Source organism: Paenibacillus sp. Marseille-P2973 (genome assembly GCF_018101095.1).
Taxonomy (GTDB): Bacteria; Bacillota; Bacilli; order Paenibacillales; family Paenibacillaceae; genus Fontibacillus; species Fontibacillus vini.
The window spans coordinates 57,672-115,342 of record NZ_JAGQEH010000012.1; the positions used below are offsets into that span (position 1 = coordinate 57,672).

The 57,671-nt window shown below is 50.1% G+C and carries 43 protein-coding genes (2 of these 43 cut by a window edge); 31 read left to right on the forward strand and 12 right to left on the reverse strand.

Annotated elements, in window-relative coordinates; all coding sequences use genetic code 11:
• The 3 genes in view from KB559_RS19785 to KB559_RS19795 are tightly spaced (at most 55 nt apart) and all read left to right on the forward strand, a layout consistent with a single transcriptional unit that may run on beyond the window.
• On the forward strand, positions 1-159 hold the 3' portion of the coding sequence (locus tag KB559_RS19785; protein WP_211024266.1) for a family 43 glycosylhydrolase. The gene continues 2,358 nt to the left of window position 1, outside the view; the window shows 159 of its 2,517 coding nt (coding positions 2,359-2,517); the start codon falls outside the window, past its left edge; the stop codon is at positions 157-159.
• A gap of 55 nt (positions 160-214) precedes the next feature.
• Positions 215-1,078 carry an MBL fold metallo-hydrolase gene (locus KB559_RS19790; protein WP_211024268.1) on the forward strand — a complete coding sequence of 288 codons (864 nt, stop codon included), beginning with the start codon at positions 215-217 and terminating at the stop codon, positions 1,076-1,078.
• 24 nt (positions 1,079-1,102) lie between these two features.
• Positions 1,103-2,104, forward strand: coding sequence for an aldose 1-epimerase (locus KB559_RS19795; RefSeq protein WP_211024270.1), 1,002 nt, complete (start codon positions 1,103-1,105; stop codon positions 2,102-2,104).
• Between the two features lie 83 nt (positions 2,105-2,187).
• On the opposite strand, the gene KB559_RS19800 is transcribed toward KB559_RS19795, so the two are convergent.
• Positions 2,188-3,225, reverse strand: a complete 1,038-nt coding sequence (locus KB559_RS19800) for a GntR family transcriptional regulator (protein ID WP_211024272.1) — start codon at positions 3,223-3,225, stop codon at positions 2,188-2,190.
• Positions 3,226-3,792: 567 nt separating this feature from the next.
• Between KB559_RS19800 and KB559_RS19805 the strand changes: the two genes are divergently transcribed.
• Genes KB559_RS19805 through KB559_RS19825 form a run of 5 tightly spaced genes read left to right on the forward strand, consistent with a single transcriptional unit; the run spans position 3,793 to position 10,396 of the window.
• Entirely contained in the window at positions 3,793-4,476 is a 684-nt protein-coding gene (locus KB559_RS19805) for a carbohydrate ABC transporter permease (protein WP_211024274.1), read from the forward strand.
• Positions 4,477-4,491: 15 nt separating this feature from the next.
• The gene (locus KB559_RS19810; RefSeq protein ID WP_211024276.1) at positions 4,492-5,325 is read left to right on the forward strand and encodes a carbohydrate ABC transporter permease; all 834 of its coding nucleotides are present in this window, start codon (positions 4,492-4,494) and stop codon (positions 5,323-5,325) included.
• Between the two features lie 54 nt (positions 5,326-5,379).
• Positions 5,380-6,810, forward strand: a complete 1,431-nt coding sequence (locus tag KB559_RS19815) for an ABC transporter substrate-binding protein (protein WP_211024278.1) — start codon at positions 5,380-5,382, stop codon at positions 6,808-6,810.
• A gap of 38 nt (positions 6,811-6,848) precedes the next feature.
• Complete coding sequence (locus KB559_RS19820) at positions 6,849-8,630, forward strand: glycoside hydrolase family 2 protein (protein WP_211024280.1); 1,782 nt, start codon at positions 6,849-6,851, stop codon at positions 8,628-8,630.
• A complete protein-coding gene (locus tag KB559_RS19825) occupies positions 8,627-10,396 on the forward strand; it encodes a glycoside hydrolase family 2 protein (RefSeq protein ID WP_211024282.1) in 1,770 nt (589 codons plus the stop codon). The genes KB559_RS19820 and KB559_RS19825 overlap by 4 nt, the downstream gene beginning before the upstream one ends.
• A gap of 61 nt (positions 10,397-10,457) precedes the next feature.
• Here KB559_RS19825 and KB559_RS19830 read toward each other — a convergent pair whose 3' ends face one another.
• Together KB559_RS19830 and KB559_RS19835 are read right to left on the reverse strand one after the other, a co-directional pair.
• A complete protein-coding gene (locus KB559_RS19830; protein WP_211024284.1) occupies positions 10,458-15,221 on the reverse strand; it encodes a carbohydrate binding domain-containing protein in 4,764 nt (1,587 codons plus the stop codon).
• Between the two features lie 177 nt (positions 15,222-15,398).
• Positions 15,399-16,442, reverse strand: coding sequence for a LacI family DNA-binding transcriptional regulator (locus KB559_RS19835; RefSeq protein ID WP_211024286.1), 1,044 nt, complete (start codon positions 16,440-16,442; stop codon positions 15,399-15,401).
• Between the two features lie 214 nt (positions 16,443-16,656).
• On the opposite strand from KB559_RS19835, the gene KB559_RS19840 reads away from it, so the two are divergent.
• Together KB559_RS19840 and hflX are read left to right on the forward strand one after the other, a co-directional pair.
• On the forward strand, positions 16,657-18,264 hold the full coding sequence (locus KB559_RS19840) for a glycoside hydrolase family 43 protein (RefSeq protein WP_211024288.1): 1,608 nt from the start codon (positions 16,657-16,659) through the stop codon (positions 18,262-18,264).
• 455 nt (positions 18,265-18,719) lie between these two features.
• Entirely contained in the window at positions 18,720-20,033 is a 1,314-nt protein-coding gene (gene hflX / locus KB559_RS19845) for a GTPase HflX (protein WP_211024290.1), read from the forward strand.
• Between the two features lie 303 nt (positions 20,034-20,336).
• Here the strand turns inward: hflX and KB559_RS19850 are convergent, their stop codons facing one another.
• Together KB559_RS19850 and KB559_RS19855 are read right to left on the reverse strand one after the other, a co-directional pair.
• Entirely contained in the window at positions 20,337-21,923 is a 1,587-nt protein-coding gene (locus KB559_RS19850) for a sensor histidine kinase (RefSeq protein WP_211024292.1), read from the reverse strand.
• Positions 21,920-22,606 (reverse strand): response regulator transcription factor, encoded by a 687-nt coding sequence (locus KB559_RS19855; protein ID WP_211024294.1) that lies wholly within the window; start codon positions 22,604-22,606, stop codon positions 21,920-21,922. Before KB559_RS19855 ends, KB559_RS19850 begins: the two co-directional genes overlap by 4 nt.
• Positions 22,607-22,810: 204 nt before the next feature.
• Here KB559_RS19855 and KB559_RS19860 point away from each other — a divergent pair, with 204 nt between their 5' ends.
• Entirely contained in the window at positions 22,811-23,743 is a 933-nt protein-coding gene (locus KB559_RS19860) for a manganese-dependent inorganic pyrophosphatase (RefSeq protein ID WP_211024297.1), read from the forward strand.
• Between the two features lie 329 nt (positions 23,744-24,072).
• Here the strand turns inward: KB559_RS19860 and KB559_RS19865 are convergent, their stop codons facing one another.
• Both KB559_RS19865 and KB559_RS19870 read right to left on the reverse strand, forming a co-directional pair.
• The gene (locus KB559_RS19865; RefSeq protein WP_211024299.1) at positions 24,073-24,273 is read right to left on the reverse strand and encodes a hypothetical protein; all 201 of its coding nucleotides are present in this window, start codon (positions 24,271-24,273) and stop codon (positions 24,073-24,075) included.
• A 56-nt stretch (positions 24,274-24,329) separates the two neighbouring features.
• The gene (locus KB559_RS19870; RefSeq protein WP_211024301.1) at positions 24,330-25,595 is read right to left on the reverse strand and encodes an MFS transporter; all 1,266 of its coding nucleotides are present in this window, start codon (positions 25,593-25,595) and stop codon (positions 24,330-24,332) included.
• 308 nt (positions 25,596-25,903) lie between these two features.
• Between KB559_RS19870 and KB559_RS19875 the strand changes: the two genes are divergently transcribed.
• Together KB559_RS19875 and KB559_RS19880 are read left to right on the forward strand one after the other, a co-directional pair.
• Positions 25,904-28,126 (forward strand): PAS domain S-box protein, encoded by a 2,223-nt coding sequence (locus KB559_RS19875; RefSeq protein WP_211024303.1) that lies wholly within the window; start codon positions 25,904-25,906, stop codon positions 28,124-28,126.
• A 184-nt stretch (positions 28,127-28,310) separates the two neighbouring features.
• Positions 28,311-29,747, forward strand: coding sequence for a SulP family inorganic anion transporter (locus KB559_RS19880; RefSeq protein WP_211024305.1), 1,437 nt, complete (start codon positions 28,311-28,313; stop codon positions 29,745-29,747).
• A 107-nt stretch (positions 29,748-29,854) separates the two neighbouring features.
• On the opposite strand, the gene KB559_RS19885 is transcribed toward KB559_RS19880, so the two are convergent.
• Both KB559_RS19885 and KB559_RS19890 read right to left on the reverse strand, forming a co-directional pair.
• Complete coding sequence (locus KB559_RS19885; protein ID WP_211024307.1) at positions 29,855-30,157, reverse strand: hypothetical protein; 303 nt, start codon at positions 30,155-30,157, stop codon at positions 29,855-29,857.
• Positions 30,158-30,195: 38 nt separating this feature from the next.
• The gene (locus KB559_RS19890; protein WP_211024309.1) at positions 30,196-30,813 is read right to left on the reverse strand and encodes a TetR/AcrR family transcriptional regulator; all 618 of its coding nucleotides are present in this window, start codon (positions 30,811-30,813) and stop codon (positions 30,196-30,198) included.
• 351 nt (positions 30,814-31,164) lie between these two features.
• On the opposite strand from KB559_RS19890, the gene KB559_RS19895 reads away from it, so the two are divergent.
• Positions 31,165-33,399, forward strand: a complete 2,235-nt coding sequence (locus KB559_RS19895) for an MMPL family transporter (RefSeq protein ID WP_211024311.1) — start codon at positions 31,165-31,167, stop codon at positions 33,397-33,399.
• Between the two features lie 75 nt (positions 33,400-33,474).
• On the opposite strand, the gene KB559_RS19900 is transcribed toward KB559_RS19895, so the two are convergent.
• The gene (locus KB559_RS19900; protein ID WP_348772941.1) at positions 33,475-35,091 is read right to left on the reverse strand and encodes a GGDEF domain-containing protein; all 1,617 of its coding nucleotides are present in this window, start codon (positions 35,089-35,091) and stop codon (positions 33,475-33,477) included.
• Positions 35,092-35,321: 230 nt separating this feature from the next.
• Here KB559_RS19900 and KB559_RS19905 point away from each other — a divergent pair, with 230 nt between their 5' ends.
• Positions 35,322-36,704, forward strand: a complete 1,383-nt coding sequence (locus tag KB559_RS19905; protein WP_247681966.1) for an amino acid permease — start codon at positions 35,322-35,324, stop codon at positions 36,702-36,704.
• Here KB559_RS19905 and KB559_RS19910 read toward each other — a convergent pair.
• On the reverse strand, positions 36,701-37,333 hold the full coding sequence (locus tag KB559_RS19910; RefSeq protein ID WP_211024315.1) for a LysE family transporter: 633 nt from the start codon (positions 37,331-37,333) through the stop codon (positions 36,701-36,703). The two genes, KB559_RS19905 and KB559_RS19910, sit on opposite strands and share 4 nt — an antisense overlap.
• Positions 37,334-37,505: 172 nt before the next feature.
• Between KB559_RS19910 and KB559_RS19915 the strand changes: the two genes are divergently transcribed.
• Together KB559_RS19915 and KB559_RS19920 are read left to right on the forward strand one after the other, a co-directional pair.
• On the forward strand, positions 37,506-38,276 hold the full coding sequence (locus KB559_RS19915) for an MBL fold metallo-hydrolase (protein ID WP_211024317.1): 771 nt from the start codon (positions 37,506-37,508) through the stop codon (positions 38,274-38,276).
• Complete coding sequence (locus tag KB559_RS19920; RefSeq protein ID WP_211024320.1) at positions 38,254-38,823, forward strand: TetR/AcrR family transcriptional regulator; 570 nt, start codon at positions 38,254-38,256, stop codon at positions 38,821-38,823. The genes KB559_RS19915 and KB559_RS19920 overlap by 23 nt, the downstream gene beginning before the upstream one ends.
• A 284-nt stretch (positions 38,824-39,107) precedes the next feature.
• Here the strand turns inward: KB559_RS19920 and KB559_RS19925 are convergent, their stop codons facing one another.
• Positions 39,108-39,677, reverse strand: coding sequence for a type II toxin-antitoxin system PemK/MazF family toxin (locus KB559_RS19925; protein WP_211024322.1), 570 nt, complete (start codon positions 39,675-39,677; stop codon positions 39,108-39,110).
• Positions 39,678-39,868: 191 nt separating this feature from the next.
• Here KB559_RS19925 and KB559_RS19930 point away from each other — a divergent pair, with 191 nt between their 5' ends.
• The 14 genes from KB559_RS19930 to KB559_RS19995 all read left to right on the forward strand — a co-directional run.
• Positions 39,869-40,126, forward strand: a complete 258-nt coding sequence (locus KB559_RS19930) for a YqkE family protein (RefSeq protein WP_211024323.1) — start codon at positions 39,869-39,871, stop codon at positions 40,124-40,126.
• Between the two features lie 100 nt (positions 40,127-40,226).
• Positions 40,227-41,954, forward strand: a complete 1,728-nt coding sequence (locus KB559_RS19935; RefSeq protein ID WP_211024324.1) for a sensor histidine kinase — start codon at positions 40,227-40,229, stop codon at positions 41,952-41,954.
• Positions 41,932-43,686, forward strand: a complete 1,755-nt coding sequence (locus KB559_RS19940) for a response regulator (protein ID WP_348772942.1) — start codon at positions 41,932-41,934, stop codon at positions 43,684-43,686. The genes KB559_RS19935 and KB559_RS19940 overlap by 23 nt, the downstream gene beginning before the upstream one ends.
• 173 nt (positions 43,687-43,859) lie before the next feature.
• Positions 43,860-44,780: an ABC transporter permease gene (locus tag KB559_RS19945; protein WP_211024327.1), complete on the forward strand. Its 921-nt coding sequence runs from the start codon at positions 43,860-43,862 to the stop codon at positions 44,778-44,780.
• A gap of 66 nt (positions 44,781-44,846) precedes the next feature.
• The gene (locus KB559_RS19950; protein ID WP_244861615.1) at positions 44,847-45,743 is read left to right on the forward strand and encodes a carbohydrate ABC transporter permease; all 897 of its coding nucleotides are present in this window, start codon (positions 44,847-44,849) and stop codon (positions 45,741-45,743) included.
• Between the two features lie 70 nt (positions 45,744-45,813).
• Positions 45,814-47,406, forward strand: a complete 1,593-nt coding sequence (locus KB559_RS19955) for an ABC transporter substrate-binding protein (RefSeq protein WP_211024331.1) — start codon at positions 45,814-45,816, stop codon at positions 47,404-47,406.
• A 56-nt stretch (positions 47,407-47,462) separates the two neighbouring features.
• A complete protein-coding gene (locus KB559_RS19960; RefSeq protein ID WP_282103183.1) occupies positions 47,463-49,544 on the forward strand; it encodes a beta-galactosidase in 2,082 nt (693 codons plus the stop codon).
• A gap of 198 nt (positions 49,545-49,742) precedes the next feature.
• Positions 49,743-53,240 (forward strand): glycosyl hydrolase 53 family protein, encoded by a 3,498-nt coding sequence (locus KB559_RS19965; RefSeq protein WP_211024334.1) that lies wholly within the window; start codon positions 49,743-49,745, stop codon positions 53,238-53,240.
• Between the two features lie 68 nt (positions 53,241-53,308).
• Positions 53,309-54,055 carry a sulfite exporter TauE/SafE family protein gene (locus KB559_RS19970; RefSeq protein ID WP_244861610.1) on the forward strand — a complete coding sequence of 249 codons (747 nt, stop codon included), beginning with the start codon at positions 53,309-53,311 and terminating at the stop codon, positions 54,053-54,055.
• A gap of 92 nt (positions 54,056-54,147) precedes the next feature.
• Positions 54,148-54,507, forward strand: a complete 360-nt coding sequence (locus KB559_RS19975; RefSeq protein WP_211024336.1) for a hypothetical protein — start codon at positions 54,148-54,150, stop codon at positions 54,505-54,507.
• Positions 54,508-54,597: 90 nt separating this feature from the next.
• The gene (gene def / locus KB559_RS19980) at positions 54,598-55,179 is read left to right on the forward strand and encodes a peptide deformylase (RefSeq protein ID WP_211024338.1); all 582 of its coding nucleotides are present in this window, start codon (positions 54,598-54,600) and stop codon (positions 55,177-55,179) included.
• Between the two features lie 16 nt (positions 55,180-55,195).
• The gene (gene deoC / locus KB559_RS19985; protein ID WP_211024340.1) at positions 55,196-55,873 is read left to right on the forward strand and encodes a deoxyribose-phosphate aldolase; all 678 of its coding nucleotides are present in this window, start codon (positions 55,196-55,198) and stop codon (positions 55,871-55,873) included.
• A gap of 650 nt (positions 55,874-56,523) precedes the next feature.
• The gene (locus tag KB559_RS19990; protein WP_211024343.1) at positions 56,524-57,414 is read left to right on the forward strand and encodes an ABC transporter ATP-binding protein; all 891 of its coding nucleotides are present in this window, start codon (positions 56,524-56,526) and stop codon (positions 57,412-57,414) included.
• Positions 57,407-57,671, forward strand: partial view of an ABC transporter permease gene (locus KB559_RS19995; protein WP_211024345.1) — the start only. It continues 1,916 nt past the right edge of the window; the window shows 265 of its 2,181 coding nt (coding positions 1-265); the start codon lies at positions 57,407-57,409; the stop codon falls past the right edge of the window. Before KB559_RS19990 ends, KB559_RS19995 begins: the two co-directional genes overlap by 8 nt.

Below are 57,671 nucleotides of genomic sequence, written 5' to 3' on the forward strand. Positions count from 1 at the left end.
CGAGGCGCAACGATCGAAGTTTATGCGGGAGAATCCAGCCAACCGGTTCTCTCTTATACCGATCGCAGTGCCAATCCGTATCTTCAGGGGCGCATCGGCCTGCAAAGCTCGGATGTCGCGGTCCGAATTGACCGGGTGAAGGTCGAGCCGTTACAGTAAAGACAGGTTAATAGTAACGGTAAGCTAATTTTACGGAAACGCAAGGAGGACAACCATGAACAGACCGGAAAGAAAAGGAGCCTCACTGATCAGCGAAGTAAACCGGACCAATGTCCCTTACGGAACTTTGGCTATTTGGTTCCTAGGACAAGAGAGCGTGATCGTTAAAGGGGACGGAGTAACGGTTTATATTGATCCCTATGTATCGGATTATCTGGACAAAAACGGGCCGGTGCGCTCCTACCCGGCGCCGATCGTTCCGGAGGATATCGTAGGGGCGGACCTCTGTCTGATTACACATGAGCATGAGGACCATATGGATGCAGGGACGCTGCCGATTTTTCACGAGCAAAACGGTGGAGCGCCGATCATGGCGCCGGCTTGCTGCAAGGAGCCTTTGCTTCGAATGGGTGTAAAGGAATCGCAAATCCTGGTGGCGGATAACAGCCGGCAGACCGAGCTGTTCTCCAAGCTGGAAATCACGGTGATCCCCGCCGCTCACGAACAATTGGAGCAAGACGGAGACGGGTTCCATCGCAGCGTGGGATACGTTCTCAAGCTGAATGGCGTAACGTTGTATCACGCGGGAGATACGGTAATTTATCCGGGGCTCGTGGAACGGCTTGAGAAGATCAAGCCCGATGTAGCCATGCTGCCCATCAACGGCCGGGACTTTTTCCGCCGGGAGCGCGGCATCGTCGGTAATATGAATTACCGGGAAGCCGCCGAACTGGCCGTCAGGGTCGGAGCTGAAACGGCGATTCCACTGCATTATGACGTATTTGCGGGCAATGCGGAAAAGCCGGGGAACTTCGTGGATTATATGTATGAGCATTTTCCGGAGCAGAAAATCCACGTCATGGCCCGGGGAGAACGGTTCGTGTACGTTTCCGGGCAGGCATTTCTGGACCGTGACTAAAGGACATAGGGAGAGACAAAATCGATGAGCACATCAGAATTTCAAGCATATGAGGGCGAGTATCAGGGAGAGAGAGCGATTTGGCTGAAAGCGGGCCGTTATGAAGCGGCGCTGCTCCCCGCCATTGGTGGTAATTTGATCGCGTTTCGGGATGCGAAGCGCGGATTGAAGTTTTTGCATGAGCCCGGTCCGGAGGAAATGGAGTCCTTCAAGAACCGGCCGATGATTCACGGAATTCCCGTGTTATTTCCGCCGAACCGGTATGAAGACGGACGTTTTCCGTGGGATGGTAAGGTTCATGAGTTTCCCGTCAATGAAAGTGCGACCGGCAACCATCTACATGGTTTTCTGTACAACATTCCCTGGCAGGTGGAGGAGTTCGGACATACCGAAAGGGAGAGCTTCGTATCCGTTTCGGTTACCGTAGACGAACGGCATGAATCGTATCGCTATTTTCCTTATAAATATAAGGTTCGAATTCGGTATGGCCTGAGTGCGTACGGTCTTTCCCAGCAGGTTATGGTGGTTAATGAAGGCAGCGAGAAGATGCCGTGCTTGTTGGCGTTCCACACCTCGGTGAATGCGCCGTTTGCCGATGGAAGCGCGGCTGCGGACTATCGTCTGAAGCTGACGATCGGAGAGCGGTGGGAACTGAATGAACGGATGCTGCCTACCGGCGAGTTTCAGCCATTGACCGATCAGGAATTGCTAATGCAAGGCGCAGGCGTTTATCCTTTCTTCGAAAGCATGGACAATCATTACACCTCCATGGCCCAAAACGGCCGAAACCGGATGGAACTGACCGATCAGAGCCGGCAGATTACGCTCGTCTATGATGTGGGGACGTCCTACAAACAGTGGATGATTTGGAACAATGGGGCAAAGGAAGGCTTTTTCTGCCCCGAGCCGCAGATCAACCTGGTAAACGCTCCGCATGTGGATCTGCCTGCAGACGAAATCGGACTCTTCAGTTTGGAACCGGGCGAGATTTGGGAGGAGAGCAGCCGCTTGTACGTGCGGGGATAAGCCTATCAATTCACAACAAAACCGTCAGAGAGTCTTGATGCTCTCTGACGGTTTTTTGTGCTTATCAAGCGGATTTATCAGCTTTACAGACAAAGAGTTACGCGTTCCAGGTGCTGATGAGGCACGTATTCCCCGGCGAATTGTTCCTTCAGGATTTCAATGCTTTTTTTGCTAATGGCTTCAATGTTTTGCGCGACATAGGGCACCTCCGGCAAGTCGGGACGATCAAATGTAACAAGTTCAATCTTGTCCAATAAATGATGATTCCTTAAGTAAGCATGGACGATATGGGCAAGCTTAACATTAACGGTGAAAATGGCGGTTACATTATCCTTGCCCTTAAGAAAATCCGCAATTTCTTCGGCCGCGTTCTGCTGGATCGTATTCAACTTCAACATGCACCATAAATTTTTATCTATGGGCAATTGATGCTCCATAAAGGCTTTCTCATAGCCAATTGCCCGATCCTCCGTGACGGAATTCGTGATTTCGGGAGAGATATAGGCGATTTGCCGATGACCTTTTTTCAACAAATAATCGATGGCATCAAAAGTACCCGTTATATTATCGGAAACAACATGGGCGACTCGGATATTTTTGAAGAAACGGTCAACAAGCACGACCGGGAACTTGTCGAATGACAGTTGAATGATAGATTCGTTGTAATTCTCCGCTTCGGTTGGAAACACGATCAAACCTTGGATGCCTAATTCCATTAATTCCCGGATGGACTGCGTCTCCCTTTCCGCGGATTCTCTTGTAATGCGCAACAAAATTTGAAAGCCTTCCTCGTATGCATATTGTTCGATATAGTTTAGCAATTGTTGATCGATCATGGTTTTCATGCTGGGAAAGACAACCCCGATTAAAACAGGTTTAGCCATGGCCGGACGTAATTGAGAGGAGAGGTCGGACACGAAGGATCCCTTTCCTTGTATGCGTTCCACCCATCCTTCCTCCGCAAGTCCGATAAGAGCGTTTTTGGTTGTGATTTGGCTGACGTTATACAACTTTGACAGCTCTTTTTCAGAACCGACCCGATCCCCTGGACGAAGGATGCCCAGTTTAATTTGTTCCTTGATCTTTTCTTGGATTTGCTTATACAAAGGCTGCTCTTTCATAGGGAATGATCACACCCGAAATATATTTTTATACTAACTAGATTATATAGTTTGCGTATTGTAAAGTCTACCAGTTAATTGATGATGTTGGTATATTGACTTAATTAAAGGAGAGTACATTATAGATAAAGGCTGGTGGGTTCTGTATAAAACTTTATACTTTATTTAGTATATATATTTAGAAAAAAGTATATTAGTATAAGTTATATAATTCAACTGCATCTAAGTTAAGTTTTCAAACGTTTTGAATGAAAGGGGAGAAGAGTGTACATCGATAGAACAACTGAAGGATATGATCAATTGTAGAATCTGAAAGCGTTATCTAAAGAGGATTGAAGGTGTATTTTCATGAAGCGTGACACGGTGGTTGTCAAAAGACTATCTGACAGGGCATTACCCTATATTTTCATAGGACCTGCCGTCATACTCATCACATTATTGGCCATTGTGCCATTGTTTTACTCCCTTTATATAAGTCTGTTGAATTATAACCTTTCTTTACCCAGTTCGATGATCAGGATGACCGGGTTAGACAACTATAAATACATGTTGACCAACGGTCCTTTTATGAAATCTATCGGTTGGACGCTGGTATTTACCTTTTTTACCGTATTGCTGAATGTCACGTTGGGGATGCTTCTCGCGCTTATGTTGAACAATGAGAAGGTAAGTAAAAGGACAAAGATCTTCAAAAGTTTGTTTATATTGCCTATGATGCTGGCTCCCGTCGTTTCGACGACGATGTGGAAAATCATGTTCGGCGCCATCTATGGGCCTATTAATTACCTCATGCAATCATTAGGTCTTCAAGCGGTTGCCTGGACGGGAGAAACGCTGCCTGCGAAAATTGCGGTCATCATTATTGATGTCTGGGGAGCAACGCCCTTCTGTATGTTGATTCTCATTGCCGCATTGCAGACCGTACCGCGGGATATTTATGAAAGTGCGTTTATGGACGGGGCTAATCGCTTTAAAGTTTTTTTCAAAATAACGCTCCCTCTAATCCGTAATTTTATCGCTCTCGTGGTTTCTTTAAGGGTCATGGATGCCTTAAAAATATTCGATTCCATTATGATCCTGACCGATGGGGGTCCCGGCGACTCGACTGAGACGATGGGAACGATGATTTATAAGACTGCTTTCCGGTACATGAATGTGGGTGCCGGTTCGGCGGGAGCGATGATTTTCTTCGCTATCATCATTGTGGTTACGTTAATATTCCTGAAATTAATCCGAAATGATCGGCAGTAGCAAGGGGGAGAACATATGAAAAAACATAATGCCGAAAAATTCGCGCTCTACTTGCTGCTTGCTCTGTTTGTCATCGCATTTTTATTTCCTATTTACTGGGCCATAACGACCTCGTTCAAAACGCCGGGACAAATTATGAAGGTACCGCCGGAGTTCTTTCCTTCTAACTGGAATCTGCAGAATTACGTCGAGATTTTTACGAAGCATCAGATCGGTACGTACTTTATCAACAGCCTGATCGTGGCCGTTACCACCACGTTGTGCGCCATCATGGTCGCAACCTTTGCCGGGTACGGATTTTCACGCTTTAAGTTTAGGGGCCGCGCCTTTTGGCAATACGCCATTATCGTGATGCGGATGGTTCCGGGGCTGGTATTCATCATCCCATACTATATTATTTTTCAAAAGCTGGGGATATTGGACACCTTGTTCGGACTCATTATCGTGTATATTACCGCCGCGCTTCCCCTTGCAATCTGGTTGTTTATGGGATTCTTCGACGAATTGCCGGCCGAAATGTTTGAAGCGGCCAAGATGGACGGATGCAGCGAGTTCGGCACTTATTGGAGAATCGCGTTGCCCCTCATCGTTCCGGGGATCGTCGTGGCGGCCATTCTGGTTTTCCTGGCCGCGTACAATGAATTCAGCTTATCGCTTGTCTTGATCTTTACGGATCAAAACAAAACGCTTCCGCTCGGGATCAGCGGTATGATCCAATTGCAAAAAGATACGCCGTTCGGAACGCTGGCCGCGGCCGGAACGATCGCCTTCATCCCGGCGCTCGTGCTCGCGCTGACGACTCAAAAATACGTGCAGGCGGGAATTACGGCAGGCGCAGTAAAGGGTTAATCAATCGGGTGGAAACGACCCGTTCCAATTCATTATTTTTCGGAGGAATCTATCATGAAGAAAAAATTCAGCATCATGCTTTTGTGTGTTTTGACACTAACCTTCGTGCTCAGCGCATGCGGCTCCAAAAATGCCGATTCCGGCAAACCTGCCGAGCCGCAGGGCGAATTTAAGGAAGCTCACGTTGAGGCTCCGGATGTGCTCGGAATCAAGCTGACCGACTTGAATGGCGGCGGAACGCTGGGCGGTCAGTATAAAGGGCAAAAGATTGTCGTAGCTACGCGGACCGGTGATTTTGCGGATGCATTGAAGAATGCCGCGAAGTATTTTGAAGAAGCCTCGGGGGCTACCGTTGAAATTCAAAGCTTTCCCGCCGGAAACGATATTGAGAAAATCCAATTGGATTTGAATACCGGGCACCATTTCGACGCGGTGCTGATGCCGGTCGCGAACGTTCACGGCTATGCGGAGGGAGGTCTTATTCAGGACCTGCAACCGTTCACCAATTCCATAGCCAGTCCGAATCTGGACATCGATGATTTTATTCCGAGTTTATGGAAGAGCTATGCTCTCTATAAAGGAAGAATGGTAGCCTTCCCGTACAAACCGGACTCGCAATTATTTTTCTACCGCAAGGATCTATTCGAAGATCCGGAAATTCAGAAGCAATATAAGGAAAAGACAGGAAAGGAATTGGCGGTTCCGACTACGGTTGAAGATTTCCTGTCGGTAGCCGAGTTTTTTACGGTAAAAACTAACCCTGATTCTCCGACCAAATACGGTTATAGCTCTATGGCTTCCAAAACGAACAGCCGTTTGATTTGGCAGAATCGTTTGGCCGCTTTCGGCGGGAAAGATGTAGATGAGAACTTTAAGCCTGCTTTTAATAATGAAGCGGGGCTGAAAGCGATGCAAACTATGCTTGAACTGAAGAAGTTCGCGCCGGACGAATGGCTGCAATTAGGATGGGATGAAGCGAATGCCTTGTTCGCAAGTGGCGAGGTTGCCATGATGGAGCAATGGCCGGGGCTGTACAGCACGATTGAAGGTGATCAATCGAAGGTCAAAGGTAAGGTGGGCTTTGGTGTGACACCGGGCGGAGCACCAACGATGGGCGGCTGGGCGATCGCGATGACGAACACGGCGAAAAACCCGGAAGCCACTTACAAATTTCTTGAATACGTAACATCCAAGGATGGTGAATTGTTGAAAATCAACAACACCATGGATCCAACCCGGACTTCCAATTACAACCGTCCAGAAGTACTTGCATCCAGTCCAATGTATCCCGCGTTGCTTGAATCCTTATCGGCAGCTCAGATTTTGGTCGATCCTGACGTCCCGTTCGTCTCTGCCAAGCTGAACGATATTATGGAAAACGCGATTCAGGGCGTACTGAGGGGAGAACTGAATCCACAAGCCGCGCTTGATGATATGGAACAAAACTTTATAAAAGAAATTAAAGCCGTCGGTTTGAGTCTTTGATTGACTGATTGATTGAGTGAGTGAGGAGAGAGAACACCATGAGCAGCATATTAATGCGGGGGGATTACCCCCGCCCCCAATTTGAACGGTCATCATGGATGAGCCTCAATGGCGAATGGCAGTTTCAATTCGACGATGAACAAATTGGACTTGATGAACAATGGTACGGGGAAAAGACTTTGGAACAGCGAATTCAGGTTCCCTTCTGTTACCAAAGCGAATTAAGCGGCATAGGAACACCGGAATTTCACGATACAGTCTGGTATAAAAGAAAAGTCGAAATTCCCCGGGAAATGAAAGGGAAGCGGATCATCCTGCATTTTGGAGCCGTTGATTATTCGGCCCGGGTTTGGGTAAACGGGCAACTGGCAGTTGCCCATGAAGGTGGACATACTCCTTTTTCGGCGGATATTACAAGTCTTCTAAGTCAGAATGACTCCAACGAAATTACACTGCAGGCGAGAGATTACAGCAAGGACGTAACTTTACCACGCGGCAAACAATTCTGGAAAGAAAAATCCGAATTGATTTTTTACACTTCGACGACAGGGGTCTGGCAGTCAGTGTGGATCGAAGCGGTGGAACCGGTTCATTTGAACGGCGTGTTTTATTATCCGGACATCGATTGCAATGAGATCGGCATTCAATATGTGATTGCCGGCTGGTCGGACGAGGCGGATATTAAGGTTCGGACTCTTATTACTTTTGAAGGCGAAGTCGTTGCGGATGAAGAGTGCAAAATTATCGCCGCCAAACAAAAACGCCGTATTGAGCTGCATGATTTTAACGATCATGGCATGGGACGGTGGTGGAGTCCGGAACATCCGAATTTATATGATGTGGAATATCGGGTTTATGTCAACGGCATTGAGACCGATGTGGTACGCAGTTATTTTGGAATGCGTAAAGTTTCGGTCGATAGCGGAAAGTTGTGCCTGAATAACCGGCCCTTTTATATGAAAGCGGTTCTTGACCAGGGATATTTTCCGGGAGGCATTCTTACCGCACCTTCGGATGACTTATTGAAAAGGGATGTAGAGCTAACCAAACTGATGGGCTTTAACGGCGTGAGAAAGCATCAGAAAATTGAAGATCCCCGCTTTTTGTACTGGTGCGACAAACTGGGACTCGTGGTCTGGGGTGAGGCTGCCAATGCCTTTGCCTTTAGCGAAGCTTACGTGCAGAAGTTTACTTCGGAATGGATCGAAGCGGTGAACCGTGATTTTAACAGTCCTTCGATCATCGTATGGGTTCCTTTAAATGAAAGCTGGGGGATTCCGAATATTAAGGTGGATGATCAGCAGCGTCAGCACGCGATGGCCATGTACCACTTGACGAAATCGTTGGATACGACCCGGCTGGTTATTTCCAATGACGGTTGGGAGCACGTTCAATCGGATCTGTGCACGATCCATGATTATCAATGGGATTACGACAAGCTGGTGGAGAAATACAGTCACATTGAGTCCGCGTTGGATGCTCCGCAAAACCGGGATGTCTATGTCAAAGGCTATCAATATGAAGGCCAGCCGGTCCTGATGACGGAGTTTGGCGGGATTTCCTTCCAAAAAGGCGAGATAAGCGGCTGGGGCTACTCGGGAGCTACCGATGAGGCGGATTTCAAGAAGCGGGTACATGCCGTAATCAAAGCTATGCAGGATTCGTCGCTAATCCAGGGATACTGCTATACCCAATTAACTGATGTGGAACAGGAAATCAACGGGTTGCTGGACTTTAACCGCGAACCAAAAATTCCACTGGAGACGATTCGGGCGATGAATGAAGGTAAGTTTGAATGGGAGGAGGACGAGAACTTATGACAGCTGTGAGACCGGATTATCCCCGTCCCCAATTCGTAAGGGATTCGTGGCAGAGCTTGAACGGGAAGTGGTCCTTTGCGTTCGATGACCATAATCTTGGTTTAAAAGAAAAGTGGTTTCAAAGCACCGGCAAGCTCCCGCTTGCAATTACGGTTCCGTTCAGTTACCAGAGCGAATTAAGCGGAGTTGAAGATAAAAGCAATCATGACCGGGTCTGGTATCAAAGAACGTTCGACATTCCCGAAGCGTACGCCGGAAAACGCGTGATTCTGCATTTTGGGGCGGTCGATTACGAATGCCGGGTTTGGGTAAACGGCCAGCGGGCCGGGAACCACCGCGGCGGATTCTCCTCCTTTTCGCTGGATATCACCGAGCTGGTTGAGAATAATCAAAACGTGATTACCGTGATGGCGCAAGATTATTTGACGGATCTGACGATCCCGAGAGGCAAGCAATACTGGAAAGAAAAAGGCGAGGTCATGTGGTTCACGAACATGACAGGCATCTGGCAATCCGTCTGGGTGGAGTTTGTTGAAGAAGTTCATCTGGAGAAGGTGCGTTTCACCCCGCACCTGGATACCAACGAAATCGAGATCCAGTCCTTCGTGGAAGGCTGGAACGAGCGGACCCGGCTTGAACTGGTGACTTCAATCGAATTCAACGGGGAGAAGATTGCGGAAGAGTGCAGAAAGATTTTTGCGGGCGTGGAGTCCTGGCGCGTAAACTTACGGGATTTTAACGATCATGGGATGGGCCGCTGGTGGTCGCCCGAGAAGCCTAATCTGTATGACGTAACCTTTGAGCTAAAGGCGGATGGAGTGGTTGTCGACCGGATCGAAAGCTATTTCGGAATGCGGAAAATTTCCGTCGATAACGGAAAACTATGCCTTAATAATCGGCCATATCAGATGAAGCTCGTGCTGGATCAGGGATATTTTCCGCAGAGCTTGCTGACCGGGCCAAGTGATGATGCCATACGCAGGGACGTGGAATTGTGCAAGGCCATGGGCTTTAACGGTTTGCGGAAGCATATGATGGTGGCTGATCCGCGATATCTGTACTGGTGCGACAAGCTGGGGGCCTTAGTATGGGGAGAAATGGCGGCCGCTTATGTATACAGCGAGCAGTATGCCCATCGGATGATGGATGAGTGGAAGGAAGTCATCGAGCGGGACTATAATCATCCCTCCATCGTCGTCTGGGTGCCTTTAAACGAGAGCTGGGGCGTCGCCGACATTTACTACAACGAGAAGCAGCAGCATCATGCCCAGTCTCTGTACCATTTTACCAAATCGGTGGACTCGACCAGACTGGTGATTTCCAACGACGGCTGGGAGCACTGCAAGTCGGATTTATGCACCGTGCATGACTACGGTAAGGACCCGGAAATTCTGCATAAGCGTTACTCCGACATCGAAAATATCCTGACGGATATGCCGGGGCTGGAAGGCCGTAAGTTTATTTACAATCCCGGATTTTCCTACGGAGGAGAGCCGGTGCTGTGTACCGAGTTCGGAGGCGTGAACTACCACACTGAATCTGCCGCTCCCGTTGTAGAGCCCAAGGCGGAGAATGGGGATCAGTTTGTGCAGCAACTGGTGGATGTCATCAATCCATTCGTCGTATCCAAGCTGGTTCAAGGGTACTGCTATACGCAGTTGACCGACACGGAAACGGAGATCTGCGGCCTGCTGACCTGGAACCGAGAACCTAAGGTACCGCTGGATATCATTAAGAGGATTAATGAAGGACAGACTGATTTTTAAGACGAAAAAACGCACTTGCCCCCAAAGGGACAAGTGCGTTTGCATTTGTGAGACTTCAATATCAGTTGATGGGGTTCGAGTATGGCTCCATCGAAATGTTATCAATCCAGACTGTGTAAGGAGTATTCAAGATTGGATCTCCAGCTTTATCGTCTCGGCCGAGGCCAATGATAAGTTGGTATGACCCGTCACTTGGAATTTCAATGATGGCTTCATAGGTCTTAGTGTTTTTATCCACCGAAAATGTTTGAATCGGGTCATCGTCAGAATCTTTGAGCTGAACATAAATATTGCGGGCTTGCTCCGAGCTTAAATCCAGAGACAGTTTGTAGGTGCCTTGGTTTAATGCGATATTATCCTGATGCAGTTGAATATGCCACCAGAACCAGCCTACCTCCGTAATGTCAACTTTCGCCTTGCCATCCACTACGGAAATATCAGCCTTACCTGCATAAGGCTCATAGACGCCCTGCTGATGAATCTGCCAGCCGCTCAGATCATTCCCGAAATCGCCGTTTACGAATTCATGAGAAACCGGAGTTTCCGGCGTGGTTGCGGTCGTTTCCTTAATGGACAGATCGTCAAACGTAATCGTATGAGGTACGTCCGGCGTTGTCAGCGAACCCATTGTTACATTTCCAATTAGGAAGTTCAGCTTCAGGGTTTCCGGTTTTGTCGCAGTGAATTTGGCAGTATATGTTGCACTAGTGGTTGAGAGTGCAAATTTGACTTGATTAGGCGTGATGGACGTCGTGTTCGAATATTCTAATACGATTGGTCTTTCCACACTTGCGCTCGCCTTGAAGGACAGTTCATAGGTTTTACCTGCCTCCAAAGGAATGTCTGCCTGATAAAACTGAGTAGACCAGCCCTGGCCACTGCCGAGTGAAGGGATGGTAATGACCGCTGCCCCCGCATTTTCCGCAAGGGATGAGTTCCCATCACTCCATACTTCCCAGTCCGACGTTCTATTCGAGAAATCGCCGTTCAACAACAAATTACCGTCTGCATTCATGACTCTTTGCGTCACACTGGCAAAAGTGTAATCTTTCGCTTCAATTCTGATTTTATAGCTGCTCGCATTAGGGAATAATGCCGCATCCAATGTGACTCTGCCTTCTGCAAAAGTGTATTGATCTTCGGACACCTTAGCTCCATTGATACTAACGGAAGAAATGTTTTTACGCCAAGTCTCATCATCCTGGAACGTAATCTCAATAGGCTGACCTACGACATTATACGTAGTGTCCGCTACAAGACTTGGGGAACGCTCCATTTTTGGCGCATCTTTAATTTGGAAGACCACATTATCGATAAATACGTCATGCGGACCGCTTACTGTTTGACCGGCCAGATTCCCCAGGAAAAATTTAAGGTTACCCAAGACATCTTTACCCATCTTGAATGTAAACTTGTAGTTTTGAGGGGATGTTCCAAGATCAACGATTTCATCAAAGTAGCGAGTATAGGAGCTGTCTTCAATATCAATCTCCATTTTTCGCTCTATTGTAGAATACGCGTCAAAGGACAGCTCGTAGATTGCGCCCTTCGTCAAACTCATGTTGTTTTGCATAAACATGTTGCTCCACGGCTTTTGCCCAAGGGCGCTTACCGACAGCTTTGCAGCCTGGTTCTCGTGAGAAGCTGTCATGCTTCCTCCGGTATCAACAGCCGCTTCCCAAGGCGCAAGCCCGCTATCAAAGCTGCCGTTCGTTAGGGGGAAGAATACCGTATCCGGATCATAAACGATTGATGTCTGAATGAGCTTGACGTTATCGAGATTGACCGTTCCGTCAGCGCCGCCTAAACGGAAGGCCAACGTTGCATTAGGATCGGTTATTCCTGTCATCGTAAGGTCGATAGTATGTTTCGAGCTTGCTGCATGCACATCATCACTGCCCAGGGATACTTTTTTACTAAAGTAGGTTTCAGATCCATCATTACTCACCAGCTCAACTTGAATATCCCTTGGCGTAGAAGCGCTAGCGTCAAAAGTCCATTCATAGGTCTGGTTCGCCTCAAGTAAAATACCTCTTTGCAGTACACTTACGTCATTGGCATTGCCGTTGCCCGCATTCAGTATATTCACACCGAGATAACGGGTGGCCGGATTGACCGATGCCTTTGCGTTGGTATTGTCCGCTGTTACGACATGCCAGAACGTCATCCGGTCCTGACGCCCTTGATCAAAGCTTCCGTTATATACCCGATTTCCGTCGCCGTCGAGCGGTTCTTTCCGCATATCATCGTCAATAGCAATGGTATCGATCTCTTCCACACGAACATTGCCGATCCATACCGGACTTGTGTTTAAGCCTACGTTAAATTCCGTTCGTGCAGCAATATCCGTATCCGCCTTCATCTGGAATTGATATTCGAAGCGCTGCATCTGATCGGTCAAATCGAAAATATTTGCAGGGGAATAAGCGGCAAATCCGCGGCTTTCTCCGCCTGTCATTCTGGCCATCATGTTGCGGTTTGCATCTGACTTGGCGTCAAAAGAGACTTTGTAGAAATGTCCCTTTACAAGCGATGCCGTGTTAAGCAGCTGAACCGAATAGTTTTGGACACCTGCATTTTTAATGCCGATTTTGGCGTAATTTTGTTCGCCGATCTTCTCAATATTTACGCTTCCAGCGCCACCGTCGCCTTCAAACAGCGACCAATAGTCCGTATTCGGAACTTCTGTGGAAGATCCGGTGCCATTCAGGTATTTCAAATTCGGTTTAGTTGTATCATCTTGATCAAAATTATTGTTATAAAGCAGGTTTCCGTCCGCTAAAGGAGCTTGCGCATCTGCGGGAATAGGCTCTTTTGCGATTACAGGAGGAACAGGTTCCCGATACGGCCGTCCGGTCAACTTATAAGCTCGAACGTAATCCACATACATTTTGCCCGGGAGCAAGCTTTCGTCGATCGGTCTGCCGCCATCAAAGTTTCCGCCAAGAGCCAGGTTCAGGATCATGTAGAAGTCCTGGTCAAACGGAGCCGGATAGGCATTATTCGCCGCTTGGTTTTTACTTATGCTGTACCAGTCGTTCTGGGTTTGAAGAAGAATGCCGTCAATATACCACCGGATTTCCCCGGGTTCCCATTCTATGGCATAGGTGTGGAAGTCCGTTGCCGTCCCGTTGTTGGGAAGCGGGTATTCCTGGCCGGTATACACGTTGTTAGGTGCTTCCCCGCCATAATGGAGAGTGCCGATCCCTATTTCAGGTAAACGTCCCCGACTCTCCATGATGTCGATTTCGCCGGACGAAGCCCAGGTTCCGTAAGTGCTGTCCTGCGTCATCATCCAGAATGCCGGCCAGAATCCGGTGCCTCCCGGAAGCTTGATACGCGCCTCAAACTTGCCGTATGTCTGAGAGAATTTATCCCGGGTCACAAGCCGGGCTGAAGTATAGTGACTGTCCTCGATTTCTTCTTTTTTCGCGGTAATGACCAAATTGCCGTTCTCCACGGTAGCATTCTCCGCTTTATAATATTGCTGCTCGTTATTGCCCCAGCCGTTGTTGCCGGTGCCAATCTCTGCGGTCCAATTCTGCAAATCGGAAACATCGTTAAACTCGTTGGCAAAGGTCAGCGTCCAATCTTGATTCGGATTGCCGTTGTTACCTCCTGGTGTGCCGCCATTATTGTTTCCTGGCGAACCGGTCCCCGGCGTACTGCCGCCATTATTCACGGTTCCGCTGCCGGATGGACTGTCCGTACTTTTCGGAACCTTACTTCCGTTCATAGTTAAACCGTCCGACTTGTTCGTAATACTCTCCACTTTGCCTTTCCCTTCGATAACTGCTTTGCCGGCATGTTCACCAACAGTCAACTTCTTGATTACCGCGCCCTCCGCCAAAATAATTTTGGCGTTTCCGTCAAGCTTCAGTTCCTCTACGGTTCCCGAAATCGTGAGGATCGGCTGATGATCGCCTGTCGGAACGGCAACGATTTGCTTGAAGCTGCCGTTAAATTGAATTCCCGCATTGCTGTCGGGTACAAAGCTTGTTCCTTTGACAACAACGTTTTGAAGTACAGCCGTGCCATCCCCAATTCCGGCAGTTAAATACAGGTTGCCTTCGATCACTGTATCCTTCAACGTAATATCGGCCTTATTTATCAGTGCATTGCCTTTCACCGTGCCTTCGGACAACGTTGCTTTCTTGTCTAAATAACCGGTTATAACACGATCTATTAATGTCATGAGTTCCGCTCTAGTCATCGTTCCTTGCGGTTTGAAGCTTGAATCGGAATAACCTTTCAAGTATCCGGCAGCCGCGAGCGCATTAACGGCCTCCAGCATTTCGGCATTCATGCCCGTCAAATCGCTGAAATGCGCGGTATCTGATGAATCTGCGCCCATTTGGCTGAAGCTGAACAGTTTATCCAGTGCATAAGCGGCTTCAGCCCGGCTGAGGGGAGCATGAGGGTTTGATTTTCCCGCAGCATTCAGCTTGATATATCCGGCTTGAACCGCTTTGGAAATGTCGGCTTCATACCATGTCCCAGCTGGGACATCCGAGATGGACTGGTTCAGCTTCTGAGTCAAGCCAAACACCTTGTTCATAATGACTGTAAATTCTGCCCTTGTGATTGGAGCATTCGGACGAACGGTCCCATCTCCATACCCCTGAATGATGTCATGATTCATCCAACGGGCAATAGAATTGGCTGCCCAGTGATTCTTGGACAAATCGTTAAATTGCTGCTGCACCCCAACTGCCGAAGTCTGCCCGTTTGCGAACTGGGCGGAGCTTACTCCGGATACCGCACTCGTCACAATGAGCAGAGACAACGCCAGGGATGTACTTTTGCGGACCAAACGATTCCTCATATTCTGCATCTCCCTCTTAGATTTTAGTAGCTCGTGCCCTTTACTGCGCATACTAATTCAATGCCTTGATCCAGCTTTACTCCTTCCCCGTGAATTCGCTTACATTAATTTTGTCTCACATGGGACAAAGATAAATATAATATAGTATCCTGCTACTTGAGTGTCAATGCGTAGCGGCTACGAAAATTTTCTGGCTATTTTCGTAGCGCTGCATGAATCTCTTACAATAAGCTCCGCTTCAAAGAGGGTCTCCTCAGCCGCATTGCCGTCTTCCTCCAGAACGGAGATTAATTGATTCACTAACGATACGGCCATATCCACACGCGGAACACGCAGTGTTGTTAGAGCTGGATGAAGATACTGCGAGATTAACAAATCATCAAAGCCAATGACAGAAATGTCGTCAGGGACGCTCAGTTTATGAGCGGCCAAAGCCTTCATGGCTCCGATCGCCGTAAGGTCGTTTGAGCAGAATACTGCGGTGGGCAAGGTGCCTTCAGAAATCCACTGTTCAACGGCGGCCTTCCCGCTTTGTTCAGTAAAGTCGCCATGGAAAATACGGTCTTGGGAAACGGGCAGCTTCCGAGTCTGCATCGCTTCCATAAACCCCTCGTAGCGTTCCAGACCCGACGGATTATTCAGCAGTCCCGTAACCATTCCAATATTCGTATGACCCAGTGCAGCCAAATATTCAATAGCTTTATAAGTGGCCTTTCGATTGTCAATCTTTGGTGCAGGAACGGACAAGCCTCCGTCCGGAGCATTGTTGGGGTCAAACACGCAGATTTCAAAGCCTGCTTCTTTGATTTGCTCCATAAGCTTCTGAACATTCGACCAGCTGATGACAATCCCGCCATCAATGTTCTTCTGCTTGTATTGGCTGAATAGAGCCGAAGTATCCGAGACATCCAGAATCGTCACCAGTGTATTATAACCACGCTCAAAGCAATGGCTGATAACGGCCCCGATCGCGGCCCCGTAGTACATGTCATCTGAGTATAAGGTATAGTTGCTTTTATCCTGAATAATAAACAAGCCGATCGTATGCGTTCTTTTGGAGGAAAGCTTGCGGGCGGCCGAGTTCGGTTCATAATGGTATTCTTCCATGACCCCGAGCACTTTCTCGCGGGTTTTTGGGCTGACGCTGGCGGAGTTGTTCAGCACACGTTGAACTGTTTTCCGGGAGACGCCGGCTATTCTAGCAATGTCGAAAATATTCATAGAAAGAATCGTCCTGTCCTGATTAGTTATGTCCAAAATACAATAAAGACCGGGCCGGGTCAATTAGAACGAGACATCCATGCGTGATGCGGCTTACGGGACCGAATATGCTACGATTAGAGTTGTGCTACTTTATTTATAGCTTTAAAAAGGGAATAACGACCGGCACGGTGAAACTTATAGAACAATACGCGCAAACAGGAGGGCAATCGCCATGACAACTATTCAAAATCCGATTCTGAAAGGGTTTAATCCCGATCCGTCGATCTTACGCGTTGAAGACGATTATTATATTGCCACATCAACATTCGAGTGGTTCCCCGGGGTACAGATTCATCACTCTAAGGATCTGGTCCATTGGGAGCTGATCGGACATCCGCTTGACGAGCGCCGCCTGCTTGATATGAGAGGCAATCCGAATTCCGGCGGGATCTGGGCTCCTTGTCTCAGTTATCATGAAGGTGTATTTTATCTAATCTATACCGATGTTAAAAGCCTGGCCGGTGCATTCAAGGATACGCCGAATTATTTAACGACGGCGACCGATATTCGCGGTCCGTGGTCGGATCCCGTTTATCTGAACAGCAGCGGCTTCGATCCGTCTCTGTTCCATGATGACGACGGTCGCAAATGGCTTGTCAATCTGATCTGGGACCACCGGAAGAATCGTAATCCATTTCACGGCATTGTGCTGCAGGAATATTCGGAAACGGAAGGAAAGCTGATCGGCCCCAAAGAGGTGATTTTCAAGGGGACGGAGCTAGGGTGTACGGAAGGGCCGCATATTTATAAAAGAAACGGATGGTATTACCTGATGACTGCCGAGGGAGGAACAGGTTACGAGCATGCCGTGACCGTAGCGCGGTCGCGCTCCTTGAACGGGCCGTATGAAGTAGATCCGGGGAATCCGATCCTGACGTCCCACGGCGACCTGAGCTTGCCCCTGCAAAAGGCCGGTCATGGCAGTCTCGTAGAGACACAAAACGGGGAATGGTACTTGGTTCACTTGTGCTCTAGGCCGCTCCCTGGGCTGCAGCAATCCCCGCTAGGAAGAGAGACGGCGATCCAGAAATGCGAATGGACCGAAAACGGATGGATTCGACCTGTAAACGGACAGCGCCCACAATTAGAGGTACAGGCTCCTGATCTGCATGCCGCTCCGGTTTCCATACCAGTAGATTGCGATCATTTTGATGAGCCTTCTTTAAGTGCGGCGTACTCCACTTTGCGGGAGCCTGCCGACGCTTCCTGGCTGAGCCTGACGGAACGCCCGGGATACCTTCGTCTCTACGGCAGACAATCGCTGAACTCTCACTTTAGCCAAAGCCTTATTGCTAAGCGGATTCAGCATTTTTCGTTCGAAGCGGAGACGGCGGTCGAATTCGAGCCGGAGCATTTCCAGCAAATGGCCGGACTAATTTGCTATTACAACAGCAAGAACTACTATTATCTGCGGATCAGCCGGGATGAGCAGCTCGGAAAAACGCTGAATGTGCTGGTCGGAGATAATGGAGCTTATGATGAGGCCTTGTCCGAAGAGCTTTCTGTTGAGGATTGGGACCAGTGCTATTTGAAGGTGCGGATCGAAGGGAACGAGATGCAGTTCTTGGCCTCCCCGGACCGTGAGAGCTGGATGAAGGTCGGCGGCCCGCTTCAATTCGGGCATTTATCGGATGAATACGCGACCCGGCATACGGATGGTTTCTTTACGGATTGGGGCTTTACGGGTGCATTTGTCGGGCTATGCGTGCAGGATTTGAGCGGGGAAAAGAAAGCGGCGGACTTCGATTATTTCATCTGCCGGAGTACGGAGGAGTTTTAGGCTAGCCTCTAGCGGGGCTCTTTCTCTGCCATAAATTTCAAGGACTCAAATTGTCATGAGTAGCGCTTTATGTTACAGTAGAACTATCTTAAGCGAACGGAGGGTTCCTCGTGATTAATATTAAATTCCGTTTTTCCACTTTGCGCGGCTAATTGAATAGTGCTCAAAGGCTCTGCACCTGTGCAGGGCAAACGGGATAGGTATGCTATGACGAAGGGACTCAACTTTTGAATAGAATATGCCGACTTTGCGGGCGCCGCTTTACGGGAGACGTTTGTTTGCCGTAGCCAAGCGGAGGTCTGCGACGTTTTCGTTTGAACCGACACAGGGAATCCTTCCTGTGTTTTTTTGTTTCTTCCGGTGTCCCCGCCATGAATTGGGAGAAGCTAGGTACAGTGAGCACTGTGGTCTCTTTGCGGGGACGATCTTATTTTTCCTAAGGGAGGAATTTATATATGGAACAACTACAGCAAAAAGCGGTCCTGGTCGGAGTTAATTTGAATCATCAAAAGGATTTTGAATACTCGATGGAGGAGCTGGCCAATCTGGCCGAAGCCTGCGATATTGAAGTCACAGCGACGCTCACCCAGAATCTGGTGAAAATCAACTCTTCCCACTACATCGGAACGGGAAAGATTGAAGAAGTACGTGCACTCCTGGAAGCGAACGATGGCAATCTCGTCATTTTCAATGATGAGCTGTCTCCTTCCCAAATTCGAAATTTGGAAGCCGATTTGGATTGTAAAATTATCGACCGGACCATACTGATTCTCGATATTTTCGATCAGCGGGCTAAGACGAGGGAAGCCCAGCTTCAGGTGGAAGTGGCCCAGCTCAAGTACATGCTGCCGCGGCTTGTCGGGCTTCGCGAATCGCTCGGCCGTCAGAGCGGCGGGGTAGGCACCAAAAACCGCGGCGTAGGGGAGACGAAGCTGGAACTCGACCGCCGGCGGATCGAGGAGAAGATCACCGCGCTGAGCAAAGAGCTGGAGACGCTCGTAGCGCACCGGCAAACCCAGCGCAAACAGCGCAAGAAGAACGATGTGCCCGTCGTCTCACTCGTCGGCTATACGAATGCCGGCAAATCGACGATCATGAACGCGATGATGGAGCGGTTTAACCCGGAGCAGGAGAAGCAGGTATTTGAAAAGGATATGCTGTTCGCGACGCTGGAAACCTCGGTTCGCAGCATCCCGCTCGAAGACAACAAAACGTTCCTGTTGACGGATACGGTCGGGTTCGTCAGCAAGCTGCCGCATCATTTGATCAAGGCGTTCCGTTCCACGCTGGAAGAAGTGGCTGAAGCGGACCTGCTGATCCATGTGGTGGATTACTCTAATCCGGAATACGAGCGGCTGATCGACATTACGAACCAAACGCTGAAAGAGATTGGAATTACGGACATTCCGGTCATTTACGCCTATAACAAGTCCGACCTGGCCGAGCGAGCGATCCCCGAGGTCCAGGGAGATAAAGTGTTCCTTGCGGCCAAACCAAGAATAGGCATTCAGGAACTGATCGGATTAATCCGGGAGCGGGTGTTTAAGGACTACATCCGCTGCGAAATGTTGATTCCTTATGATCAAGGAGCGGTCGTCTCATATTTCAACGAGCATGCCCATATCTTTGAAACGAGCTATGAGCCTGAAGGGACCAAACTTTCGATGGAGTGCAAGCAGAGCGATTACGGAAAGTATAAGCAGTACGCGCTGGAAGGCACCGAAGAAAGTGCGAGCGCGGAGGGCGATGAGAGCGGAGTAAACGACTAAAGTAAATAGTTAATAAACCCCGATATCACCATGGGGATGTTAAAAAGAAGGAAAGCTGCGAAAGTGCAGCTTTCCTTTTAAATATGGCCAATCTGAAGATGACTTCCTGCAAAAGTACATTAATATTCCACGTTGTGCACCCCGTTTGCTAAAAAAGGGATAAAAACCTGCACTTTCGCAGGATTTTATCCTTTAAGCCTTTTCTGAGCATCAGAATACTGCATTATTGCTGAAATTCTTGAAACAAGGAGGAAGCAAAAACATCTAAATTCATTTCTGCGGCTGGAGTAAGGGCTTGCCTTATTACAGAACAGGTAGCTCGACCCAAAAGGTTGCGCCCGCTCCGGCTGTGCTTTGCACGTCGATCCGTCCCCCATGGGCCTGCACAATCGATTGGGAGATGGAAAGCCCGAGACCCGCGCCTCCCTGTTTGCGTGTACGAGAGATCTCGCTGCGGTAAAAACGCTCGAACACATGCGGAAGGTGCTCTGCCGGTATTCCCGGGCCATTATCCTGTACGCTTAAGCGTGCCAGATTCTTCGCCGGTATGGTTAAGGAGACCGTGATTGCCCCCTTTGTCGGATCCGTATGCTGGACGGCATTGTGAAACAAATTCAGAATAACTTGCTTGATTTTATCGCAATCGACCATGCTCTTGATGTCCGGGGTGAGGCTAAAGCTGACTGTACGGTCACCGGCGAGCATTCGCAGATGGGGCTCCATTTCCTCCACCAGTGTATCGAGGCGGGTTTCGGTACGGTTGACGACCGGCTGACGATCCAGCTTGGCCAGCATCAGCAGGTCTTCGACCAGCTTCTTCATCCGCTTGGCCTCGCCAAGCATGCTGTTCAGCGCGGCATTCAGCTGCTCCGGCTTGTCGGCGGCCCCGCGAAGCAGCACTTCCAGAAAGCCGTGAATGGACGTTAGCGGCGTCCGCAGTTCATGCGAGGCATCGGCGATGAAGCGGCGCATCTGCTCCTTGGCTTCCCGCTCGGTTGCAAAGGAGGTTTGCAGCCGCTCCAGCATGCCGTTAAACGATTTCGCCAGCCGGTCGATTTCGGTTTGCCCCAGCGAGGAAGGGAAGCGCCGGTCCAAATTGCCGGCATCCAGAGCCTCCACCGTATTGACCATCCGATCTAGCGGATTTAGCGTTTTGCGGAGTACGGGAAGGTACAGCATAAGTCCGCCGCCAAGAGCGAGCAGCGACAGGATAATGAAGATCGAAAGCTGCCGCAGGGCGATCGCTTTTAACGGGGCGGTGGCGATGCCCATTTGAATCAGCCGGTCCCAGTCCCAAGGCCCTTCCGCGGGCCGGAAAACCAGCAGCTGCTCGTTTCCTTTGTGATCTTGGGCGATTTTGTAGGCAACGGCCTTTTTATTCTCCCATTGCTTCAGGATGCTGGCGTATTCTTCTTCGCTCAGTTGCGGAGCCGGGAGGCCGGATTCGTTGGATCGGCTTATAAACTCGCCATCTTTGCTGATCAATGCCAAGGATGTATCCGGCAAAAAAAGAAATGGTCCGCGCTCGCCGATGCCGGAGGTATCGGGAAGCCAAGACTGATCGGGAATCCCAGGCGACTCCGACGATGAGGAGCCGTCCGCAGGCTGCGTCGGTTGGGGCATCGCCGGGGCTGCGGCTTCGTCCCGCACTCTGCGAGCGGGGAATACGTTGCCGTTCATCAGCAGCTCTTTAGGAAGACTGCGGATTTGGGATAACAGGGTTTCAGCCTGATTGCTGTAAAGGAAGTTTTTCATCACGACAAATTGGACCGTGCCGATCAACAGCAGAAGAAGCGCAAGAATAAAAAGGGAACGGGAGAGCAGCTGGGAACGAAGCGAGCGGGGAAACGCCAGTCTGCGCAGAGCACCGCCCCAATTCTTCAGCTTCATGGCAGATCGACGCGATAGCCCGCGCCCCGGAGCGTCCGGATCAACCGATGCTCTTTGTCGTTCAGCTTTTCTCGCAGGGAGCGGATATAAACCTCAACGATATTCTCTTCGCCGCCGAAATCATAGCCCCACACCTGATCCAGGATCTTGCTCTTGCTTAGCACAATGCCATGGTTGATAACTAAATATTTCAGCAGTTCATATTCGGTTGGGGATAGTTCTAGGATCCGCTGCTGGTATTGGATTTCTTTACGGCGGTCATCCAGCCGGAACGGACCGAGGGTCACCTCGCTGAACAGGGCGGGGAACTGGTTGCGCAGCCGCGCGCCGATCCGGGCGAGCAGTTCCTCGAAGCTGAACGGCTTGACCACGTAATCGTCCGCCCCCGTTGTGAGCCCCTTCACCCGGTCCTCCACCTCGTCTTTCGCCGTCAGCATAATGATCGCTACGTTGCTAAGATTTTTTTTCAGCAGCCGGCAGACTTCCCAGCCGTCCATTCCCGGCATCATCACGTCCAGGACGACGACATGGGGCTGAAACTCGAGAGCGAGATTGACGGCGGTCATGCCGTCGTTTGCAGTCTGAATCTCAAACCCTTCGTTCATAAGTCCAAGCTCCAAAAATTGAATGATATGAGGTTCATCGTCAACTAACATCACTTTGACGCCTTGTAGATTTTTCATGTAGAAAGCCTCCAGTACGATTGCCGATTATAATTATATTATCCGGGATTACGCTGAATATCGGCTGAACGTCCCCTGAGGGAGACCTGAAATCCTCAGCTTGGCCGGGGGTTTTCTTTGATCCTATCACGCTTGACCCTTGATTGTGAATCTGGTTCTGGGATATACTTTTCTAAGTTAAATGACGAAAGGGAGAGTAAACAAATGGATAAAGTATTGATTTTCGGACACAAAAACCCGGACACGGATACGATCTGCTCCGCAATTGCTTATGCCGACCTGAAATCCAAGCTGGGATGGAATGTTGAGCCAGTCGCTTTAGGCGAGGTCAACGGGGAAACGAAATTTGCGCTCGACCGCTTCGGTTTCCAGGCGCCGCGCGTTATTGAGTCGGCAGCCGGAGAAGTGAAGGACGTTATTTTGGTCGACCATAATGAACGCCAACAAAGCGTTTCCGATATTGAACAGGTCCGTGTAGCGGAAGTCATCGACCATCACCGGATTGCCAATTTCGAAACCAGCGGCCCGCTCTATTACCGTGCCGAGCCGGTAGGTTGCACGGCAACGATCCTTAATAAAATGTACAAAGAAAACGGCATCGCCGTTCCCGCAAACATTGCCGGGTTGATGCTGTCCGCCATCATTTCGGATTCCCTTCTGTTTAAATCTCCAACCTGCACGGAACAGGATGTTGCCGCTGCTCGTGAACTGGCGGACATCGCCGGTGTGAACCCTGAAGAATACGGGCTGGACATGCTTAAAGCCGGAGCTGATCTCAGCGACAAGAGCATTGAGCAACTGATTTCCCTGGATGCGAAAGAGTTTGCCATGGGCAGCGCAAAAGTGGAAATCGCTCAAGTCAATGCGGTTGATGTAAACGACGTATTGGCACGTCAAAGCGAGCTTGAAGCTGCTTTGAACGGCATCGTGGACAGCAAAGGTCTGGATCTGTTCCTGTTCGTGGTTACTGACATTTTGAACAACGATTCGGTCGGTCTGGCATTGGGTAAATCGGCTGATGCAGTAGAAGAAGCCTATGGCGTGAAGCTGGAGAACAACCAAGCGATATTGAAAGGCGTTGTTTCCCGTAAATCGCAAATCGTGCCTGTACTAACTGATATTTTTAACAAACGCTAATTCAATATCCTGAATTAACAGTAAAGAGTCCTGAAGCAACGCCAACGTACGGCAAGCTTCAGGACTCTTTTGTTTATGATAAGTGCTCCGGACCCGGATGGGCAGAAAGGAAGTCCGGGTCTGGTTCGGATGAAGAATGAGGCGGACGCTAACGGACACCAGGGGCCTTAAAAGACCGAAAATGGCCGATCTCCAAATCTAACGGACACCACAGCCGTTAAGTTGACCAAAAGACGCTGTGAAAGGCTTATTTTCGAAGAATAAGGTCCCTCATGTCCGTTAAATTGCCGAGATCACTAAAATGTGGCTAATAAGGTCTCCTGTGTCCGTTAAAGTTCAACAAGACGCCGGTCCGATAGCAAGCCCCAGCCCACTACACAAGCTGAATTACTGAAATGGATCTTAGGGGCAAACTGCCCCTGCATCTGCACTAGAACTACTAGTACCAGCACCAGCACCAGCACCAGTACCAGCACCAGTACCAGCACCTGTACCAGAACTAGCACCAGAACTAGCACCAGAACTAGCACCAGAACTAGCACTAGCACCAGCACCGCATCAGCACTGCATCAGCATCTACAAATGCCTACGCGCCCTCAGGCTCCTCTGTACCTGGAACCGGGATAGGAGCAGCTTTATGTTTAAAGATAGGGACAAGGATGACCGCGCCGATCAGCATGACGATTCCGGAGAACGTATAGATGCTCACGAGAGGGAACAGCTTTTTGAGTACGCCGGACAGCGACATCATGACGACCATCATGCCCATGAACATCGGACTGAGCACCCCGTTTACGCGGCCGACATAGGATTGCTCCGTCGATTGCAGGATCAGGGTATTGATTCCGATTTGGATACAAGGGAAGGTAAGCCCGTTTAAGAACTGCAATACCAAGGTTAATGGTATGCTGGTGGAGAAGCCCATGCCAGCGATGCACACGGCGCTGACGGCCATACCGAACGCAAGCAGCACCTGCGGCTTCACCTTTTTGGACAGTGTCATAATCAGGCCTCCGCCGATCAGCATGGCGACGCCGTTGACCATAAGAAGAAACTGCAGGAATTCTTTTGGCTGTCCAAGCCGTTCCGTTACGACGAACAATCCAAGCGTCTGAATGGTACCTACGGAAAAACCGGCAATGGCGAATGTCGCGCCGAGTACCCGCAGTACAGGGCTGCGCCAGACATAACGAAAGCCGTCAGCCAGCTCCTGTCTCAGTTTCGACGTCCGCTCCGTTTTCGTTTCTTGCTCTTCGTCGGCGGGAAGCCGGAACAAGACAATGGCGGAGAGAAGGAAGGCAACGCCCATCACGCCGATTGAGATATGGATTCCGAACTGGTGATAGGCAAAAATGCCGAGCGTTGGGCCGAGCACCATGAAAATGGCGACCAGGGATTGGAACAAAGCCATGCCCTGCTGCAGCTTATCCGGATGAACATGCTGCTTGAACAGCTTCATGACGGAAGGCTGCGAGAACTGTGACAGGATCGCCGAAATAAAGGTGGCGAAATAAACGGCCTCCCAAGACTCGTATAACAACGTCAATAAAACGGCGAATACGGATACTGCGGATAGGAAGTCGCACCAGATCATCGTTCGCTTCGGCTTCCAACGGTCGGCGAAAGCACCTCCGATGAAGGAGAATACGAAGATTGGAGCGAATTCAACTACGGAAATCAGTGAAATGGCCAAGGGGTCATTGTTCGTTTTGTCGGTTACGAACATCAAAATCGCGAAGTTGCGGACCCAGATCCCGATCTGCAAAAAGATGTTTGAAATCAGAATGGTCTGGTAGAAACGGTTCCGGAACAAACTCGTGTTCGCGGGCGAAGCATGTGCTTGAATGGACATCAACATCACCTCAATATGGTTTTCTCTCTAATAGAAACGGGTCCAGCAGGCGAAAAATTCCCATACTAAAGATTACTTGATTAGGGCGGCTATGAAAAGGGAAATGTTAAGTATAATTATTTCAGGTTTTTTCCGCTTTTCCGGCAAACCATATTTCAAATTGACTTTTAAATTAATGTTTGTTATTACAAAAGGAAACGATTCATTTGTGAGCAAATCGTGAATTTTTTAACAACTTATTTGAAGAATTGCAGGTTCCTTCCGAATTAACTTTACTACTATCATGTATCATGGGACGGAGGCTTGTTATGAATATGGACTGGAACCAGTTTATTCTTGGTCATATGGATGATCTGGTATATTGCTGCGATTTAGAAGGAACGGGCTTGTATTGTTCCGATTCGGTAACACACTGGCTTGGTTATGTCCCCGAGGAACTAATTGGTGTGAAGTTTTCGGAGTGGTGTCATCCCGAGGATATCCATGTTCCTCTCAGCAAGGATTTGCTGCGCCATCATAGGAGTATCGTCGAGCTTAGACTCAAGAGCAAAGAAGGCCATTATCTTTGGTTTGAATTTTCTCTGCGTTTGGCGGATGCAGGACAACCGAATTCTAAGATTCTGGCGATTGGCCGGGAAATCTCCAAGCGGAAGTACGATGAACTGATGTTGGAAGAAACGATGCGAATTGCCCGGATCGGAAGCTGGGAATGGAATGTGGCGGAAGATCGGGTCGCTTTGTTCGATCAGCTATATCCTATGTTCGGTATCGAAAAGAAAGAGGAGCGAATGTCTCCGACCGATGCATTGCAACTGCTGCATCCCTCCGAAAGGGAACGGCTGGTTGAGACAGTCGCCAAAGCCATGGATGTGGGGAACTTTGATTTTGAGTTCCAGCATGAATTTCAGCCTGGAGATTTTCAATACCTGCATATTCGCGGGATCGTGACTTATGACGAGGATGGACAACCCTTAAAAATAAGCGGAACCGTACAGGATATCAGCGAACGGAAACTAGTGGAACGCAAGCTTCAGGAAACGGTCGAAAGATACAATTCCCTTAAGAAGTACAACCACGACGCCGTATTTTCACTGGATTTAAACGGTCATATTATCAATACCAATATAATGGCTGAAAAATTAACAGGCTATAAAATCCCGCAAATGACCGGTAAACGATTCTCCATGTTTATTGAGGAGCGACATTTGCAAAATATTTTGTCCGCATCGATTACGGATGCTACGATCGAAAAAGGAATCGACAAAATCAAGACGAAGGACGGCACAGAGACCGAAGTTTTGACTACGATTGCCCCGATCATCATCAACCAGAAGAACGTGGGCTTTTATATCATCGCCAAAGATATAAGCGAACAGAAAAAGCTGCTTATTGCGAAGGAAGCCGCCGAAAGCACGAATAAGGCCAAAAGCGAATTTCTCGCCATGATGAGCCATGAAATCCGCACTCCGATGAACGGCGTGATCGGTATGACCGATTTGATGCTTGAAACGACTGAAGTATCGGATACTCAGCGGGAGTACCTGGACATTATCCGCAAGAGCGGCGATACGCTGCTGGCTATCATTAACGATATACTTGATTTTGCAAAAATAGAATCCGGTAAGGCAGAGCTGCATGAGGAGCTGATTGATCTCCGGAAGGCCATTTCGGAGACGCTGGATATTTTGATGGCCCGGGCAAACAAAAAAGGACTTACCTTAAACTATTTCGTCAGCCCGGACATTCCCGGCATGCTGTTCGGCGACCGAGAGCGCTTAAAGCAAATTCTGCTTAACCTGGTTGGGAACTCCGTGAAATTCACCTATTCGGGCGGAGTAACGGTCAGCGTAAACCGTCTTCCCAGCGATAATAATTTGATCCGTCTGCGTTTTAAGGTCTCGGATACCGGCATTGGTATTCCAAGGGAGAAGATCCCGCTGTTGTTCGAACCTTTTTCCCAACTGGATCATTTCATGACCCGCCGTTATGAAGGGACCGGACTTGGACTTGCCATCACCAAAAAGCTGGTCGGGCTGATGGACGGGGAAATATGGGTAGAGCCTCAGGATGGCCCCGGGGCGACCTTTATATTTGATATCAGTCTTAAAGGAAACACGAACAAGATCGACTGCCAGGTGGAGGGCGGAGAGGAGCAGCCGCCTGGCCGCAAGCTCCATATTCTGATCGCGGAAGATAATGAAATTAATCAAATCGTCCTCCAGAAGATGCTTGAAAAGCTGGGGCACTCCACCCGCATTGTGAGAAACGGGAAGGAGGTCATCCAGACGATTGCCTATGAATCGTTCGATATGATCTTCATGGATGTGCATATGCCGGAGATGAACGGGCTTGAGGCGACCGAGGTCATTAAGAGCACGGTTCCGCCGGAGAAATGTCCGGTCATTGTGGCGGTGACGGCCAACGCATTAAAGGGCGACAGGGAGAACTGTCTGAAGGCCGGGATGGATGATTATCTCAGCAAGCCGATTAAGAACTCGAGAGTGGCTGAAGTGATCAGTAAATACTTTTAATTTGAGAGAATATACAAGCATAATTCAGTAAATAAAAGTATCGTTACGATGATAACGCTTTTACGGGCCGGTGACCTCATTGAGGTCATCAGGCCTTTTTTCATATAATCAAGACCGTGAGCGTTGCACCGGACCTGTTTTACTGATAGATATCCATGGATTGATTAGAAGGAGGAATACTTCATTGTTAAAACTAAATAACTCCGCAGGCTGGTTCTCGAATACGCGAACCGACGTGTTGTCCGGCCTGACGGTGGCCTTTGCGCTGATTCCCGAAGCGATAGCCTTTTCCATCCTGGCCGGGGTGAGCCCGATGGTCGGCCTTTATGCCTCGTTTTGCATCGCTGTCGTAATTTCTTTTGCGGGAGGACGTCCGGGTATGATCTCGGCGGCTACGGGAGCCATGGCTTTGCTGATGGGCGGCCTGGTCAGGGATCATGGGATCGAGTATTTATTCGTGGCGACGATCTTGGCCGGTATATTACAAATCGTGATGGGCCAGCTTAAACTCGGAAAATGGATCAGCTTTCTGCCGCACTCGGTCATGACCGGCTTCGTCAATGCTTTGGCCATTCTGATTTTCATGGCGCAATTAAGTCATTTTTCTGGCCAGGGATGGCTGATGTACGGTCTCGTCGCGCTTACGCTGGCGATCATTTATATAATTCCCCGCTTCACCAAGGCAGTGCCCTCGGCCCTCGTTGCTATCATCATCGTTTCGATTCTGAGCATTTCGCTGCATCTGGATGTCAAAACGGTCGGCGATATGGGGGCGATTACGAGCTCTTTGCCGGTCTTCCACTTGCCTGACGTCGTTTTGTCCTGGGATATGCTGAAGACGATTTTTCCGGTTTCTTTATCCCTGGCGGTAGTAGGTTTACTGGAATCCTTGATGACGGCGACGCTTATCGACGATATCACCAACACGACCAGCGATAAGAATCGGGAGATGAAAGGGCAAGGCTTGGCCAATATCGTGACCGGGTTTTTCGGCGGAATGGCGGGCTGCGCCATGATCGGCCAATCGATGGTCAATATGAAATCCGGCGGCCGCACCCGGCTGTCGACACTGGTTTCCGGTGTCGGTTTGCTCTTCCTTATCATTGTGCTGGGCGGAGTCGTCAAACAAATTCCTATGGCCGCTTTGGTCGGAGTTATGTTTATGGTATGTATCGGAACGTTTGAATGGGATTCCCTCCGGTCGCTGCATAAAATTCCGAAGTCCGATGCCCTGGTTATGATCGTAACGGTAGTTACCGTAGTGGCTACGAGTAACCTGTCCATCGGTGTTGGAATCGGCGTACTGTTGAGCGCGCTGGTGTTCGCTTGGAAAATAGCCAGAATCCGCATTATGCATGAAGAAGCCGATGAGGTTAGAACTTATCGCGTATCAGGACAGATGTTCTTCGGAACTGTCACGAATTTCTTGAGCGAGTTCGATCCGGCCAACGATCCCGAGAAGATCGTAATCGACTTTTCCAAGTCTCATGTATGGGATCATTCCGCGGCAAACGCGATTTCGAAAGTCATCTTCAAATACCGGCAGGTGAATAAAGAAGTAGTTATTACCGGGTTGAATGAGGAAAGCACGCGTCTCGTCGAGCGGATGGGATTATCTTAGAATAAGACACTCAGAAAAAAACCTCCTTAGAGCAGCACGCAAACAGCTGTTTAAGGAGGTTTTTGAGTTGTAACTATGGATTTGGCGGATGAAGCTGCCGATACCGCCTAGAGCATCCGGAACCGCTTCAACTGGTCCCATTGCTGCTCCTGCACTAAAATTTCCCGTTGCTTGGGTCCCAGGAGATCAAAATGAGGAAAAGGAGGGCGGAGATGAATATATTTGGGGCTCAGCCCGTGATTTTCGCACCAAGCGGTCAGACGGTCCAGGTCGGAGCAACCGACCTTGGTTACCGTCTTGGTTCCAGGGAATCGGGGGTCCAGCCAGTAGTGGGTCAAATACGCGATTTCCCCCCGGGACACGGCTTCCTTCCATGCGTTTAACTCGTTTCTGTCGATTCCGAATGCCATGTCCGTTTCTTCCTTTCCGTCCGCAGTTCTACAACCTGCTACACATGAATGCCTCTCCACAAAAAAGCGACGATCGACTCCGCCGCTTCCCGCTCCGACGGAAACAACACCTGGTTCCGGTCATATTGCCGCTCGCCGACCCGCAGCATCGAGACATAAATATGAGCAGCCATCATCGTATCCTCGCAAGCAATTTCCCCGTTCTGTACCGCTGCGTCAAAGCCTTCCTTAAGCGCTTCGTACAATCCGTTCTCATATCGAATCAGCGTTTGCTGCTGCTCTTCGGTTAAATGCTGCTTCACTTTATCGAACATATCGTTCATATGAACCTGGGGAATCCTTAAATAGTTCTCCGTGATCTTGATCAGCCGGCTACGAAAAGAACCCGATTGGCTGAGGATTCCGCGAATCCGATCATTCACTACGGATAATGTCTTCGCAATAGAAGCGACGAACAGGTCCGTTTTGCCCGGATAATAATAGTAAATTGTGGCTTTGGTAACACCGCATTGTTCAGCGACCAGGTTCATGGAGACGGACTCGAAGCCCTTTTCCATAAACAATCTGGAGGCGGTCTGCAAAATATGCACTGACATCGGCAACCCGTCCTGCTGCTGAACCGGGCGTCCCAAAGGCCGCTTGTTCGGGGTGCTCATTATATCACCTCAACACCTAGTTCTGTCGAATCATTATACCATAAGAGGTTGTTAAAAAAGTCATCTTTCCATGACGAAGCAGATCATGATGAGGATTCGACGTCGAATCTTGAATTCAGCCGGGCCTTCCGTTGCTCACGTACCTTCTGTACGCTCCGCTACTCAGTCCCTAGCTTCATCCAACCTTCTTGGTCCTGAAAACCTGACTTTTTGAACACGCACCATAAGCGAATTCATGGCAACAAAGGGACGGGTTACCTGATTGATAATTAACCTTCCGGTATATATAATTATTATGATGAATATCACTAACATATATTTTCTTAGAATGAAGATGGAGGGGAACCTGGGATGCTGTTAAAGCAAATGGGCCGATGGGTCGCGGGAAAAAGAACGAAGTGGATTACGCTTGCGGTTTGGGTCATCATCGTTGGTGTGTTGAGTGCGGTGTGGCCCGGTGTTAATCAGATGGAAAAAAACAATGCGGCCAACCTGGATTCAGGTAAGCCTTCGGTAAAAGCCGGGCTGGTTGCCGAGACGGAGTTTCCGGCAGAAAGCGGAATTCCGGCGCTGATCGTTTGGAACCGAGAGGGAGGATTAACCGAAGAGGATTACGGCGGAATTCAAAAATTAACCGCCTATTTCGCGGAGCATCCGGTAACCGGTCAGGGGGCGCTGCCTCCGTTCGATAAACTGCCGCTGCCGGTGTTGCAGCAGCAGGCTTCGGAGGATGGAGCGGCTTTTGTACTGCCTTTCTTCTTCGAGAAAACGGCGGATTCCGATACGATGAAGCAAGGAACCGAAGAAATCAGGAAGCAAGCTGAAACGCTGTTTGGCGCGGACCCATTTGCGGCTGACCTGAACAAGGGAGAACTGTCCGCCCGCGTGTCAGGCCCTGCGGGCATTTCGATCGATGCCGTCGGCCTGTTCTCCAATGCGGACGTTTCGCTGATGATCGCAACGGTTTTGCTGGTGCTGATTCTGCTGCTCTTGATTTACCGTTCGCCGCTGCTGGCGATCATTCCTTTGATTGCCGTAGGATTCGCCTATGGGGCGGCCAGTCCGATTCTGGGCAAAATGGCGGAGCTGGGCTGGATCACGGTGGACTCACAGGCTATTTCAATCATGACGGTGCTTTTGTTCGGGGCGGGTACGGATTACTGTCTGTTCCTGATTTCGCGGTTCCGTCAATTGCTCACCATTGAAAAGGATAAGTCCAAAGCGTTGTTCGGGGCGCTTAAGGATTCGTCCGGGGCTATTGCGATGAGCGGATTTACCGTGGTTATCGCGCTGCTTGTATTGCTTCTGGCCAAATATGGGGCGGTTCACCGGTTTGCGGTTCCATTCAGTTTGTCGATTCTCATTATGGCGATCGCCAGTCTGACGCTAGTGCCGGCGATACTTGCGATTCTGGGCCGAACCTCCTTTTATCCCTTCGTTCCCCGGACCCCGGAGATGGAAACGGAGCACAAACGGGCAAAAGGCAAAACTACGGCTGTCAAAACGAAAAAGAAAAACAAGGTCGGCGGACGAATCGGAGTTATTGTTACAAAGCGGCCTTGGCTGGTCGTGATCGTGACTTTGGTTTTTCTGGGGGCTGCTGCCGTCAATTCGTTCCGAATTCAGTATACCGTGGATTTGCTGTCATCTTTCCCCGAAGATTCACCTTCTCGTGAAGGGTTTGCCGTGATCGGCGAGAAATTCACGCCCGGAGAATTGGCACCTGTGAAGATTATGGTGGATACGGAACGGCAGGATATTCCGCTGCAGAAAACATTTGAGGAACTCCCTTATGTGAGCAAGGTTTCAGAACCCACCGCAGGGAAGAACAACCCGAATATATCCGCCGTGGATGTCGAGTTCAACATTAATCCTTATTCGATGGAAGCGGTCAATCATATTCCGGACCTGCGGGAAGCGGCCGAGAAGGCTCTCGCGGACGCAGGCATCAGCGCCCCGGAAGCGAAAACCTGGATCAGCGGGCAGCCCGCAACCCAGTACGATACTGAAATGACCAATAACCGGGATGCCAAGGTCATCATTCCGATCGTCATCGGGCTGATAGCCATCCTGCTTCTCGTATACCTTCGGTCTGTCGTGGCTACCATTTACCTGATTTTGACGGTCGTGCTGTCCTATTTCTCGGCGCTAGGTCTGGGTTGGATCTTCGTTCATGATATTATGGGGGCCGACGCTATTCAGGGATTGATTCCACTGTATGCTTTTGTGTTCCTGGTTGCGTTGGGAGAGGACTACAATATCTTCCTTGTCTCAAGCATTTGGAAGAAGCGCAAAACGATGCCGTTAAAGGATGCTATCCGGGAAGGAGTAACGGAAACCGGCGGCGTTATCACTTCGGCCGGCCTAATTCTAGCGGGGACCTTTGCCGTTCTTGCGACGCTTCCGATACAGGTTCTCGTGCAGTTCGGCATCATTACGGCCATCGGGGTGCTGCTGGATACGTTCGTTGTTCGTCCGTTCCTGGTGCCATCCATTACGATGCTTCTCGGTAAGTGGGCATTTTGGCCGGGACGCGGTGCGATAGACCACGAGGAGACAACAATGAAAGAACATTTGAATGTATAGGGGAAACTGATTCATAATTAAAAAAGAGAGGCCGTCACCACTTCAGAAAGTCGGTGACGGCCTCTCTTTTTTGTTTTATTCCGGCGGCGTTTCGGCAAACGTCACGCGGTTTTTCCCGGCCTGCTTCGAAAGGTAGAGGCAGTCGTCTGCCGCCTGAATAATCTGGTTGGGATGCGCGCCGTGATCCGGATAAAAGGCGGCCCCGATACTGCACCCGATCGTCACCATCTGCAGCTCGATAACGAAAGGTTGGTTTAACTGGGCAATCAGTTCGTTGGCTAGGCGTTCCGTTTCGGTTCGGGCTTCTTCAATGGACGGGGAAGCCGGTGAGATGAACAGGAATTCGTCTCCTCCCAGACGGACAGTAAGTCCCCCGGGCTGCCTATTGGAGTCCAACCGCTGAGCAACCTTTTGCAGCAGCAAATCGCCGGACTGATGTCCCAGTGAATCATTGACGGCTTTAAATCCGTCCAGATCGATATACATAAAGGCAAGCTTGCCTTTGGCGGGATCCATGCCCGGTAATGTGTCTTCGAGGTATCTTTCAAGAGCGACCCGGTTTGGAAGACCGGTAAGCTGGTCGCTGTGTGCAAGAGTCTTCATATTTCCAAGCGCTGATTCGGTCTTGCTTAAAGAATCTACCAGACTGCGCAAGGACGTCGACAGGCTGTAAATATCATGGAAAGTCCGGTACTCCGGAATATTTATGTCATCTCCCGCCCTCAATTGATCCGCCGCCTCCGTCAATCCCCGGATCGGTCTTGAAATCCGCTCCGCCAGCAATGAGCCGAGGAAAGCGAAGAAAATCGTGGCAATGGCTCCGGCAATAATGAAATAATTTTTGAGATCCTTCAAGGGGGCCAGCGCGACAGCTTCCGGTTGGCGGACAAGTACGGTCCAGCCCAATCCCTCATAATCGAGATAACCATTCCCGTATGAATAGCCGGTGAGATAGCGCTTCCCGTCAGGCCATGTAATCAGGTCCCAGCCGTTACGACCCTCTTGCGCTTGCTTCACGCTGTCCAGAGGCAGCGGCTGTCCTACCATCTCCTCCGGTCCGAGGAGAACGGTATTGTCTGATTTGCTGACGATGAATAGTTCGAGACCGCGAAAGTGTTCCAACTGGGGAGCCAGAATCGTCCGCTGTACTTCCTTGGACCATTCCCAGCTCAGGTGGGCGGCCAGTACGCCAATCGGTTGGCCGTCCGCACCTTTTACGGGCGTGCTGATATCGACGAATTGCAGAGGCTCTCCGCTGGGATTCGGGAGCAGCTTGGAGAGCAAGACCGCCTCGTGGACGTCTCCGATGAACTCTCCCTTAATGCCTTCTTTGAAAACCGGGCGCTCCGCAATGTTCTTTCCCTCCAGAATTTTATCTGTTGAAGCTACCACGTTGCCTTTGTCATCCAGATAACCGATCCATGAAAAGGAAGGGAAACTTGTTCTCAGCTGTTCAAGCAAATGCCGGATTTCTTCCGGTCTTTCGGGCTGTTTCAATGTATCCAGGGTGGTAACCAGTTCGATTTCCCCGGAGCGGGCCCACATGAAATGATCCAGTTTGTCGGACATTTGAAAAGCGATACCCGATAAGGAATGTCCGATTTCGCCTTCGATTTGGCGCGAGGAATGTCGGCCCATAATGATACTTAATATGGTGACGAGAAGGATGATGAACACTGAAAAAGCTATCATTAGAAAAGTGCGCAGTTTAATCATGAAACCTCCGTAATTCTGTTATGCAGTATGTATTTTAACCTAGCGGTTACGATGCATATAACACGTTTATCGGAAGTTGATCGCCTGGTGGTTATACCTAACATAAAGTGTTATTGGTTTGCTGAATACTTTCAATAAGTTCAAGCATCCTAATTTAAATGGATCTCATTATGAGTTGTAGCAATTAGAGCGAGGAGGAGTTAATCTTGGGCGGGAGGCAAGAGAAGGAACAGAGCGGCGGAAATTTGAAATGGTGGCAGCTTTCCCTGCTGGGTGTGGCATCGACGATTGGAACGGGGTATTTCTTGGGTTCGGGAATCGGAATAACTATGGCCGGACCCTCGATTCTTATAGCCTTTGTGCTTGCTGCTCTTGGGACCTATACCGTCTTTGAAGCATTGGCACGCATGACGGCCAAACGCCCGGAGAAAGGATCATTCCGTTCTTACGCCAAGCAGGCGTTCGGGAGATGGGCCGGATTCAGCAGCGGCTGGGTATACTGGTCCTCTGAACTTCTCATTATGGGCAGCCAGCTTACGGCATTGTCGCTTTTTTCGCGATTCTGGTTTCCCGGAGTGCCGATGTGGGTTTTTGCGACCGGATATGCCTTGCTCGGACTGCTCGTTATTTTTATTGGGAACAAAGGATTCGATTCTGTTGAAAATGTGCTCTCGGTCATCAAGATCGCAGCGATTTTAATGTTTCTCGGAATTGCGGGCGCCGCACTTTTTGGATGGATCCCCGGCGGAGAAGCGAAGTCTTTTCCACGGACGATAGGGCAGATTTTCCCCACCGGGGCGATGGGACTATGGGCCGGCTTGATTTTCGCTTTCTATGCATTTGGCGGAATTGAGGTAATGGGAATGATGGCGTTCCGGCTAAAGAAACCGGAGGAGGCTCCGAAAGCCGGGAAAATTATGCTGCTGCTCCTGACAGTCGTTTACGTCTTGTCGATTGGACTCGTTGTGACTTTGATATCGTGGAAATCCATTGTGCCTAAGAAAAGCCCGTTTATCACGGCATTGGACGGCGTTCATATGCCGTTTATTCCGCATTTGTTCAATGCCGTGCTGATTATCGCCGGCTTCTCTACGATGGTGGCCTCCCTGTATGCAGTGACAACGATGCTGGTAACATTGGCGGAGGATAAAGACGCCCCTCCATTGTTCGCCAAGAAGGCGTTGAAGAAGCGTCCTATGTACGCAATCGGGTTGACGGCCGCCGGCTTAGCCGCTTCCATCATCCTCTCCCTGGCTATGCCGGGCCGGATTTATGAATACATTACGACAGCGGCGGGCCTGCTTTTGTTGTATAACTGGCTGTTTATTTTGCTTACTTCAGGCAAGCTGCTGGAATTGAGCGTGTTCGGACAAGTCAAACGCTATGCAGGTATGGTGCTTATACTACTCGCTGTGTCGGGGACGCTTACCCACGGAACAAGCCGCCCCGGGTTTTGGGGCAGCCTGGCGTTTATCGGCGTGATCGGCGGGGTCACTCTAATCCTGCAGTTCGGAGTATGGAAGAAGCGGAAGTTGGGTGCCAAACGCCGCCGCAAAGCAGTACTAATTCGCAGGCCGCGGCTTGACTAGAGGCGTTCCAATAGCAGCAGAATGGCTTCGTAACCGAAGTACAACCCGAATCCGATTAAGGAAAGCCCTGACAAAACGGAGATGGTTCGAATGACGCGGTCGGTTAGAATTTTTCGGAATATGCTCGCGAATCCGGCCATCGTCACATCCCAAAGCAGGACCCCGGCGATGATAGCACAGCTGTTAATGACCAGATCCCTGGCATTTGACGCGGCTGCGGTTTGGGCCAGGACAGAACCGTAAATCCCGAGCCAGAACAAAATGGATAGCGGATTGGACAAGGACATCATGAAACCGGACATAAACGACTTCATTAGCGGCTCGCGGCCTCTCATTTCGCTTAAGCTGAGTTTGCCTGCCTGTTTAAGACTGTCGATTCCGGTATACGTGAGAATGAAAAAGCCGAACAGCCACAGAAAGGATTTCATGAACGGGGTATTCAAAAAGTGAATGACTCCGAAATACACCAGGAGCATATAGATGATATCGGCCGCGATGGCGCCAAGACCTACTAGCCAGGCGGGCAGAAATCCGCCCCGGATACCCTTGTCCAGCTGGGCCGCGTTTACCGGACCGATCGGCGCGGAAAGGGACAAACCGAGAAATACAAAGCCTAGCATACTGTTCAAACGACATACCCCCAAGGAATGATAATGGAATGTAATCCGTGGCATAACTACTTGTACCATCCTATTCGCAAAAGTCCGCTTGTACGACTAAAAAAAGGACTTGTAAAACTAATATCATTAGTTTATTATTTAACTAATACATTTAGTTTGTTGGAGAGGATGATTAATCCATATGAGAATCATTCGAAAAAATCGGCTTATTCAAGTTTCGTTCTTGCCACGGATTTTCCCGGTCAATTGTTATCTGGTGGAAGAGGAGGATGGCGTTACGCTTATAGATGCCGCACTGCCGTACAGTGCGGAGGGGATCATACAGGCCGCCGTCAAGACGGCCGGCAAGCCGCTGACGCGGATTGTGCTTACCCATGCCCATGATGATCATGTAGGGGCACTGGATGCAATAAAGGCGAAATATCCGGATATTCCGGTATATATTTCGGCTCGGGATGCGCGTTTGCTCGAAGGGGACGTGACGCTGGATCCATCCGAACCGCAAACCCCAATCCGCGGTGGAGTTCCGAAGAAGGTAGCAACCCGCGCCGATATACTCTTGGCGGACGGGGATCGGGTCGGCTCCCTGCAGGTGGTGGCTTCGCCGGGGCATACGCCGGGCTCGATATCGCTGCTGGACACTCGTGACGGCGCCTTGGTGGTGGGCGACGCCTTCCAAACCCGGGGCGGAATCGCTGTCAGCGGGATCATACGGCCGTTGTTTCCGTTTCCGGCCATGGCCACCTGGAATGCCGAGACAGCCCTCGACAGCGCCATAAAGCTGGCAGCCTTAAAGCCGTCGCTGCTTGCGGCAGGCCACGGCACGATGATCGAAAATCCTGCCGGCGCGCTGGCAAAGGCAATCGAACAAGCCGAACGAAAGCTGAGGGTTACTCCCTCTCAAGTTAAGGGAGAGGGGGAAGAGAGCTATGTCGCCAAGAGCAGGAATTGATACCGGAGCCGTACTTCGGGCTGCTGTTGAAATCGCGGATGGCAAGGGAGCGGAAGCCGTGACGGTTTCCTCCGTGGCGCAGTATTTGGGGATACGGCCTCCTTCGCTATACAACCATGTCAGCGGCATGGACGATTTGCGGAAAATGGTGGCGGCCTATGCGCTTCAACAGCTGCACGACTCGATTGTGGCTTCCGGTGAAGGCAAGCGGGGAGAGGAAGCCATCCGTTCCTTTGCGGACGCTTATCTTGCTTTTGTCAGGGAGCATCCCGGATTATACGAGATTGTCCAGCTTGCCCCGGACCCCGGTGACCGGGAAATCGGGGAGGCCAGCGGCAGGATTGTAGATCTTATCGTGGGTCTTCTCGGAGATTATGATCTTTCGGAGGAAGAAGCGCTGCATACGGTGAGGGGGCTCCGCAGCCTATTCCACGGCTTCGCCTCCCTGGAAGGACAAGGAGGCTTCGGTTTGCCTCTGGATGTGAAAGACAGCCTGGATTTTAATTTGAGCCTTATTTTGAAAGGATTGCGGCGGAGAACTGGTTAAGAATCCGTGCAGCGGGTAATTGGTAACAAAGAGGAATCAAGGCACAACAGTAAACCCCGCCGGGATTCCCAGCGGGGTGAATTTGCCCACGACCGGGGTGGGCGACATATCGTTATAGTTATAGTAGATAGGGTTCAATGAATGGAAAAAGGAGCACAAGGCTCCTCTTAGACTCAATAACACGCGGGCACGTGTGAGTTTATCCACGACGGGGTGGATGACGTAGTATTTAACGAATCATATCTTTGCTACTATACTACCTCGTCGTTAAAGTATTGTCAACCTCAAATGCCGAAGGACCATTTGAGCCGGTTTTCCAGACGGTTGATATCCTCTTCATCCAGGTTCCCCAAATGCTCTTTCAGCCGGACTTTGCTGACGGAAGTGGTCTCTTCCGTTTTAGCTGCGGAATCGAAAGCGAGAAAATCATATTTGCTTTTAAAAAGAAAATAATGGCTTTGAAACCGGGGAATCGGTTTGCCGTCCTTAGTCAGAACCGCCTGTCCCGTTTTTGGAACTGTGCGGATCTTTAAGTTTTTGGTAAGCGGAACGACGAGCACATTACCGGAGGTAGAGTTCACCGTATTGTTCGAGACGATGACTACGGGACGCTCCTCATTTTGCTCGCATCCGATATTTTCGCCGAAATGGCAGAAATGAACGGCTCCGCGAGTCATATTACGCTTCATTTGAGTCTTTTCATGCTCGATCCAATAATGGGCCATCTCGATTTTGAGCGGGAGCCAATTGTTGATTTGCTGTGTTTTTTGCTGCTTCGCGTACTCTATCCGTTTGTTTCGCGTGCGGTTCTCCGGTGCCTGGCCACGTTCAACCTGTTCCCGATCTTTATTCATGAGCTCTCCTCCAAGCTGGCAGTAGTAAACATTTATACCTTTGAATTACACGTATTTACATAGAGATAAAACAAAATTTACGTATTTTTATTAAAATAACGTTCTCCCGCCTATCTCGAATCGTTCTGGTTGCGAGTTGACAACATTTTTTCCTCGTGATAATTTAGGCTTGAAATCGAGGTGAACGAGATATGGCCAAAAGAAAATCCAACCCTGCCCACGCTGCTAAAGCGGAGGATAAACCGGCTACATTGAAGGATCTGCTCGGCAAGGATACGCTTGCCAAACTTAAGGAACAGGCTGCAGAACTCAAGAAGGAAGAGGAGCAGCGGAAGGAAGAGGCACGCGTCAGAGCCGATGAGGCGCGCAAGGCGGAGCAAAAGAGACTGGATAACGATTTTGAGCATCTGCTGAATACGAGCAAGATGGATTGGCATAAATTCAAATAGAAGAACAGCCGGGAGTGACCGGGGCCGCAGCTTCGGAGTTCCCGGTTTTTTTGCGGCTTGATTGTAAGCGCTAACCTATAGAATGAGGAACTAGAAAATCATGAGAAAATACATGCCCTTCACCTATAAAATGCTTGTCCCGTATTTGCTTCTGGTCTTGATTACGGACATGATCATCGGATATATCTCTTATACGATGCTGATTCAGTCCCGGACGGAAATGGCCGAGACGAACGTGCGGACAGGGATGGAACAAGCCCGGAACAATATCCGCTACCAAATGGACGAAATCCAGCGAATGTCGGATACCCTGTTCAGCAGCCTTTCATTTCAGCGGGCTCTTCAAGCCAAAGGGGAGCCTTATCAAATCTATCTGGTTATGCTGGATGAAATCGTCCCCCAAATCACGGCTCCGCTCAAGCTGTTCGGGAATAATATCCGGCTCATGCTCTATACGATGAACGAGGATCTTAACCTCGTATCGGGAGACGACCTCGAAGCACCGATCGAAGGTAGCGATTATTATATTTTACCCCTAGAAGAGATTGAAAACAGAGAATGGTACAGGAAATATAAGGATTCCGAGCTGGACAACATCTGGTTACAAATAGATACCGACCAACGGCTTGGAAATATTTCGCATATTCGCAAGCTGGTATCTTACAGTGATTATAAGACGATAATCGGTTACATTCGCATTACGGTGTCCCTCGATGACCTGTTTGGAAATTTTGCCACGTTTCCGGTTGAGGAAGGGATCACGCTGCGCCTGAACGATAACGCCTCGGGAGGAACGGTGATATATCAAAGGGGAGAAGCGGGCCTTGGAGCCGGTGAAGCCAACTATTTGATCCTGCACGAGCCGATTCCGGGAGCGGATTTTGTTATTGAGACGCTGGTTCCTCATGCTTACCTTACGAAAGATACCGCAAAGCTGCAGAAGTCCATTTTTGCAGTATGTGCCCTTAGTTTTGCGGGCATGTCCCTCATCGGCTCGGTGGTGGCACGAATTTCAGGCAGAAAGATGGCCCGTATCGTCCGGCTGGTCCGTTCTTTCCAGGAGGGCAACTTTCAAAAACGGATCGCCTTTTCGGGAAATGATGAATTCGTGCATATCGCCGAAGCGTTTAACGTGATGGCGGGGAATATCCAAGAGCTGATCAACAGCGTTTATGTTCAAGGGCTCCAGCGGAAGCAGGCGGAGCTTGAAGCGCTGCAGGCGCAGATCAATCCGCATTTTCTGTACAATACGCTGTCAACCATTAGCAGTCTTGCGAATCTGGGCGAAACAAGAAAGGTGACGGACATGGTCCAGGGTCTTTCACGATTCTACAGGCTGACGCTGAATCAGGGCAAAGTGTTTACGCTGCTCGAGCATGAAGTGATGCAGGTGGAGACTTACCTGGATATTCAGCGGGTAAAGTATGCGGACGGATTTAAGGTGTACGTGGATATCGCGGACGATATCAAGCAGGTTCCGGTCATGAAGCTGATTCTCCAGCCGTTTGTGGAAAATATATTCAAGCATGCCTGGTTCGGCGAGTCCATCGCGATCCGGATTACGGGGAGGCGGATCGCAGACGGCATTGAACTGAAAGTAATCGATAACGGAATCGGCATGAAGCCCAAGATTGTCAAGAAACTGCTCTCGGCACCCAGCCTTTCGGGAGGTTATGGGGTTAAAAATGTGGATGAACGGATCAAGCTCCGGTATGGGGAAGAATACGGGATTTCCATTTTCAGCATATACGGGGCAGGAACTACGGTGAGAATACTTCTCCCTGCGGAGGACCCAATCTTAATTGATGAATCCGGCGGGCAAGTATAGGGGAATCGGTGAAAAAGTATGGGTTTTCATTGAAGACCGCTATGTTCAGGCCGGACTCGGTAAGCTATGCTCGAATGGATCGTTTATAGATATCATTTATAAGGTTATTCAAAAAGGAACCAGTCATTGCAACCGGAGGGCGCTGCTTATGAATATTAATATTCTTCTTGTAGATGATGAAGCTGTCGATTTGGAATGGCTGCGGCGGCGCGTGGCCGGGAGTGCGCTTCCATTCCCTCTGCATCTGGTGGGAACGGCGAACAGCGGCTTCAACGCGCTCAAAATATTGGAGCAGGAGAGGGTAGATATCATTTTGTCGGATATCCGGATGCCGATCATGTCGGGTACGGAATTCGCACGGCGGGCCAGGGAAATCCATCCTCAGGTGAAAATAGTCTTCATCAGCGGTCATGAAGATTTCGGGTACGCTAAAAAGGCGATCGAGCTGAACGCATCGGGCTATCTGCTCAAGCCGGTTGAAGACGAGGAACTCCGCAACATGCTGTTATCGCTTTGCGAAGCGGTGGAGCGGGAACGGGAAAGGAACAACTCGGTATCCGCCGTCTGGAGTCTTGTTGGCGAGGAACTGTTGATCCGCTGGTTGAACGATCTTACTCCTGGCAAGCTGGAACCGCATGCCATGGGAATCGTCCATCCGCTGCTTCGCTTCGGAACGGCTGCAGCCATAGTCGAGATCGATGATCTGGAATGGAAAACAAGCGAGTTGACCGAGCAGGAGAGACAAGGACAGGTTCAGCAGCTTACTTTGTTTATCCGCCGCTACGTAGAGGAGAACATGCTGGGCACCTTTTTCAGAAGCCAGCAGACGAGGTGCCTTATATTGTCATCCGTTCCTGAACAGGAATTTCCGGCTCTGCTGGAAGGGCTGATCGAAGCGGTAGGGAAGTCATTCCCGTTTACTGTGACGGTCGGCATCGGCAAATCGGCGCGTGATGAAGATCAGCTTCGCGAATCCTATCATCAGGCACAAGCTGCCCTGAGCTTCAAATGGTTGCTCGGTAAAAACCAACTCATCCGTTTGGATGTCGCTGAATGGGCCCCTGGCGGACATCTGCCCGCGTCCAGCATAGACGAGGTCTTGGGACGGATGCTGGGGGCTATCATGGAATACGACCTGGTCGCCGTAGATGACTGTCTGGAAGAGATTTTTGGCCACCGGGAGCTTCTTTCCCGGAAGAATGAAGTATACGACCTGATTCTACGCATCACGAACAAACTTCATGCCGATCTGCGCCAAATGGGGGAGAGCCTGCATGAATTGCTAAAGTGGGATACGAACCAGCCGAAGATCCTGTTTCAATTCGAAACCGTCCATGACATTAAGTCTTGGCTGCGACGCCGATTTTTCGAGTTGTCCGAACTGCTGTATGTTAAGAAACAAAGGCAGAAGCGTAAGCTGATCGAAGAAATCATGGTGTACATCGAACAGAACCTGGAGCAGAAAATCACCTTGAAAGAGGTCGCAGCGCAGTTTGATTTTACCCCGAATTATTTGGGATACCTGTTTAAAGAGGAGACGGAGACGCATTTCAGCGATTACCTGAATGAGCGGAGAACGGCACGGGTTTGCGAGCTCTTGTCCGACCCAACCCTCAAAATTTATGAGATCGCCGAGCGAATGGGCTACAAAAATATTATTTACTTCAACAGGCAGTTTAAGCAGACGCTAGGCATGACACCAGGAGAATACCGGAAAAAGAACAAGATATGAGTCTTCCGGCCGGGATTTGCCGTTAAGTGGCAGGTTCCGGCTTTTGCTTGCCTACAATTTGTATGGGGATCGTGGAAAATGTATTACTTTTAGTTGGTTCGCTGAATCCACAGTAATGAATCTCCTCTTTTATAATTAGGGAAGAGACAACAAGAGGGGAGAAAAGATGCTAGATGAGAGGGCACGGCTTTTGGAGCGATGTAAAGAAATATAGAACGTTGCTGCTGATGTTAGTTCCGGGCGTATTGTTTTTCCTGCTGTTTGCCTATATTCCGATGGCGGGGATCGTGCTGGCTTTCAAGCAATTCAATTACAGCGGGGGAATTTTCGGAAGTCCCTGGAACGGGATGGACAACTTCAGATTCTTTTTCGAATCGGGGGACGCTTGGCGCGTAACTAGAAATACGGCGCTTTACAACATTGCCTTTATCGTTGTAAACAACCTGCTGCAAATTTTCGCAGCGATTTTGCTGTTTGAGGTCGCGGGCAAATGGTTTCGTAAAATCACCCAAACGGTAATGTTTCTGCCGTATTTTATTTCCTGGGTCGTCGTGGGAGCGATTGCTTACAATTTGTTCAACTACGACGTAGGAACGATCAATGTCCTGCTGAATAAAATCGGCATGGAATCCATCGACATTTACAACACGGCCGCCTATTGGCCGGTGATACTGGTCCTTGTTTCCGCCTGGAAGGCGCTGGGTTACGGCACAATCATGTATCTGGCGGCCATCACCAGCATCGATACGGAAATGTATGAAGCAGCCGAAATCGACGGGGCTAACATTTTTCAACGCATCCGGAAAATTACGATCCCGAACTTAATGCCGACGATCATTATTCTCGTTCTGCTGGCGATCGGCAACATTTTCCGTGGAGACTTCGGGATGTTCTACAACATGGTCGGCAACAATGGCCTGCTGTTCTCTTCGACCGACGTTATTGACACCTTCGTGTTCCGGTCCTTGATTACGTCTAACGAAATCGGGATGTCCGCTGCCGCGGGGTTCTATCAATCCGTTCTCGGGTTTGCAACGATTATGCTCGCCAACTACGCTGTACGCAAATACGACAAAGATCATGCTTTGTTCTGATAAACGGAGGGAACGAATATGAACGCAACGGCAACAACTACCGGCAACTTGGGTCCCGAAGTTCGCATGAAATCCAGGAAGCCGAAACCTAAAGACCGGCTGATTTTGGCGGCCATCGGGTATACGGCTCTAACGATTTTGGCTTTGTTTTGCATCTTTCCGTTTTTATTGGTGATCTCCTCCTCGCTGACGGAGGAAAGCAAGATCATAGAGAACGGCTTTCAACTGATTCCTACCTCTTTTTCCACCGAGGCCTATCAAATTTTGTTCAAATACCCGACGGAGATGCTTAAAGCCTATGGCATAACAATCACGGTCACCGCACTGGGGACGCTGCTAGGGTTGTTTTTGACCTCTATGACCTCCTATGTTTTGGCGAGAAAAGACTTTAAATGGCGCAACAAGTTTTCGTTTTTCTTCTTCTTTACGACGCTGTTCAGCGGCGGGCTGGTGCCTTGGTATCTGCTCATCGTGAACTACCTGCAGCTGAAGGATACGCTGATCGTCCTTATTCTGCCGATGCTGATGAACGTGTTCTATATTATCGTAATGAAATCGTTTATGAGCAGCATTCCCGAAGCGATCATCGAATCGGCGAAGATCGACGGGGCGGGGGACTTCCAGATTTACGTCCGGTTTATCCTGCCACTGTCCAAACCTGCGCTGGCGACGATCGGCTTGTTTATCGCACTGGCTTATTGGAACGATTGGTACAATGCGCTGCTCTTTATTTCAAATTCCGATTTGATGCCGCTGCAGTATTATTTATACCGGCTGCTCGGCAATATGGACGGTATGCGCAAAGCGATGATGGCCTCGGGAGCCGTAGTGAATATCAACCTGCCGACCGAGAGCCTGAAAATGGCGATGACCATCGTGGCTACAGGGCCGATTTTGCTGGCGTATCCGTTTATCCAGCGATATTTCGTGCAGGGTCTTACCATTGGAGCCGTGAAAGGATGACCACAGGGAAACCTGGTTATCGATAGATTCGAACCATTCAAATATAACAAATTAGGGGGAAGGTTTAGTCATGAAACAACAAAAGAGAAGATTCATGTTCCTGCTGGCGATGGTGTTCGCAGTGTCCGCCTTGTTGAGCGCTTGCGGAGGCAACGGCGGCGGTAAAGATGCCTCGGGTGCCAAAAATGCGAATACCGGTTCCAATGCAGCCGTGAATTCAGCGAATAGCGGAGGGGATCAAGCCGGACCGGACATCTCACAAGAGGTGAAGCTGAAGATGCTCCTGGTGGGCGGCAAGCCGGCCGATTATGACGAAGTGTTCGGCGAACTGAACAAGCTGCTTAAAGAAAAAATCAATGCTACCGTGGAAACTGAATTTTTGGATTGGGCGGATTGGACGCAGAAATATCCGCTGAAGTTTGCAGCAAATGAGGATTTTGACATCGTTTATACGGCAAACTGGGCTTTTTACAATGATCAGGCACGCAAAGGCGGTTTTCTGGAATTGACGGAAGACATGCTGAAAACGTACATGCCGAAAACGTGGGAAGCCATGCCGGCAGTATCGTGGGACCAAGCCAAGGTTGACGGCAAGCTGTATATGGTGCCGAACAATAACATGGAAGTAACGGATAAAGTCGTGATCATCCGCGAGGATTTGCGCAAAAAATACAATTTGGAGCCGATCAACAGCCCGGAAACCTATGCCGCTTATGTGAAAGCCGTCGGCGCAAACGAGAAGGGCGTGAGCGCTTTTGGCGCCAAGCCTGCCGATGGATGGAAATGGCATGAGCTGGACCAGGCTTTGCTCGAGCAGCAAAACGAATGGAATCTTATCGATTACAGTTTCCCGCTGGCTTATAAGCTGACTGACGAAAAGGGCCAATTGTTTAATGTATACGACACTCCTGAATTCAGAGAACTCCTCACCTTTTATAAAGATCTTGCAGATAACAAAGGCTGGTCGAAAAACATCGTCAGCAACAAAAATGACGTTTGGCAGGACATGAAGGCAGGTAAAGTCGGTTCTTACGCGCAAACGCTCGGAACGGTCGGAGCTAATCTAGCGGAAATGCGCCGGGATAAACCGGAATATGAAGGTGCCATCGTCGATCTGACGCCGGACAAGAAAAAAATCGCCTCCATTTCGACGCAAAACGGGATGGCGATCCATGCTACATCCAAAAACGCGGAACGTTCTCTTATGCTGATCGACTTGCTGCAGAACGATAAAGAAATTCATGATTTGACGATGTACGGCATTGCAGGCAAGCACTATGAACCGGTTGGCGACGACCGATTCTCGGCCGGACCTAACGCAGCCAATTACACCGGTTTCTCCAATTGGGGCTGGAACTCCCCACTGAACCGCAAGGATGCGTCGTACCCGGTTGAAGCGGATGAGATTCTTAAAGACTGGGAGCCCAAAGTCCATCACTTCGCGCTGGAAACCTTCGTGTTTGACGATTCGAAGGTGAAGAACGAGGTGTCCAACGTCGGTAATGTGATGCTCCGCTATGCCATTCCGCTGGAGTACGGTTTGATCGATGACCTGGATAAAGGTCAAGCGGAACTGATCAAGCAACTGAATTCCGCCGGCATCGGCAAGATCCAAGAGGAACTGCAAAGCCAGATCGATGCTTTCCTGGCCGCGCAGCAATAAATCAATCATCGCCGGAGTCATGGCTCCGGCGATTTTTCTTAAGGGAGGAGAACAACATGATGAACAAATTGCCACCGATTAGCGAAAAATTGCCTGTGATGATGCACGGAGCGGACTACAATCCGGAGCAGTGGCTGCATGACCCGGCCGTGCTCGAGGAAGACATCCGGCTGATGAAGCTCGCGAATTGCAATGTGATGTCCGTCGGGATTTTCTCCTGGGCGGCGCTGGAGCCGGAAGAAGGGACATTCACATTCGATTGGCTGGATCGCGTACTGGACCGGTTGGCCGCCAACGGAATCTACGCCTGGTTAGCGACGCCGAGCGGCGCGCGTCCGTCCTGGATGTCGGAGAAATACCCGGAAGTGCTGCGGGTGGAAGCCAACCGCCGTCGCAATCTGCACGGCATGCGGCACAACCATTGCTTCACCTCCCCGGTGTACAGGGAGAAGATTGCGATCATGAACATTAAGCTGGCGGAGCGTTATTCCGCTCATCCGGCTGTCATCGGTTGGCATGTCTCCAACGAGTATGGCGGGGAATGCCATTGCGATTACTGCCAGGAGGCCTTCCGGGCTTGGCTGAAACGGAAATACGGCAGTCTGGAGGCGCTGAATCATGCCTGGTGGACGACATTCTGGAGCCACACCTATACATCCTGGTCGCAGGTCGAGTCACCGGCCCCGCACGGAGAAATGATGGTCCATGGCCACAATCTGGACTGGCGACGGTTCGTGTCCGACCAGACGATCGATTTCTTCCGGCATGAAATCACACCGCTGAAGGCAATAAATCCGGATCTGCCTTGCACGGCAAACATGATGGACTTATTCTACGGGCTGGATTACCGGGAGTTTGCCAAAGCCGTTGACGTCATTTCCTGGGACGCATATCCGACCTGGCATGAAGCGGAATCGGAAATCGGTATCGCTTCATGGTTTGCCTTTAACCACGATTTGTTCCGTACATTGAAGAAGAAACCGTTCATGCTTATGGAAAGCACGCCGAGCCAGACGAACTGGCAGCCGGTCAGCAAATTGAAGCGGCCGGGCATGCACCGCCTTTCTTCGCTGCAGGCGGTCGCTCATGGCTCGGACACGGTTCAGTATTTCCAATGGCGCAAAAGCCGGGGCTCCAGCGAAAAATTCCACGGAGCGGTCGTCGACCATGTCGGAAATGAGCATACCCGCGTATTTCGTGATGTCGCGGCATTGGGCGAAACCTTGTCGCGAATGACCGAGGTCGTCGGCACGAATGTTCCGGCGGAAGCAGCCATTCTGTTTGATTGGGATAATCGCTGGGCGATTCATGACGCACAGGGTCCGCGCAATGGCGGATTGCATTACGAGCAGACCGTCGTGCAGCATTACCGGGCGCTTTGGAAACAGGGTGTGCCAACGGATATTATCGGATCTAATGACGATTTCACCGCCTATAAATTGATCGTGCTGCCTATGGCTTATTTGCTTCGGGAAGAAACGGGTGCGAGACTGGAGCAATTCGTGAATGAGGGCGGTACTCTGCTGGTCACCTACTGGTCCGGTATCGTCAATGAAAATGATCTATGCCATCTAAATGGATTCCCCGGGCCGCTTCGGCATGTTTTAGGCATCTGGGCGGAGGAAATCGACGGGCTGCATGACCATGACCGCAACTCGCTCGTCATGTCTTCCGGAAACCGGCTTGGCCTGGAGGGAAGCTATGAAATCCGCGAGTTGTGCGAGGTGATACATGCCGAAAGCGCGGAAGTCCTGGCAACCTACGCGGACGATTTCTATGCCGGCAAGCCGGTGCTGACCGTGAATCGGCCGGAGTCGGCGGGATCGGGCCGGGCCTATTATTTGGCTGCGCGCGTTAGCGAGGATGCTTTTTACGACGCACTTTACGGCAAGCTGGTCGAAGAAACCGGGGTACTCCGCACGCTGGATAGCCAACTGCCTGAAGGCGTTACCGCCCAGCTTCGGTGTGATGGCGATCATGATTATGTATTCCTGCTTAATTTCACCGGCAAAACGGCGAAGGTCCAGTTGGACAGCAGGGAATACGTGGATCTTGAAACCGGCGAATCTTTGTCCGGGACGCTGGATCTCCCGTTATACGGTTCGCTGGTGCTGAAGCGGAAACATGATCGGGATTAGATTCAAGTTTGCAAGTCAACGTAAAGCTGATCCGGAGGCAGGAAAGGGAGGGAATCCCTATGCCTCCTCCGGAATCTATATTCTTGATTAGGGAGGTAGATGGACATGAAGATTCCACCAAGGATGAATAAAAGATTACTGATGGTTTTAACATTTGTATTAGCGCTTCCAAATTTAATGATTACATACTCTCCCTCTGTGACAGCCGCCGCCGGTTCCGCCTTATCAACAGGACTGACACTGGAAAACCCGGGGTTTGAACTCGGAGACCTGACGGGTTGGACGGTAACAGGGGCCACCTATGCCGCAATGGTGAAAAACAACTCGGAAGACGCCCATTCGGGCAGTCATTCATTCAATTATTGGTATGGGGATCATGGCTATGAATTCAGGTTGTCCCAAACGTTAAGCGGCCTTGAGAACGGGACCTATGAATTGCGGGCATGGGCTTCGGGCAAAGACGAGGAACTGGAAGCGAAGCTGTTCGCCGAAACGGGAGGCGTCAATGATGGTGACGAAGTTGGGGGAGAAGATGCGGGCTCTAGCTCTGGAGTCACCATGAGCACAAAGATCGTCAACAACGGCTGGAATGTATGGAAGGAGTATAAAGTAGAGGACATTCAGGTAACCGACGGTCGTGTTAGCATTGGTTTTGAGGTGGCAGCACCGGCCGATTACTGGGGATATTTCGATGATATCCAACTGGTGAAATCGGGGGAAGAAGCTTATGATCCTAATAATTTCATTAAAGGCGTAGACATTTCCACCCTACAGGCACTAGAAGAACTCGGTGTCCAGTTTTATGACGATGGCTCGAGCAAAGATTTGCTGACCATCCTTAAAGACCATGGCGTGAACTACGTTCGGCTGCGGCTTTGGAACGACCCGGTTGAAGCGGGCGGCTTCAATGACCGGGAGCATACCGTAGAGATGGCGACTCGGGTCAAAGCCGCAGGGTTGAAATTGTTGCTGGATTTCCATTATTCCGATTTCTGGGCCGACCCCGGCAAACAGGTCAAGCCCGCGGCATGGGAAGGACTGGATTTTCCGGCGCTTAAAAAGGCGGTTTATGACTATACCTCCGATGTATTGACCGAACTGGGGGATCTCAATGCGTACCCTGATATGATACAAATCGGCAACGAGATCAATAGCGGCATGATTCATCCTGAAGGATCGACCGCTAACTTCGATAATTTGGCTGAACTGCTGAATCAAGGAAGCCAAGCGGTTCGGGATACGACGCCGGAAGGGCAGGAAACGAAAATTATGCTTCACTTGGCTGAAGGGGGAAGCAACGGCAAATTCCGCAGCTTCTTTGATCAAATCAAAGCACGCGGCGTCGATTACGATGTGATCGGACTATCCTACTATCCATATTGGCACGGAACGTTTCAAGATCTGAAGAGCAATATGAATGATCTCGTAGCCCGGTACGGAAAACAAGTAGTCGTTGCTGAGACAGCATATCCGTATACCTATGATGACGGGGACGATCACGGAAATATTGCAGGCGAAGCTGAAACGGACATCGCCGGATTCCCCGCTTCGGTGGCCAATCAAAAATTAGTGACCGAAACTGTATTGAACACGGTTGCCAGCGTCGACGGCCATAACGGTCTGGGTGTGTTTTATTGGGAACCGGCTTGGCTGCCGGGTGTCGGCTGGAAAGCAGGAGAAGGCAATGCTTGGGAAAATCAGGCGATGTTTGATTTTGGCGGCAATGCCCTGGCATCCCTGGATGCATTCCGGTTTGTTCCAGGCAGCATCACCGAGGTGCTTCCGCTGCTGGTATATGCAGCAGATGGAGTTACCGTTTCCAAAGGAACAACTCCGGTGCTTCCGGCCAAAGTGAATGTTCTCTACAACGAAGGTTCCATTCGACCTACCGCTGTTCTTTGGGACGGCATTTCGGAAGAACTGCTTACTAAGCCTGGGAAGTTTACGGTTTATGGCCAGGTAGCCGGTATAGAACAGCAGGCCAGGATTGAAATTACCGTCTTGGAAAAAGCGAACATGCTTCAAAATCCCGGCTTCGAGAGCGGAGATCTGACTCACTGGACAATTTCGGGAATCAGCGCCGCCGGTAAAGTCGAGAAAAATGCAGGAAATGCCCATTCGGGCAGCCATGCGTTCAATTACTGGTACGGGGAGCCTTACGGTTATCAGTTGACCCAAAATGTCAGCGGGTTATCGAACGGAACCTATACTCTTAAAGCATGGGCGTCCGGAGGCGGAGGCGAAACGAAATTCAAGCTCTTTGCCACGGATTCTTCAGGCAAAAAGCAGGGGACCGATATGCTCAACACGGGCTGGAATGTTTGGAAACAGTATGCCGTAGAGAATATCCAGGTTGAAGACGGGCGTTTGATGATTGGATTCGAGGTTGAAGCACCCGAAGAAATCTGGGGATATTTTGATGACGTCGAATTGATCCAAACCGCAGAGGCGCCGACGAAGCCTACCAACCCTACCACGCCAGCGGAGCCCTCGAACCCGCAAGGCGGAGGTACTTCAGGCGGGTTGAGCTCGAATACAGGCAATCCCGGAGTGAAAAGTCCTGAAAGTAAGCCTGCAACGCTAACCATTAAACCTGACCAAATGAAGCGAAATGGAGACGGAATCGTATCGATTGACGTAAGTGAACAGGTGTCTACACTGATCTTAACCGGCGAAGTTATTAAATCGCTTGGAAACAGTGCTCTGGAAGTCTCGAACGGGAACCTGAAGCTGAATCTGCCAAACGAAGTATTGCAGCAGCTTATCGGGGAGACAGCGAAGTCTGCTGATTATTCGGTCTCCCTGCAATTCGCCCAAGGCGACAAGCAAGCCCTGGAATTAGCGCTGGGCAAGGGAACTGCACGGACTGAATTTACCTCGATCGAATATGCGGGACCGATGTATGATTTTAAACTGTCACTATTAGGTCCGGATGGCACCGAGATCGTCATGGACCGGTTCGTAAAGCCCGTAACGATCTCTATCAAACCAAATACGGGAGTTCATAAAAATACTACCGGTATCTATTATATTTCCGAAGGCGGTAACCTGGAATTTGCAGGCGGTCGTTGGATTGACGGGGAAGTGACTGCGGAATTGAGTCATTTCAGTCCCTATGCGGTGCTGCAAGTCACCAAGCAGTTTGTAGATGTCTCCGACACGAACTGGGCATATGAAGCAGTGGCAGGACTTGCAGCCAAGCAAGTCGTTAAGGGAACGGCAAACGGAGCATTTGAACCGGGCCGCTCCGTAAGCCGGGCGGAGTTTGTTGCTATGCTTACCCGCGCTCTGAGACTCAAGCCGGGTGCAACGGCGGGCTTCACCGATGTGGCTTCGGACGTGTGGTACTCCGGTGCTGTGTCGGCTGCCTATAATGCGGGAATCATAAAAGGTAGAGCCGCAAAAGCCGGTATGCAGTTTGATCCAAACGCTCCGGTTACCCGTCAGGAGATGGCGGTCATGCTGATGAATGCCTATGCACTGAAAGGGACGACATCCACGACATCCGAAGGTACGCTTCAGTCAGGTTTGTTTTCGGATGAAGACAAAATATCCGATTGGGCGAATTCAGCCATAAAAAACGCGCATGCCCTTGGATTGGTACAAGGCAGGGGGGACGGGGGCTTTGCTCCGACTGAACCTCTCACCCGGGCTGAAGCGGCACAAGCTGTTTATCAATTATGGATTGCATTATAATATATAAATAAAGCCTAAGCCGGCATTTTGGATGCCGGCTTATCTGTATATCGGGGGGATAAATGCATATGATTATGGAGATCCCATCCTGGCTGGGTTTTGGCATGCTCGTTATTTTGCTGGCCGGCTTCATACAAGGGGTAACCAGCTTCGGGTTTGCACTTGTTTCGCTGCCGTTACTAACTCTGTTTCTCCCGCTGAGACAGGTGGTTCCTCTGATCGTCATCCTCAGTTTTTTTACGAATATAGCAATTTTTATTAATTGTTATAAACATGTCGTAATCCGTAAAATCGGGTTGCTTACACTGTCAGGCATTGTTGCGGCGCCGCTAGGGTCTTACTTGCTGCTGTATGTAAACGAAACGGCGTTAAAAATTGCCGCGGGCGGACTTATCGTGCTGTCCTCGGCGGTCATGATGTCGGGGAAGACATTTCAGGTCACGAGAGAAAGGCTGGGCTTCGTAACGGTCGGTCTGGCCAGCGGTTTGCTGAACGGGAGCATATCTATGAGCGGACCTCCGGTGGCGTTGTTTCTGTCCAATCAAGGAACTGATAAGGGGGCTTTTCGGGGAAACCTGACCTTCTATGCGCTCCTATTGAATGCCGTGACCATCATATCCTATATATATGGCGGTCTGCTTGATGAGGCGGTTTCAGAGACTCTGGTATGGCTGATTCCGGCAATGATTGCAGGGGTGCTGCTTGGAATCTGGGCAGGAGGCAAGCTGAACGAGGCTGTTTTCAAAAAGCTGACTTTGATCTTGATTCTTGTGTCGGGCTGCTGGACGTTGTGGACCGCTATAAAGGGACTGTAACTCGGCTCTCACCCGTCTCTAACCCATTGCGATTTTATGGTTTGACATTATTTTTGCGGCTATGATACTTTAGGCATGAATGAGGTGACTAATTGGATCATATAGAATTATGGATTCTGCTCTTTCTCGCCATTGTCGGATTGGGTTGGCTGAGTCACAAACATAGATATTCCGGCAAAGTGAGAACGGCCTACCGGGAACTTAAGGAACTGGCGGCCAAGACACGGGAAAATAAATCCGTTGCCGGGGATTTGGTGCTCTGGGAATCCGGTCTGAAGGAACTGGAACGGCATCCTAACGAGTATAATTTACTTGACCAGGAAATTGGACTTCGGGAGACTTTCTTGACCTATCTGGTGAAGCATTATCCGCAGGATGGCCGGTTGGAACAGCTGCGGGCCGCGACCCAATATTCGAAGGATGACGTCTGGGGAATGAAAGTAAGACGCTGATTTTGACAATGCTCCGGCTGCGTGCTACGCTGGGGCTGGTCTTAAGTTAAGCGCAAATTTTGCATGTGAAGGTGGATGAAGGATTCACTCATGAGTAAATTCAAAAGCGACTACATTATTACGATGGATGATATTGTGCGGGAAGGCGATCCTATCCTGCGGGTGGTGACCGAGCCGGTCAGCGTGCCTCCGACGGAGGAGGACCGTGAGGAAATGGCGTCGATGATGGCCTTTTTGAAGAATAGCCAAGACCCGGAATTATCAAAAAAATATAAGCTGCGGGCCGGAGTGGGGTTATCCGCGAACCAGATCGGTTTGAACAAACGGATGTTTGCCGCACTCTTGTCGGACGATCAGGGCAATGATCGTGAAGTAGCTCTGTTTAATCCCAAAATCGTCAGCCATTCGACGGCGATGGTGTATTTGCCGGAAAGTGAAGGCTGTCTGTCGGTGGACCGTGTAGTGCAGGGGTTTGTGCCCCGCTACGAGAAGGTGCAGGTCAAGGCTATCGATGAGAAGGGCAAAGAAGTGAAGCTGCGCTTCAAAGGTTTCGACGCTATTGTTATGCAGCATGAACTCGACCATTTAAACGGAGTTATGTTTTATGACCGGATCAACAAGGAACACCCGTTCAAGCTGCCTGAAGGCGTGCAAATCACAAGCTTATACTAAATTGGAGGAATTAAGGATGAGTACGAAATCGGTAATAAGCCGGATCGATCATACGTTATTGAAGGCGGATGCGGGAAAAGAAGGCATTCTTAAACTGGCCGCCGAGGCAAAAGAGTATGGCTTTGCTTCCGTATGTGTGAACCCTTACTGGGTAAAGACCGCGGCCGAAGCGCTTAAGGATACGCCGAATGTGAAGGTGTGCACGGTTATCGGGTTTCCGCTAGGAGCGTCCGCACCGGAGGCAAAAGCTTTTGAAACCGTTCAAGCCATTCGCGACGGAGCTACCGAAGTTGACATGGTCATTAATATCGGCGCGCTGAAGGATGGGGACGACGAAGCGGTTGTCCGCGATATGGTTGGTGTTGTCGAAAGCGCCGCAGGCAAAGCCTTGGTCAAGGTCATTCTTGAGACCTGCCTGTTGACCCCGGATGAGATCGTCCGGGCTTGTCGTCTGGCGGTTGCGGCTGGCGTTGATTTTGTTAAAACGTCAACCGGTTTTTCAACGGGCGGAGCTACGGTCGAAGCGGTAGCATTGATGGCGAAGACGGTCGGGCCGGGCATCGGAGTCAAAGCATCCGGAGGAGTCCGGAATCTTGCCGATGCTGAAGAGATGATCAAAGCCGGAGCAACCCGGCTCGGTACGAGCGCAGGCGTGGCGATCGCTCAAGGGCTTAGCAGCCGGAGTGATTATTAATAAAGCAGCGGCTAATAAGCTTGTATCAAAAGCGCTATTCCAACGAAAAGGGAATAGCGCTTTTTTTGATGGATTTCCAGCGCGATTCAACGGCTCATTAACTGGAAAACCTACAGTTAATTTTCTGTGATTTAAGATTTTTCAGACATTAACTGTAAAACGTACAGTTAATCCGTCATTATCGGCTATCAAAGAGAAGAAAGAGCGAAAATAGCTGCAGGTTTTACAGCTATTTGTGAAAAATGGGGGCAGACGGGCAAATTAGCTGTAGAAAATCCAGTTAATCTGCCTAGATCACCTAGATCACCTGGTTTAGCAAAATAGTTTGGAATGTCTGGATTACCTAAATAGTCTTATTGTCTGGAATACCTGGATTGCCTGGATTACCTGGATTGCCAGGGTTGTCTGGAATGTCTGAATTGCTGGATTACCTGGATTACCTGGAATACCTGGATTGCCTGGATTGTCTGGATTATCTGGCACGGCTGGAATGGCTGGGATGAGGGAAGGCGACGGGCATCTCCCGGGCATCTCCGGGCATAAATTATTTTTCTAGAAACAGGTATCAACTTTTTTTCCATGCCTCCCGTTACATGTACAGATAGTAACCGCGCGGGTTATCGAATACAGTCTGGGAATGAGGATGTTTTATGATAGAAATCAACCATTTGTCCAAAAAGTACCGGCGTGGGGGATGGGCGCTCCATGATGTCACCCTGACGCTGAATGAAGGCATGGTCGGCTTACTTGGGCCCAACGGGGCCGGAAAGTCGTCGTTAATGCGTATATTGGCTACCTTAGTGCCGCCAACGGCGGGCGAAGCGACGATCAACGGGATCCCGCTTCGCAAAGCCGAGGATATCCGGGGCATGATCGGCTATCTGCCGCAGCAGTTCCAGGTATATCCTCAGTTGACCGGTGCCGAGTATCTGGATTACGTGGGCGAGATGAAAGGCATGAATGACCGGAAACGGCGCAAGGTGGAAATCGACCGGCTGCTGGAAGAGGTCAATTTACAGGATAAAGCGGGCAAACGGGTCAGGACTTACTCCGGCGGGATGAAACGGCGCCTTGGTATCGCTCAGGCCCTGCTGGGATCTCCGCAGGTGCTGATCGTCGATGAACCGACGGCCGGCCTCGATCCGGAAGAGCGCGTTCGCTTTCGTAACTTACTCACCCGGTTCAGCCTTGGCCGGATCGTGCTGCTTTCCACCCATATCGTGGCGGACATCGAGAGCAACTGCCGGCAGATCGCCGTACTAGACCGGGGCCGGGTCAGAATGTCCGGCGATTTGGCCGAGCTTCAGGATTACGGGCGCGGCAAGGTGTGGGAAGGCATCGTCAGCGAGGAGCAGTTTGCCAGATTGGACCCGATGTCGGTAGTATCCACACGCCGGAGCGAGCAGGGGCTGTTGTGCCGGGTGATCGGAGAGGCGCCTCCATCCGGTTCGGACGGCGTTCTGGTCCGTCCAACTTTGGAGGACGGATACTTGGCGCTGCTGCGGACGAGCCAGAGGGAAGGTGCTCACGGTTATGAATAAATGGCTTCGCCAGTTCCGTTTTGAATGGAACATGATTTTTCGTAACTTGTGGTTGCTGGCTCTACCGCTGGCATTTGCGGTGATGAATGTGTGGACGATCGGCAGGGTAGCACCCGAATCAAATTTGTTAGATGAAGCCTACTCGTTTCATGCTTTCGTCCATACGATGACGCTGGGACTTGTTATGCTTGTAGGCATATTGTCGGTCCGCAGGGATATCCGCCGTTCCTCCTATGAATGGAGTTCGGCGCTGCCGG

Bases quoted from the DNA above. Each gene is read 5' to 3' on its own strand.
- KB559_RS19955 (WP_211024331.1), top strand. From the start codon at position 45,814: ATGAAACAACAAAAGAGAAGATTCATGTTCCTGCTGGCGATGGTGTTC.
- KB559_RS19855 (WP_211024294.1), bottom strand. From the start codon at position 22,606: ATGAAAAATCTACAAGGCGTCAAAGTGATGTTAGTTGACGATGAACCT.
- def (WP_211024338.1), top strand. From the start codon at position 54,598: ATGAGTAAATTCAAAAGCGACTACATTATTACGATGGATGATATTGTG.
- KB559_RS19960 (WP_282103183.1), top strand. From the start codon at position 47,463: ATGATGAACAAATTGCCACCGATTAGCGAAAAATTGCCTGTGATGATG.
- KB559_RS19900 (WP_348772941.1), bottom strand. From the start codon at position 35,091: ATGATAGCTTTTTCAGTGTTCATCATCCTTCTCGTCACCATATTAAGT.
- KB559_RS19840 (WP_211024288.1), top strand. From the start codon at position 16,657: ATGACAACTATTCAAAATCCGATTCTGAAAGGGTTTAATCCCGATCCG.
- KB559_RS19950 (WP_244861615.1), top strand. From the start codon at position 44,847: ATGAAATCCAGGAAGCCGAAACCTAAAGACCGGCTGATTTTGGCGGCC.
- KB559_RS19875 (WP_211024303.1), top strand. From the start codon at position 25,904: ATGAATATGGACTGGAACCAGTTTATTCTTGGTCATATGGATGATCTG.
- KB559_RS19835 (WP_211024286.1), bottom strand. From the start codon at position 16,442: ATGAATATTTTCGACATTGCTAGAATAGCCGGCGTCTCCCGGAAAACA.
- KB559_RS19895 (WP_211024311.1), top strand. From the start codon at position 31,165: ATGCTGTTAAAGCAAATGGGCCGATGGGTCGCGGGAAAAAGAACGAAG.
- KB559_RS19810 (WP_211024276.1), top strand. From the start codon at position 4,492: ATGAAAAAACATAATGCCGAAAAATTCGCGCTCTACTTGCTGCTTGCT.
- deoC (WP_211024340.1), top strand. From the start codon at position 55,196: ATGAGTACGAAATCGGTAATAAGCCGGATCGATCATACGTTATTGAAG.
- KB559_RS19970 (WP_244861610.1), top strand. From the start codon at position 53,309: ATGATTATGGAGATCCCATCCTGGCTGGGTTTTGGCATGCTCGTTATT.
- KB559_RS19870 (WP_211024301.1), bottom strand. From the start codon at position 25,595: ATGTCCATTCAAGCACATGCTTCGCCCGCGAACACGAGTTTGTTCCGG.
- KB559_RS19815 (WP_211024278.1), top strand. From the start codon at position 5,380: ATGAAGAAAAAATTCAGCATCATGCTTTTGTGTGTTTTGACACTAACC.
- KB559_RS19860 (WP_211024297.1), top strand. From the start codon at position 22,811: ATGGATAAAGTATTGATTTTCGGACACAAAAACCCGGACACGGATACG.
- KB559_RS19830 (WP_211024284.1), bottom strand. From the start codon at position 15,221: ATGAGGAATCGTTTGGTCCGCAAAAGTACATCCCTGGCGTTGTCTCTG.
- KB559_RS19800 (WP_211024272.1), bottom strand. From the start codon at position 3,225: ATGAAAGAGCAGCCTTTGTATAAGCAAATCCAAGAAAAGATCAAGGAA.
- KB559_RS19825 (WP_211024282.1), top strand. From the start codon at position 8,627: ATGACAGCTGTGAGACCGGATTATCCCCGTCCCCAATTCGTAAGGGAT.
- KB559_RS19790 (WP_211024268.1), top strand. From the start codon at position 215: ATGAACAGACCGGAAAGAAAAGGAGCCTCACTGATCAGCGAAGTAAAC.
- hflX (WP_211024290.1), top strand. From the start codon at position 18,720: ATGGAACAACTACAGCAAAAAGCGGTCCTGGTCGGAGTTAATTTGAAT.
- KB559_RS19885 (WP_211024307.1), bottom strand. From the start codon at position 30,157: ATGGCATTCGGAATCGACAGAAACGAGTTAAACGCATGGAAGGAAGCC.
- KB559_RS19820 (WP_211024280.1), top strand. From the start codon at position 6,849: ATGAGCAGCATATTAATGCGGGGGGATTACCCCCGCCCCCAATTTGAA.
- KB559_RS19945 (WP_211024327.1), top strand. From the start codon at position 43,860: ATGAGAGGGCACGGCTTTTGGAGCGATGTAAAGAAATATAGAACGTTG.
- KB559_RS19915 (WP_211024317.1), top strand. From the start codon at position 37,506: ATGAGAATCATTCGAAAAAATCGGCTTATTCAAGTTTCGTTCTTGCCA.
- KB559_RS19935 (WP_211024324.1), top strand. From the start codon at position 40,227: ATGAGAAAATACATGCCCTTCACCTATAAAATGCTTGTCCCGTATTTG.
- KB559_RS19920 (WP_211024320.1), top strand. From the start codon at position 38,254: ATGTCGCCAAGAGCAGGAATTGATACCGGAGCCGTACTTCGGGCTGCT.
- KB559_RS19795 (WP_211024270.1), top strand. From the start codon at position 1,103: ATGAGCACATCAGAATTTCAAGCATATGAGGGCGAGTATCAGGGAGAG.
- KB559_RS19940 (WP_348772942.1), top strand. From the start codon at position 41,932: ATGAATCCGGCGGGCAAGTATAGGGGAATCGGTGAAAAAGTATGGGTT.
- KB559_RS19930 (WP_211024323.1), top strand. From the start codon at position 39,869: ATGGCCAAAAGAAAATCCAACCCTGCCCACGCTGCTAAAGCGGAGGAT.
- KB559_RS19890 (WP_211024309.1), bottom strand. From the start codon at position 30,813: ATGAGCACCCCGAACAAGCGGCCTTTGGGACGCCCGGTTCAGCAGCAG.
- KB559_RS19805 (WP_211024274.1), top strand. From the start codon at position 3,793: ATGAAATCTATCGGTTGGACGCTGGTATTTACCTTTTTTACCGTATTG.
- KB559_RS19990 (WP_211024343.1), top strand. From the start codon at position 56,524: ATGATAGAAATCAACCATTTGTCCAAAAAGTACCGGCGTGGGGGATGG.
- KB559_RS19850 (WP_211024292.1), bottom strand. From the start codon at position 21,923: ATGAAGCTGAAGAATTGGGGCGGTGCTCTGCGCAGACTGGCGTTTCCC.
- KB559_RS19925 (WP_211024322.1), bottom strand. From the start codon at position 39,677: ATGAATAAAGATCGGGAACAGGTTGAACGTGGCCAGGCACCGGAGAAC.